The 57,671-nt window shown below is 38.5% G+C and carries 42 protein-coding genes (1 of these 42 running past the window's edge); 26 read left to right on the forward strand and 16 right to left on the reverse strand.

The genetic code is table 11. From position 1 onward, the window contains the following. Nucleotides 1–113 precede the first annotated feature (113 nt). Nucleotides 114–737 carry an aminoacyl-tRNA hydrolase gene (pth, locus tag VKY50_RS11030; protein ID WP_324301807.1) on the forward strand — a complete coding sequence of 208 codons (624 nt, stop codon included), beginning with the start codon at nt 114–116 and terminating at the stop codon, nt 735–737. 12 nt (nt 738–749) lie between these two features. Here pth and VKY50_RS11035 read toward each other — a convergent pair whose 3' ends face one another. Both VKY50_RS11035 and VKY50_RS11040 read right to left on the reverse strand, forming a co-directional pair. Further along, nucleotides 750–1,436: a hypothetical protein gene (locus VKY50_RS11035; RefSeq protein ID WP_324301809.1), complete on the reverse strand. Its 687-nt coding sequence runs from the start codon at nt 1,434–1,436 to the stop codon at nt 750–752. A 16-nt stretch (nt 1,437–1,452) separates the two neighbouring features. Then, nucleotides 1,453–5,190 (reverse strand): reprolysin-like metallopeptidase, encoded by a 3,738-nt coding sequence (locus VKY50_RS11040; RefSeq protein ID WP_324301811.1) that lies wholly within the window; start codon nt 5,188–5,190, stop codon nt 1,453–1,455. Nucleotides 5,191–5,426: 236 nt separating this feature from the next. Between VKY50_RS11040 and VKY50_RS11045 the strand changes: the two genes are divergently transcribed. The 11 genes from VKY50_RS11045 (at nt 5,427) to VKY50_RS11095 (ending at nt 16,401) form a co-directional block, all read left to right on the forward strand. Beyond that, nucleotides 5,427–6,365 carry a bifunctional riboflavin kinase/FAD synthetase gene (locus tag VKY50_RS11045; protein WP_324301813.1) on the forward strand — a complete coding sequence of 313 codons (939 nt, stop codon included), beginning with the start codon at nt 5,427–5,429 and terminating at the stop codon, nt 6,363–6,365. After that, a complete protein-coding gene (locus VKY50_RS11050; RefSeq protein WP_324301815.1) occupies nt 6,355–7,680 on the forward strand; it encodes an HTTM domain-containing protein in 1,326 nt (441 codons plus the stop codon). The genes VKY50_RS11045 and VKY50_RS11050 overlap by 11 nt, the downstream gene beginning before the upstream one ends. 106 nt (nt 7,681–7,786) lie before the next feature. Continuing rightward, the gene (gene serS, locus VKY50_RS11055; protein WP_324301817.1) at nt 7,787–9,058 is read left to right on the forward strand and encodes a serine--tRNA ligase; all 1,272 of its coding nucleotides are present in this window, start codon (nt 7,787–7,789) and stop codon (nt 9,056–9,058) included. Nucleotides 9,059–9,356: 298 nt separating this feature from the next. Then, a complete protein-coding gene (locus VKY50_RS11060; protein ID WP_324301819.1) occupies nt 9,357–11,120 on the forward strand; it encodes a tetratricopeptide repeat protein in 1,764 nt (587 codons plus the stop codon). Nucleotides 11,121–11,151: 31 nt separating this feature from the next. After that, complete coding sequence (locus VKY50_RS11065; RefSeq protein WP_324301821.1) at nt 11,152–11,463, forward strand: DUF4286 family protein; 312 nt, start codon at nt 11,152–11,154, stop codon at nt 11,461–11,463. A gap of 118 nt (nt 11,464–11,581) precedes the next feature. After that, nucleotides 11,582–12,460, forward strand: a complete 879-nt coding sequence (gene rsmA, locus VKY50_RS11070) for a 16S rRNA (adenine(1518)-N(6)/adenine(1519)-N(6))-dimethyltransferase RsmA (RefSeq protein WP_324301823.1) — start codon at nt 11,582–11,584, stop codon at nt 12,458–12,460. Between the two features lie 30 nt (nt 12,461–12,490). Beyond that, entirely contained in the window at nt 12,491–13,843 is a 1,353-nt protein-coding gene (gene mgtE / locus VKY50_RS11075; RefSeq protein ID WP_324301825.1) for a magnesium transporter, read from the forward strand. A gap of 95 nt (nt 13,844–13,938) precedes the next feature. Further along, nucleotides 13,939–14,445 carry a hypothetical protein gene (locus VKY50_RS11080; protein ID WP_324301827.1) on the forward strand — a complete coding sequence of 169 codons (507 nt, stop codon included), beginning with the start codon at nt 13,939–13,941 and terminating at the stop codon, nt 14,443–14,445. A 65-nt stretch (nt 14,446–14,510) separates the two neighbouring features. Then, the gene (locus VKY50_RS11085) at nt 14,511–15,446 is read left to right on the forward strand and encodes a 2-hydroxyacid dehydrogenase (RefSeq protein ID WP_324301829.1); all 936 of its coding nucleotides are present in this window, start codon (nt 14,511–14,513) and stop codon (nt 15,444–15,446) included. Nucleotides 15,447–15,613: 167 nt separating this feature from the next. Beyond that, entirely contained in the window at nt 15,614–15,988 is a 375-nt protein-coding gene (locus VKY50_RS11090) for a TM2 domain-containing protein (protein WP_324301831.1), read from the forward strand. A gap of 131 nt (nt 15,989–16,119) precedes the next feature. Further along, nucleotides 16,120–16,401 (forward strand): ArsR/SmtB family transcription factor, encoded by a 282-nt coding sequence (locus VKY50_RS11095; RefSeq protein ID WP_324301833.1) that lies wholly within the window; start codon nt 16,120–16,122, stop codon nt 16,399–16,401. An 18-nt stretch (nt 16,402–16,419) separates the two neighbouring features. On the opposite strand, the gene VKY50_RS11100 is transcribed toward VKY50_RS11095, so the two are convergent. After that, nucleotides 16,420–18,246, reverse strand: coding sequence for a lysophospholipid acyltransferase family protein (locus VKY50_RS11100; protein WP_324301835.1), 1,827 nt, complete (start codon nt 18,244–18,246; stop codon nt 16,420–16,422). Nucleotides 18,247–18,799: 553 nt separating this feature from the next. On the opposite strand from VKY50_RS11100, the gene VKY50_RS11105 reads away from it, so the two are divergent. Beyond that, nucleotides 18,800–19,516 carry a hypothetical protein gene (locus tag VKY50_RS11105; RefSeq protein ID WP_324301837.1) on the forward strand — a complete coding sequence of 239 codons (717 nt, stop codon included), beginning with the start codon at nt 18,800–18,802 and terminating at the stop codon, nt 19,514–19,516. Nucleotides 19,517–19,625: 109 nt separating this feature from the next. Here the strand turns inward: VKY50_RS11105 and VKY50_RS11110 are convergent, their stop codons facing one another. Both VKY50_RS11110 and VKY50_RS11115 read right to left on the reverse strand, forming a co-directional pair. After that, on the reverse strand, nt 19,626–20,876 hold the full coding sequence (locus VKY50_RS11110; protein WP_324301839.1) for an aspartate kinase: 1,251 nt from the start codon (nt 20,874–20,876) through the stop codon (nt 19,626–19,628). Continuing rightward, the gene (locus VKY50_RS11115; RefSeq protein ID WP_324301841.1) at nt 20,873–21,355 is read right to left on the reverse strand and encodes a GNAT family N-acetyltransferase; all 483 of its coding nucleotides are present in this window, start codon (nt 21,353–21,355) and stop codon (nt 20,873–20,875) included. Before VKY50_RS11115 ends, VKY50_RS11110 begins: the two co-directional genes overlap by 4 nt. Before the next feature lie 113 nt (nt 21,356–21,468). Here VKY50_RS11115 and fbp point away from each other — a divergent pair, with 113 nt between their 5' ends. Then, a complete protein-coding gene (gene fbp / locus VKY50_RS11120; RefSeq protein WP_324301844.1) occupies nt 21,469–22,476 on the forward strand; it encodes a class 1 fructose-bisphosphatase in 1,008 nt (335 codons plus the stop codon). Between the two features lie 65 nt (nt 22,477–22,541). Here fbp and VKY50_RS11125 read toward each other — a convergent pair whose 3' ends face one another. Then, nucleotides 22,542–22,976 carry a TerB family tellurite resistance protein gene (locus VKY50_RS11125; protein ID WP_324301845.1) on the reverse strand — a complete coding sequence of 145 codons (435 nt, stop codon included), beginning with the start codon at nt 22,974–22,976 and terminating at the stop codon, nt 22,542–22,544. Nucleotides 22,977–23,202: 226 nt separating this feature from the next. Between VKY50_RS11125 and dnaE the strand changes: the two genes are divergently transcribed. Next, nucleotides 23,203–27,585 (forward strand): DNA polymerase III subunit alpha, encoded by a 4,383-nt coding sequence (gene dnaE, locus VKY50_RS11130; RefSeq protein ID WP_324301847.1) that lies wholly within the window; start codon nt 23,203–23,205, stop codon nt 27,583–27,585. A gap of 24 nt (nt 27,586–27,609) precedes the next feature. Here the strand turns inward: dnaE and VKY50_RS11135 are convergent, their stop codons facing one another. The 4 genes from VKY50_RS11135 to VKY50_RS11150 form a co-directional block, all read right to left on the reverse strand. After that, nucleotides 27,610–29,259, reverse strand: a complete 1,650-nt coding sequence (locus tag VKY50_RS11135) for a glycerol-3-phosphate dehydrogenase/oxidase (protein ID WP_324301849.1) — start codon at nt 29,257–29,259, stop codon at nt 27,610–27,612. Between the two features lie 67 nt (nt 29,260–29,326). After that, nucleotides 29,327–31,690 (reverse strand): penicillin-binding protein 1C, encoded by a 2,364-nt coding sequence (gene pbpC / locus VKY50_RS11140; protein WP_324301851.1) that lies wholly within the window; start codon nt 31,688–31,690, stop codon nt 29,327–29,329. A gap of 13 nt (nt 31,691–31,703) precedes the next feature. Beyond that, nucleotides 31,704–37,226 carry an alpha-2-macroglobulin family protein gene (locus tag VKY50_RS11145; protein WP_324301853.1) on the reverse strand — a complete coding sequence of 1,841 codons (5,523 nt, stop codon included), beginning with the start codon at nt 37,224–37,226 and terminating at the stop codon, nt 31,704–31,706. A 42-nt stretch (nt 37,227–37,268) separates the two neighbouring features. Next, entirely contained in the window at nt 37,269–38,321 is a 1,053-nt protein-coding gene (locus VKY50_RS11150) for an isoaspartyl peptidase/L-asparaginase family protein (RefSeq protein ID WP_324301855.1), read from the reverse strand. Between the two features lie 226 nt (nt 38,322–38,547). On the opposite strand from VKY50_RS11150, the gene VKY50_RS11155 reads away from it, so the two are divergent. Together VKY50_RS11155 and amaB are read left to right on the forward strand one after the other, a co-directional pair. Further along, entirely contained in the window at nt 38,548–39,087 is a 540-nt protein-coding gene (locus tag VKY50_RS11155) for a 3-hydroxyanthranilate 3,4-dioxygenase (RefSeq protein ID WP_324301858.1), read from the forward strand. A 163-nt stretch (nt 39,088–39,250) separates the two neighbouring features. Then, nucleotides 39,251–40,804: an L-piperidine-6-carboxylate dehydrogenase gene (gene amaB / locus VKY50_RS11160; protein ID WP_324301860.1), complete on the forward strand. Its 1,554-nt coding sequence runs from the start codon at nt 39,251–39,253 to the stop codon at nt 40,802–40,804. An 87-nt stretch (nt 40,805–40,891) separates the two neighbouring features. Here the strand turns inward: amaB and VKY50_RS11165 are convergent, their stop codons facing one another. After that, entirely contained in the window at nt 40,892–41,881 is a 990-nt protein-coding gene (locus VKY50_RS11165) for an acyl-ACP desaturase (protein ID WP_324301862.1), read from the reverse strand. A 321-nt stretch (nt 41,882–42,202) separates the two neighbouring features. On the opposite strand from VKY50_RS11165, the gene VKY50_RS11170 reads away from it, so the two are divergent. Together VKY50_RS11170 and VKY50_RS11175 are read left to right on the forward strand one after the other, a co-directional pair. Continuing rightward, nucleotides 42,203–43,099: an OmpA family protein gene (locus VKY50_RS11170; RefSeq protein ID WP_324301864.1), complete on the forward strand. Its 897-nt coding sequence runs from the start codon at nt 42,203–42,205 to the stop codon at nt 43,097–43,099. Nucleotides 43,100–43,120: 21 nt separating this feature from the next. After that, nucleotides 43,121–43,645: a hypothetical protein gene (locus VKY50_RS11175; protein WP_324301866.1), complete on the forward strand. Its 525-nt coding sequence runs from the start codon at nt 43,121–43,123 to the stop codon at nt 43,643–43,645. A gap of 65 nt (nt 43,646–43,710) precedes the next feature. Here VKY50_RS11175 and VKY50_RS11180 read toward each other — a convergent pair whose 3' ends face one another. The 4 genes from VKY50_RS11180 to VKY50_RS11195 all read right to left on the reverse strand — a co-directional run bounded on the left by VKY50_RS11180 (nt 43,711) and on the right by VKY50_RS11195 (nt 48,000). Further along, complete coding sequence (locus tag VKY50_RS11180; RefSeq protein ID WP_324301868.1) at nt 43,711–44,448, reverse strand: metallophosphoesterase family protein; 738 nt, start codon at nt 44,446–44,448, stop codon at nt 43,711–43,713. Between the two features lie 112 nt (nt 44,449–44,560). After that, nucleotides 44,561–45,697 (reverse strand): ATP-binding protein, encoded by a 1,137-nt coding sequence (locus tag VKY50_RS11185; RefSeq protein WP_324301870.1) that lies wholly within the window; start codon nt 45,695–45,697, stop codon nt 44,561–44,563. A gap of 96 nt (nt 45,698–45,793) precedes the next feature. Beyond that, complete coding sequence (locus tag VKY50_RS11190) at nt 45,794–46,552, reverse strand: SDR family oxidoreductase (RefSeq protein ID WP_324301872.1); 759 nt, start codon at nt 46,550–46,552, stop codon at nt 45,794–45,796. Nucleotides 46,553–46,623: 71 nt separating this feature from the next. After that, entirely contained in the window at nt 46,624–48,000 is a 1,377-nt protein-coding gene (locus VKY50_RS11195; protein ID WP_324301874.1) for a saccharopine dehydrogenase family protein, read from the reverse strand. Nucleotides 48,001–48,066: 66 nt separating this feature from the next. Here VKY50_RS11195 and VKY50_RS11200 point away from each other — a divergent pair, with 66 nt between their 5' ends. After that, nucleotides 48,067–48,456: a DUF423 domain-containing protein gene (locus tag VKY50_RS11200; protein WP_324301876.1), complete on the forward strand. Its 390-nt coding sequence runs from the start codon at nt 48,067–48,069 to the stop codon at nt 48,454–48,456. A 76-nt stretch (nt 48,457–48,532) separates the two neighbouring features. Continuing rightward, nucleotides 48,533–50,140, forward strand: coding sequence for a phosphoenolpyruvate carboxykinase (ATP) (gene pckA / locus VKY50_RS11205; protein ID WP_324301878.1), 1,608 nt, complete (start codon nt 48,533–48,535; stop codon nt 50,138–50,140). Nucleotides 50,141–50,221: 81 nt separating this feature from the next. On the opposite strand, the gene radA is transcribed toward pckA, so the two are convergent. Further along, nucleotides 50,222–51,586: a DNA repair protein RadA gene (radA, locus tag VKY50_RS11210; RefSeq protein ID WP_324301880.1), complete on the reverse strand. Its 1,365-nt coding sequence runs from the start codon at nt 51,584–51,586 to the stop codon at nt 50,222–50,224. A 255-nt stretch (nt 51,587–51,841) separates the two neighbouring features. On the opposite strand from radA, the gene VKY50_RS11215 reads away from it, so the two are divergent. From VKY50_RS11215 to VKY50_RS11235, 5 genes are all read left to right on the forward strand, one after another. After that, on the forward strand, nt 51,842–52,918 hold the full coding sequence (locus VKY50_RS11215; RefSeq protein ID WP_324301882.1) for a DUF4382 domain-containing protein: 1,077 nt from the start codon (nt 51,842–51,844) through the stop codon (nt 52,916–52,918). A 152-nt stretch (nt 52,919–53,070) separates the two neighbouring features. After that, nucleotides 53,071–54,072 carry an AAA family ATPase gene (locus tag VKY50_RS11220; protein WP_324301884.1) on the forward strand — a complete coding sequence of 334 codons (1,002 nt, stop codon included), beginning with the start codon at nt 53,071–53,073 and terminating at the stop codon, nt 54,070–54,072. Nucleotides 54,073–54,141: 69 nt separating this feature from the next. Beyond that, entirely contained in the window at nt 54,142–55,008 is an 867-nt protein-coding gene (locus VKY50_RS11225) for a DUF58 domain-containing protein (RefSeq protein ID WP_324301885.1), read from the forward strand. A 130-nt stretch (nt 55,009–55,138) separates the two neighbouring features. Then, nucleotides 55,139–56,734 carry a hypothetical protein gene (locus VKY50_RS11230; RefSeq protein ID WP_324301887.1) on the forward strand — a complete coding sequence of 532 codons (1,596 nt, stop codon included), beginning with the start codon at nt 55,139–55,141 and terminating at the stop codon, nt 56,732–56,734. Next, nucleotides 56,734–57,671, forward strand: partial view of a vWA domain-containing protein gene (locus tag VKY50_RS11235; RefSeq protein WP_324301917.1) — the 5' portion only. 64 nt of this gene lie beyond the right edge of the window; only the first 938 of its 1,002 coding nucleotides appear in the window; it begins with the start codon at nt 56,734–56,736; the stop codon falls past the right edge of the window. The genes VKY50_RS11230 and VKY50_RS11235 overlap by 1 nt, the downstream gene beginning before the upstream one ends.

Consider the following 57,671-nt stretch of genomic DNA (forward strand, 5'->3'; position numbering starts at 1 on the left):
AAAGAAGAAAAAGCAGCTGGTGCTAAAAAGGCTGAATAGGTCTTTTAAAAGTATTTACTATATTACGAGGCATCTCATTTTGAGATGCCTTTTAAATTATATAGCATTTCAATATGATACGTTTCCTAAAAAATCTTTTAATTAAAAGTGAAAGTAAAGACCAGGATGTTATGAAAAAGTATTTAATCGTAGGCCTTGGAAACATTGGTTCTGAATATGAAAACACTAGGCATAATATAGGATTTAAGGTATTGGATCACCTAGCAAAAAAGAAAGATCTAAATTTCGAGTCCAATAAATTAGGAGCTATAACCCATTATAAGTTTAAAGGAAGGACACTGATTTTGCTAAAGCCTAACACGTATATGAACCTCAGCGGCAAAGCTGTTCGCTATTGGATGACCAAGGAGAAAATCCCTTTGGAGAACCTGTTAATAATCACAGACGACATTAACCTGAAATTTGGTACTATACGCTTGAAAACAAAAGGTAGTGATGGTGGGCACAATGGTTTAAAAGATATTCAATTGCAATTAGGAACACAACAGTATGCCCGTTTTCGTTTTGGAATCGGAGCTGACTTTGCTAAGGGTAGACAAATTGAATATGTGTTAGGTCTATGGAGCCCTGAAGAAGAATCCAAATTAGAAGAACGTATGGAAAGGGCAATGGAACTTATTAATTCTTTTGCAACTGCTGGAGTCCAAATTACGATGAATACGTTTAATAACACCTAAACTCATAGCGGCTTAATTGATTCTGAACTCTCCTGTAGGTGAAGGGGTGCTATTACCAGACTGATCAATAGTGTTGACATACCAGTAATACACATTTTTTGGTAAAGGTGCTAAAGTGTGGGTCGTGGTGCTCAACCCCAACGCAACATTTTTAGTTGGTGGATTGACAGTGTCCAAAAATACCTCATATTCTTTGATGTCGTTATCAACATCAGTACCCTTCCAGGTTAATTCTATATTCGTTGTGCTATAGGAGGTGCTACCTGATTTCGGATGTAGAAGTTCTGCTGGAAATGGTGGGTAACTCACCACTCCCTCTCCAGCATTGTAAAACTTCCACAGATTACTAGTGGTGCTGTCTCCACTTTTAGTGTTTACAGAGATAATAAACCAAGAATAAGGCGTATTTCTTGAAAGGGTGACTTCCTTGAATGTTTCTTCGGTGGTATAGGTTTGGATACGATTTGATAGCAAATTTCTAATCGTTAGCGTGAAATTATCTGCCCCCTTATTGGGTGCCCATTCAAAGGTTATGCTACTTCTATTTTGGTCAATAATAACACCTTGAGTACAAGTCTCATCTTTTTCTGGAAATAAAAGGGTAGCTATCTCTGGTTTTGTTGGACGCGGGTTATCATCCTTGCTATTGCAAGCTATTATGATAATTAATAAACCAAGTATAAGAGCGATCTTTTTCATGAGTTTTTTATGCTTATCATCGTTTAACTAATTTAATAATCTCTGAAATGAATTCATTTTCTGCTCTAAGAATATAGGTGCCCGAAGAAAGTCCAACAATATCTAGCTGTATATTCCCATGGCTGTCCGTGTTGGCAGTATGGTTCATTACTGTTCGACCCCCGAGGTCATATATTAAAATTTTAAAAGAAGTGTTCATAAAAGGGGTTTGGAGTTGTAACTCCTCTTGGAAGGGATTAGGATAGGCCAAAAGGGCTTCTTGAGCTACAAATGTTTTTTCAAAAGTTCCTTGACAATCTTTATTGGTGCTAACACGAAGCGTGTTTATGCTTTTCTCAAGTTGAAGTTCAACAAACGCTCTATTGGTGTTAAATTCTTTTCCATTGAGGTTTATGTGGTATAGGTCTGCACCTGTTAGTTGAAGTCTTAATATGTCACCATCTAATTGCTTGGCGTACACCGATAAGAGTTCAGGTTGACCGATAACTACATCAAAGCACTGTTGATAATCAGCGTTTTGAGCCACTGTAAAACACAATGTATAATCGCCTGAAGAAAGTGAGGTAAAGTTACCTGTTTGACTTAAATCTAAGGAAAGATCTGTCCCATTTCCAGTTAGACTCACCGTATAATCATAGCTAGTATCTTCGATAGCTATTTTTATGGCTCCATCATTTTGGTCAACACAACTTTCCGCAGTAAGTGTTAGATGAATGTTTTGTTCAGGGATGGTGAAAATTTCACAACCGTTGACATCTACCTTCGCCCCTTTTGGTGTGCTTGGACAAAGGTCGTCTGTATCTAGTACACCATCTTGATCTGAATCTGTAATATATTCACCGCTGATACAGATATCAAGACCAAAATTATTGATGCTACCTCCATCATGGCTATTGCTATCCTCTACCACTAATTGCCATAAGCCTTTACTAGGTTCACCTTTTAGGCTGGATAAAGGTTGTTCAGGCCTTACCTGACCACTGAGCGATGGGACTTCATATAAACATGTGATCGAAGCACCTTGGTCTGTAAAGGTAACATTGATGTCCTTTTGATTGGCGCACTGCTGTGTCATTAATGGAATTGTTGTTCCTGAAGGAGATATCAATGAAATACTTAGATCCTCTAACCATGAATGTGTGATATCAACAAAGACTTTAACTTGATTAATTTCACCTGCTTCTAGGAAATCGATGGTACTTGTGACTAAGGAGGCTCCCATGGAAGAAATGGCTGTATTTTCATTGTTGTTTTGCGCTTTACATGAGATGTTTATAGTGGTGAAATTGAAGGCATTAGAGAATTCGCCATCACCACAGGTGTTTATAGGTTTTACTCTCCAATGGTAAGTCGTGCTAGCTTCCAGATTTTCCACCGCAAATTCTGTAGAATTCACTATGCCGGTGTCGAGTAAAGTACTAAAATCGGGCGTGGTGGATACCTGGACTTCAAATTGATTCGCATTTGGGTAATCTTCCCACCTAAGTATGCTTTTCGTTGGGATATCTGTTTGCGCATCCATAGGTGACTGTAAAACTACTGGCTCCATTGTTGTATTATACATCGAGAGCTGTATGGGGTATTCTTTTTGTTCTCCGGTTGGAGATTCCGCCAATACGGTTAGAACACTTGGTCCGGATTCAAGGTTGTCCGTACCGCTAATGTTTATGGTTACCTGCGTATCCGTGGTATTTGCTTGGTTTTGGCTAAAGTTCACCACTAGGCCTAAGGGTACATCTATAGCAGTAAATGTTGTGGTCTCATTATAACTGGAATACGTTTGGTAGGTAAAAGAAATGTCGATATCCTCTGGTTGACAAATCTGGTATTCAAGACTGTCAAAAATCAGGGCATAGTCGGCCGGAATGATTGACAGGACGGCTTTGTTAATAGCAAAGAAAACATTATTGGATGCCTTGACCATTATCCGAGCGTTAGTACTACTGATATCTCCAGGGATTACAATTCTTGCGTCTCCATCATTTTTGGCGTTATCTTTAAGTACTATTGGGGTTTCCAGATCAGAATCTAGGATGAGATATATGTCGACAAAATCCGCTTGAATAGGCAGTTCATTGGTTTGAGCTACATTCCAATTGATGGTGTAGACCTCTCCGCCACGCAAAGTTTCTGCAGTGTTTTGTGATGTAACTTCAAATGCTTCGCCAGTATCTTCAGTCGTTACCACTAGATTCGAACGTGCAATTTGGCCTCCTTCTGGGTTGTTGTCTCGAACAAGTAAGGAAAAATTAATTTCTCGAGAAACTTCTGGTATTACCTCCCAAGTAGGGGATAGATTGTTTGTCAGTAAGGCTTCCTTTGAAGGGAAATACCGTTTCGAGGATGCCATCGGGGGTCGGGATCGAAATAAGGGGCCTACTTTTGATTCGGCTGAAGGAGGTTGCACAGCAACCTCATTGTCTTGTTGTTCCCATGAATAGGTCAGAACATCCCCGTCCACATCACTCGCAATTGCATCCAATACGAAGGCTGTTCTAGCTGGAATGGTATAATTTGACAATGTTGAAATCACTGGAGCCTGATTGGAAATGGATGCTTCCATTGCACAATCGCTGTTCCCATAAATGATGTTATCCCATATCTGAGAAATACTGATTGCATGGAAATAAGCATCGCTATTACCTTGAATGTTATCTGGACAAATCCCTGCATAGCTCATCACCGTAGACCCACTCCCAGGTTCCACTGCAGTAGCCTCAGTTCTGTTGGCATTACAAGAGTTATTAAAGGTGTGTGTTGCTCCAAATTGGTGGCCCATTTCATGAGCTACAAAATCAATATCAAACGCATCACCTTCTGGAGAATAGAAACCAGTGACTCCTCTGGCTTTGTTAGGAGTACACACCGAACGCAATTGCGCTATTCCGTCACCACCAGCACTCGTTCTAGTAAACACATGGCCGATATCGTAATTAGCTGTGCCAATTGCCGAGTCGATAAGTGGCTGGATTTCGCTGTTGATGATAATTTCAGAATCAGCATTGGTTAGCCCATCAGTTTCAGGATCTAAAAATATAAGAATGTCATTGTTCTCAATAATCTCTAAATGAATCGCCAAATCGTTTTCGTAAATACTATTCACACGTGTTATCGTAGTGTTCATAGCTGCTAGTACCGCAGCTTTTTTGTCTTGATCTGTCGCTGTAGGACTAAGGTTTGCCTCTTGTATATGAAATGCTGCGTATTCTGCCGAACAAGCTAGGGCTAATCGATATGTTCTAAGAGTACTGTCGTCCACAGGGCGCATCATCAAGTCCTCCTCATTGGTGTTCAGACTATACCCTTTGTCATTTTGTTGGACGCTACAACTGAACTCTTTGGTCTTAAATCCTTCCTTGCCAATGAGATAGTAAGTATTAGATTGGTCTTTGCTTGGGTTGATATAGGTGACTTTCCCGTTTGCTTTATCTTTTATTAAACCGTGGAAACCTTTTGGGTCTATCGAGAAATAAATTTGTATTAAAGGGTTGTTGACCGAAGTCCCTTTATACGATTTTATTTGGGGGTATTTACTGGAAAGTGCCTTGGATAGAACACTATGCTCTTTAACTTTAAATTGTTCGAAATCATTTTCGGAAGTTGGAAAATGAACGATAGTTTCGGAAACTCTAGGGCTATATAAATCTTTGGAACTTGAACTGGTTGGAAGTTGTTTTTTGAATTGGCCGAGTTCCAACTGAAAGTAAGAAGGCGTATGGGTGGGTTTAATGAGATTATTTTTTACAGTACTCATTGATTTACTCCAAAGATTCTCTTCCTGAGAATACGCTGATATACAATATATTAGGATAAAAAACCCCAGCAATAAATGCGAAAACTTGCCCATTTGTACTTAAAGTCAGGGAATAAAAATAGTTAAAATTACGCTCTTAATTTTAAAAAATGGCAAATACCCGACCTTATTGCCTTAAATATTCTCTTTTTAATTCGTTATTTTGTGGTATGAGTTTAATATTAAACAACGCATAAGTGATTATTAAAAGAAATCTTTTTGAAAAAGACGAAAATTATCACACGGTTGTCACTATAGGAACCTTCGATGGAGTACATGTAGGACACCGAAAGATTATCGATAAATTGGTCACCATTGCCAAGGCGAATTCGCTCAGATCTACGATACTTACTTTTTTTCCACATCCAAGGATGGTGTTGCAACAGGCCACTGATTTAAAACTGCTCAATACCCTTGATGAAAAAATAGCCATATTGGAAAATTCTGGATTGGATCAATTGATTATTCATCCGTTTACAAAAGATTTCTCACGCATGAGTGCAGAACAATATGTCAAGGAGGTACTAGTTGATCACATCAAGGCAAAAAAGGTTATTATTGGATATGACCACCGTTTTGGAAGGAACCGAACCGCCACAATCGATGACCTAGTTAGTTTTGGTGAGAAATATGATTTTGAAGTTGAACAAATTTCGGCAGAGGAAGTTAATGAGGTCTCAGTAAGTTCCACTAAAATCAGAAAGGCATTAGAAGATGGTGATGTAAAGACTGCGAATGCTTATCTGGGGTATTGTTATATGCTTAGTGGCGTAGTCACCCGTGGCAGAGGTATTGGAAAAGACTTAGGTTTTGCTACGGCAAACATACATATTGAGGAGAAGTATAAATTAATCCCCAAAGTCGGAGTGTATGTCATTAGAACCCATTACCGCGGAAAACTCCGCTATGGGATGATGAACATAGGGTTCAATCCTACGGTTCAAGGAGATAAACGAACCATCGAGGTACACTTATTTGATTTTCAAGGTGATTTATACGGAGAAACCTTGAGTGTTGAGCTTTTGGAACGTCTTAGAGATGAGCAAAAATTTGATTCCGTGGAAGCGTTAAGACTTCAATTGGAAAAGGATAAAGCAGTATCAATCTCCCATATTGAAAAGCTACATGCTGACTAAATTTCTTTTTACTAAAATTGACAATAATGCGCTGATTGTTTTTAGGGTCATCTTTGGCTTGCTTATCTTTTTGGAAAGTGTTGGTGCTATTTTGACAGGATGGGTACGTGATACCCTAGTAAATCCGAAATTTACCTTTAATTTCATCGGTTTAGATTTTCTGCAACCCCTCGCGGGAAATGGCATGTATTATTACTTTGCCATTATGGGATTACTGGGGTTTTTCGTAATGATAGGCTACCGCTACAGGTTTAGTATCAGCGCTTTTACTCTAATGTGGGCAGGGGTGTATTTTATGCAAAAAGCCTCCTATAACAATCACTATTACCTCTTGTTATTGCTGTGTTTAATTATGATGTGCTTACCAGCACATAGGTATTTGTCTATCGATGTAAAAAGGAGACCAGAACAGAAGAGGGTATGGATGTATAGTTGGTGTAAATGGTTAATTGTATTTCAACTATTTGTTGTTTACACCTATGCGGCTATCGCCAAATTGTACCCAGGATGGCTGGATCTTTCTTTTTTAAAGGTTCTAATGGGGTCAAAGCAACATTATCCCATAGTTGGTAGCTTACTGCAAAACAAGTCCCTGCATTGGTTTCTAATGAGCAGTGGGATTGTGTTTGATTTTTTAATTATACCCCTACTTCTTATAAAATCAACACGTAAATGGGCCTTTGTAGCAGCAGTTGTGTTTCATTTATTTAATTCTGTGATCTTTCAAATAGGGATATTTCCTTATATGTCTCTAGCGCTATGTTTGTTTTTCTTCGAGCCAGCGACTATTCGGAAGATTTTTTTAAAACACAAACCTCTTTATACGGATGGCCAGGTCGAAAAACCTTCCTACCATAAAGTGGTCGCTGTCCTTATTGGCTTATATGTCATTATTCAGATCGTATTACCTATCAGACATTTGTTTATACCCGAACCCGTTCTATGGACCGAAGAAGGCCATCGAATGAGTTGGCGAATGATGTTGAGAAGCAAAGCTGGAATTATTGATTTTAAGGTACTCAATCACCATACAAAAGAACAACTTAGTGTAGATCTTAATGAGCACTTGTCAGTCAAACAGCGAAGAGTGATCGGCAGTAAACCTGATATGATATGGCAATTCGCACAAAGGCTTAAAGAGCAATATAAAGAACAAGGGCATGAGGTGAGTGTGTTCGCCACTCATAGCAGGGTAAGCATTAATGGGGGGCCTTGGCGAGATTTTGTGAAACCCGATGTTGATTTAGCCGCTCAACCTTGGCATTACTTCGGGCATCAGCCATGGATCTTTCCCTACAAAAAAGCATCTAAATAAGCAGGTTAATAAAGGGAAAGCTTTAAATTTGTCACTTTGATTGCAAGGCGTTTTGTTCAAATCAAAAAAAGTGCATTTTTGAAAATTAATTTAATAGAGTATTTCCATGCTTCAGTTACAATTTATCCGAGACAATAAGGAGGAAGTCATCGCGCGATTAAAAGTCAGAAATTTTGACGCTACTTCTGCTGTGGAAGAAGTTATTGCGTTGGATGAAGAGCGCAGGACTTTACAGTCCAATTTAGACAACACCCTAGCGCAATCCAAAAAGTTGTCAAATGAGATCGGTGACTTATTTAAAACAGGACAGACAGAGAAGGCCAATGAGCTTAAAGCCCAATCACTTGTTTTAAAAGAGGAATCAAAATCACTTAGTGAGAATTTAAATACAACCGCTGAGAAGCTTCAATCATTGCTATATACGATTCCAAATTTACCACACTCATCAGTGCCAACTGGAGATTCCGATCAAGACAATGAGGAGGTTTTCAGAGAAGGAGACGTGCCTATTCTAGTGGAAGGGGCATTGCCTCACTGGGAACTGGCAAAGAAGTATGATATTATTGATCTGGATTTAGGGGCAAAAATAACAGGCGCAGGTTTTCCAGTATACAAAGGAAAAGGAGCACGATTACAACGCGCCCTTATTGCGTATTTCTTAGATAAAAATACCCAAGCTGGTTATACCGAATATCAAGTACCACATTTGGTCAATGAAGCTTCTGGTTATGGGACAGGACAATTGCCAGATAAGGAAGGGCAAATGTATCATATCGGTGAGGATAATTTATATTTAATACCAACGGCGGAGGTTCCTATTACCAATTTTTTCAGAGATCGGTTGTTGACAGAAAAAGATTTTCCAATTTGTTGTACTGCTTACACCCCCTGTTTTAGAAGAGAAGCGGGTAGTTATGGGGCACATGTTAGAGGATTAAACCGTCTTCATCAATTTGACAAGGTGGAACTGGTTCGCATTGAACATCCTGATAACTCTTATAAGGCCTTAGATGGAATGGTAGCGCATGTACAAGAGTTATTGCGGGAACTTAAATTACCTTATCGTATTTTAAGATTATGCGGGGGAGATTTGGGGTTTACTGCGGCATTGACATTTGATTTTGAGGTGTATTCCACCGCACAAGAACGTTGGTTGGAGGTAAGTTCTGTTTCTAATTTTGAATCCTTTCAAGCAAATCGCTTAAAGCTTCGATATAAAAACGATTCTGGGAAAAATGTATTGGCACATACCCTAAATGGAAGTTCTTTAGCCTTGCCAAGAATTCTGGCAGGTATTTTAGAAAACTATCAGACAGAAGACGGTATCCAGATTCCAGAGGTACTGGTGCCATATACTGGCTTTGATAAAATCGAGTAAGGTTGCAATTGTTTTAAAACTAATGTGATCGTGATATTAGTACACTAAATTAGGTGGATACAATATTTTTATTTAATTTTAAGTTACGGTGATGTAGAAGATTTTTTCAAAAATCTATTATTAAGTTGGTTAATAGCAAGTCACCGAATTGCAAAGTCCGGTTTTTTCCGGACTTTCTTCTAAAATAAATTAAACATTGGGATACCATAAGATATCCTTTTTAAACCTAATTTTTCCGTCGTAATTTGTTGCCGTTCTTATGATTGCTAAAGTGATGCGTGTTTTAATTATTTTCATTTTGTTACTACTAGTTACTTTTGAGTCCTCTGCTCAAGATCAAATTATTGCACGTCAGTATTTTGAAGAAGGTAATTTTGAGCAAGCAGCCATTTATTACGAACGATTTTATAAAAACAACCCATCCAATAGTGGTGTGATTATTCCTTTGGTAGCGACTTATCAGCAATTAGAAAGGTATCAAGAGGCGGAGGAAATCCTCTTAAGCGCAGCCAAAGGAGAAAAGGTTAATCCAGTGATTTATGTTGAGGTTGGTTATAATTACCACCTGATGGGCAAGCATAAGAAAGCAGAAACCTACTATGATAAGGCTATTTCTTTGATAGATGATAATCCCAATTATGCATATATTCTTGGGAGAACTTTTAGGTCTAAAACACTTTTGGATCAAGCAATTAGTAGTTATAAGAGGGCTATGGAGCGCAATGAAAAGTTGAATTTTAATTATGATCTTGCTACTATTTACGGAGAACGCGGTGAGGTAGAGCTTATGTATTCCATGTATCTGGATCTGATTAAAAAGAGTCCAAATTTAGCACCTACTATTAAGAGAAATCTAAGCCGTTTTGTCACTGAAGACCCTGCAAGTGAAAACAATACATTGTTTAAAAAAGCCTTGCTTAGAAAGACACAATCTGAGCCCGATGTGCTTTGGAATGAGATGTTGAGCTGGATGTTTGTACAACAAAGAGACTATCGAAATGCCTTTGTACAGCAAAAGGCAGTATACAAACGATCTGAGGGCAGCACTTTGGATGATATTGTAGATTTAGGAGTGTTGGCTTTAGAAAATAACGATGAAGATACAGCGCGCGCCATTAATGAATTTGTCATTGAGCAATCAACTGACTTGCAATTAACCATACAGGCCAAGTTGAATTTAATTAACTTGAAAATCGCACAGAGCGATACCAGTAATTACCGCACCATCAAAAACGATTTTGACGACCTTTTAAGTCAATATGGAAACTCGGTTAATACGTTGATGGTACAAATTCAATATGCTAAATTTTTGGCATTTCAGATGGGTCAATCCGAGTTTGCTCAACAGCTTATAAAACAAGCAATGACCTTGTCAAGTGATCGCTTTATGCAGGCGCAATTAAAAATTACCCTTGCTGATATTTTAGTGTACGATGAGAAATTTAATCAAGCGCTTATTTATTACACCCAGGTTCAAAAGGATCTTAAAAATGATGTATGGGGTCAATATGCTCGGTTTAAAGTAGCTCAGACGAGTTTTTATAAAGGAGATTTCACTTGGGCAGAAACCCAGTTAAATGTATTAAAATCTTCCACCTCCCAATTAATCGCCAATGATGCTTTGGAATTAAAACTATTGATCTCAGATAACATAAAGAAAGACACTACCCATGCGGCCCTTAAATTATATGCTAAAGCAGATTTGTTGGCCTATCAAAACAATACTGAGCAAAGTATAAACATGCTAGAAGAAATCTTGGAGAACCATAAGGGAGATCCTATTGAAGATGAAGCTTTGTTAAAGCAAGGGGCACTTTATGAGCAAGTTAAAGAGTTTGATAAAGCGGCCTTGAATTATGAAAAAATCATTTCCTTTTACCCTGATGGAATATTGATGGATGATGCGCTGTTTCATCTTGGGGTATTGAACTTTGAAAAAAGGAAGATGCCTGAAGAGGCGAAAAAACTACTCGAGCGTATCATTTTTGAACATCAAGATAGTATTTATTTTGTTCAAGCAAGAGCATTATACCGCTCCATTCGCGGTGATCAATTAGAATAGAGAAGAACAATTATATAACTGAATTAGTAAGATGTATATATACAATGTAACGGTCAATGTCGATCAGGAAATACACCAACAATGGCTACAATGGATGAGAGAAACCTATATTCCAGAAATGTTGCGAACCAAACTTTTTACCAACGCCAGAATATTGCGCGTGCTCGTAGAGGAGGAAATGGGTGGAATGACTTTTTCAGTACAGTACCTTGCCAAAGATAAAGCATCTCTTGAGCGGTATTATTTGGAGTATGATCAGGAATTTAGAATTAAAGAGAGGCAACGTTTTTCTGATAATTTAGTGCGTTTTACTACCGATCTTCAGGTCTTAAGTGAACATTAAATTACACAGGATGTATTTTTTTATGGTCATTGACCTAGGAAACTGTATTTTTGATCTTTGAAAGATCTGTTGCCGGACTTTCTTTTCTCGGTATTAAATTCCGTAAACTTAAAAGGCAATGAAAAAGAATAAATTTTATAAATCGGCAGGTCAGCATCAACATAGCAAGGATCCAGTTAGAGCCAAAAAACATCTTGGTCAGCATTTTTTAAAAGATGAAAAAATTGCACAAAAAATAGCAGATACCTTAACTTTAGAAAATTATACCAAGGTATTAGAGATCGGTCCAGGGACAGGAGTTTTAACGAAATACATATTATCGAAAGGTGTTGATTTATACGCCATGGATTTGGATAGGGAATCGATTGCTTATCTAAATGATTCTTTTCTATTGGAAAACCCCAATGTTAAGCAGCCCAAGAGTCAATTTAAAATTGTAGAAGCAGATTTTCTCAAATATGATTTATCCATACTCTTTGGGGATGAATCCTTCGCTATTACAGGGAACTTTCCTTATAATATTTCCACACAAATCGTTTTTAAAGCACTGGAATGGCGATCTCAAATCCCAGAATTTACAGGAATGTTTCAAAAGGAAGTGGCACAGCGTATTTGTGAGAAGCATGGAACTAAGACCTATGGTATCTTATCGGTATTGACACAAACCTATTACGATGCGGAGTATTTATTTACGGTCCCACCGTCGGTTTTTAATCCACCACCAAAGGTCGATTCTGGCGTACTCCGATTAAAAAGAAAAGAAGGTTTTGAGCTTGGCTGTGATGAAAAGTTGTACTTTAGGTTAGTTAAAGCGGCATTTGGACAACGTAGAAAGACGATTCGAAATAGTTTAAAAACCTTTGACCTTTCCGAAGAGTTAAGAGCAACGGAGCTATTCAATTTAAGACCTGAACAGCTCAGTGTAGAAGATTTCATAAAACTTTGTACACTGGTAGAACAAGATTTGAGTGAAAACATGAACTCCCTTTTGTCATAGAAAAGGAAAATTTCAAAAATATATAGGCCTATGATTCCATTTAAGCTTAGTGATGAATTAATTGAAGAAATACAACTTCTGATTGTTAGTAAGTCTGATTCAGCCTTACGAACGAAGATGGAGGACTTTCACTATGCTGATATTGCGGAAATCATAAATGAACTCAATTTTGAGCATGCCACCTACATTATTAAGTTACTTGATAGTGAAAAAACCTCCGAGGTCCTTACGGAACTTGATGAGAATATCCGAGAGCAGATTCTTGGTAACCTCTCTGCTAAGGAAATCGCAGATGAAATCAGTGAACTTGATACCGATGATGCGGTAGATATTATAGCAGAACTTCCCGAGGAAAGAGTCAATGAAATTATCGCTCAAATCGGTGATAAAGAACATGCTCGGGATATTGTCGAACTTTTGCGTTATGATGAGGATACCGCTGGGGGACTTATGGCAAAAGAGTTGGTGAAGGTCAATGAAAATTGGAATGTGCTTACATGCGTGAAAGAAATGAGGAGACAGGCAGAAAATGTCACTAGGGTACATTCAATTTACGTGGTTGATAACGATGGAAAATTAAAAGGTCGTTTATCATTAAAGGATTTATTGACGACCTCTACAAAAGCTCAAATTAGCAGTGTATATATTCCGAAAGTGGATTTTGTTACGGTTCATGACAAGGCAGAAGACGTAGCAAGGCTGATGTCAAAGTATGATTTGGAAGCGATCCCAGTAATTGATGAATTAGGTCGATTGGTGGGAAGAATTACCATTGATGATATCGTTGATGTTATTAAAGAAGAAGCTGAAAAAGACTACCAGTTGGCAGCGGGTATTACCCAAGATGTAGAAGCGGATGACGATATATGGGTTCATACCAAGGCACGTCTTCCATGGCTTTTAATTGGAATGTTTGGGGGGCTGGGGGCTGCTAGTATCATAGGTAGTTTTCAAGGTGCCATGGCCAATCCGATTTTACTTAGTTTTGTGCCTTTAATACAAGCAACTGCTGGTAATATGGGCGTTCAGTCCTCCGCTATTGTAGTGCAAGGATTGGCTAATGATACGATTAGAGGTGAATTATTTAAACGACTAGGTAAGGAATTTGTATTGGGTTTAATAAATGGCTGTGCAATCGCTCTGGTAGTTTTAATTATTAGTCACTTTTTATTTCAGACTTCATACCTTGTATCGGCCACAATTGGGGTCGCATTAATTACAGTTATAATTATTGCAGCTTTGGTAGGGACTTTTGTTCCGATATTTTTGGATAAAAAGGGTATTGACCCCGCGGTTGCAACGGGACCATTTATCACCACTAGTAATGATGTTTTTGGAATTTTAATTTACTTTACCATTGCCAAATTAATCCTTGGTTTCTAATAGAGGTAACTTTGCCGAATTTTCATGCATTTTAGATATTAATTTTCATTACCATCTATAGATTAAGTTGTTTTGTGAAAACTTATATTCCATAATTGGCGTATATTTGTGACTATTATACAACTAAAATGGGTAGTATCGGAAATTATGAACGTAGTGATAATCAGGTTAGGCGAGACACCCTAGAGCTGTATGCAGTGACTATAAAGCTTAAAGAGACCTATAATGAGTGTCAATATTATATGTCATTTGAGGGCTTGAAAAATTTCTATGAAACTAGTTTTTTTACTAAATCAAAATTTTGTAACCAGCTTCACGATCATATCAAGTCCAGAAATACCTTTGATCTTTTTCTACCTAAAGCAAAAAGTATTTATTATATAACACATATCACTTTTTGTTTGATATTTAAGTCGAATGAAATAAAGTATTTGTTAAAAAAAGCACTGCAATTAGAAGAAAAGAGTGCTGATATTTTAAACAAAATGGTTGATCAGCATACGGTTAAGAACAGTGAATTAGAGGACTTTATTAGGGTTCATGCACATCAACAACCTGGACGAATCAGTGCTTTAAGGAAGATGATCAACACGTATTATTGAAAACTTTACCCGTTATAACCTAGAAAAGTTAATACTTTTGTAATCAGAATTTAAATTGTTTTGTCGTGAAAGTATTGCATTTGGATGAAAACCATCCGTTACTTGTAGAAGGGCTTCAGGAGCTAGGTTATGAAAATCATTTCGATTACACATCGCCCAAAGAGGCGATTATTTCTAAAATTGGAGAATACCAAGGGCTGATCATTCGCAGTCGCATTCCAATAGACGCTGAATTTTTGACTAAAGCTACACAACTTAAGTTCATAGGTCGTGTTGGTGCAGGACTAGAGAATATAGATATAGATAAGGCTCAGGAAATGAACATCCGGCTTTTTAACGCTCCAGAAGGGAATAGGAATGCCGTTGGGGAACAAGCCCTTGGAATGCTGTTATCACTACTAAATCATCTTAACCGCGTTGATAATCAAGTGAGAAATGGGATCTGGAAACGAGAAGAGAACCGAGGAATCGAGATTGAAGGGAAGACTATCGGGATTATTGGGTATGGTCACATGGGAAAAGCTTTTGCTAAAAAGCTTAAAGGATTTGATTGTGATGTGATCTGTTATGATATTCTTGGAGGAGTCGGTGATGAGAATGCCCGACAGGTAGGGATCATGGAGTTTAAAAAACGAGTAGATATTCTAAGTCTGCACACACCACAAACTCCACAAACGATCCGTATGGTCAACAAGGAGTTTATCGAAGAATTCCATAAATCCTTTTGGCTGATTAACACTGCAAGGGGTAAAAGCGTGGTTACCGAGGATTTGGTGGCTGCTTTAAAATCTGGAAAAATATTAGGTGCGGCCTTGGATGTGTTGGAGTATGAGAAAGCGTCCTTTGAAAATTTATTTGGGGATGATATGCCTGAAGCTTTTCAATACTTAATTCAAGCTGACAATGTACTGTTGAGCCCACATATTGCGGGTTGGACTATTGAGAGTAAAATCAAATTGTCTAAAACCATATTGGATAAAATTACACAGGAGTTCGCTTAAAAGAAGGTGAATTTGCCTTGTGCAATAAATTTTTTTATAATGTTGTCGGCATTGATAATATGTATTACAGCTGCTGTTTGCGTTCATATTACAGTTAATACGACATTTTTTGTTAAAGTAACTTCTTTTTTAGTAAATTAGTCTGGATTAACCAAAAAGATATCACTATGAGTGAGCAGGAAAATGGCTTCGACCAAAAAGCAAAAGAGTTTGCTAAAAAGACTAGCGATGGTGCAAAACAATCCGCTAATGAGTTTTCTGAAGGGATGAAGGATGCCTTTGGAGGAAGTGAGAATAAAAAAATTTTAGCTGGAGTACTGGCGATTGTTTTAGGGGCTTTTGGAATACATAAATTTATTTTAGGCTATAACAAGGAAGGTATAATTATGTTAGCTGTTACCTTAATTTTAGGAACCCTCACCTGTGGCGTTGGAGCTGGACTTGCAGGGATTGTAGGATTGATCGAAGGAATCATTTATCTCACCAAATCCGACGCAGAATTTTATGCCACATACCAATTGGGTAGAAAACCATGGTTTTAAATTAAGGAGCTGTGCTCCAAGGTCTTAGTTGAATAATAATAATGAGTTAAAAATAAAGCTATTTAACGCCCCCAAACGGCCACTTTGACATCATAGTATTTATGGGGTTTACAAAAATTGCAGCTCATACAATGGAGCAAAACGAATTATCAAAGACGTTTAAAGCCTTGGGGCATCCAGCTCGGATTGCAATTCTACAGTTTATAAGTTCAAATCCAGGCTGTATTTGCAATGACATGGTGAAGCAAATTGATCTTGCACAGGCAACGATTTCTCAGCATCTTGTCGAATTAAGAAAAACAGCTTTAATTACCAGTTCCCAACGAGGAAAGAAGGTTTGTTATACGATCAATATCGATAAGCTCTATGAGGTAAAACAACTCGTTGGTACCTTTTTACAGGAACCAAATTAAGAAGTTTATCAAATCCCATTAGGAGGAATCACTGTGGTTGTTTTTAAGCTCTTCTATATGCTTTCGTTCTAATTCAGCTTGAAATTCTTCCATTACTGGTTTTACAGTGCTCTCTGGAAGGTCTGCAATTTTAATATACATTAATCCATCGACTGAATTATTAAATAACGGATCCACGTTAAAGGCTACCACCTTTGCATTTTGTTTAATGTATTTTTTAATAAGTACAGGTAAGCGAAGGCTTCCAGGTTCCACTTCGTCGATTAAACGATCAAATTTATTCAGGTCTGCTGCGGTTTCATCAAAGACGAATTCTTTGTCTGCATCTTTTAATTTCACTTTAAATTCTTTCTTAGGACGTACGTACTGCGCCACATATGGATCCCAATAGTGGGATTTCATAAACTCTATCATTAGCGATTTAGAGAAGTTTGTAAATTGATTGCTTATACTTACGCCTCCGATGAGATATTTGTGTTCTGGGTGACGAAGAGTGGTATGTACAATACCTTTCCATAATAAGAATAAAGGCATTGGCTTTTGCTGGTACTCGCTTACGATAAAGGCACGTCCCATTTCTATAGATTCGCTCATCATCCGATAGAGCTCTGGTTCAAATTTGAATAGATCTTGCAGGTAGAAGCCATCGATACCTCGAGATTTAAATATATCTGATCCTAGCCCCATTCTGTACGCACCTACGATAGCCTTCTCCTTATTGTCCCATAGGAATAAATGGTGATAATATAAATCAAATTCGTCCAAGTCGATCGCACGATTAGTCCCTTCTCCTACTGCCCTAAAGGTGATTTCTCGCAATCGCCCTATTTCTCTTATGATATTGGGGATCTTTTGAGCGGTCGCCAAAAAGACCTCATAGTTTTTACTTTGGAATAGACGCAAGTCTTCTTCTCTGAGTTTGTCCACATCTTGCTCCATAAGAGTCTTATCTACTGGTGTTATGATCTCTTTAGGAGATCGAGGAAATTTTAAGCTAGTGGTTACTTTATCCAGTAGTCTATCCTGGTCATAGGAGTTGGATAGCATATAGGTTTTTCTTCTAAGAAAATCTGTAAACTCTGGGAGATTGTCAAATTCCTGTTGCGCTTCCACGCTAATTGGTCTTCCAATGCGCACTCTAATTACTCTATTTTTTTGATTGAGTAATTCAGAGGGTAATTTTGCAGTCCTTAACGTGTCACTAAAATTTGATAAACGGTAGAAAAGGTTGCTGTTTTTGGCATGAAAATATATGGGAACAACTGGTACCTCTGCCTTTTTAATAAGCTTCATTGCTGCAGGCTCCCAAGGTCGATCTACAACCAGTTTGCCTTCCTTATTGGTAGAGACTTCTCCAGCAGGAAAAATACCCAATGGATGTCCTTGCTGTAGATGGGTTAGTGCTTGTTTAAAACCACTTATACTGCTCTTGGCATCCTTCCGGGTTTCAAAAGGGTTTACTGGCAAGATATAGGGCTTTAAGGGTAGGATACGGTGAAGCAAAAAATTGGCTATTATTTTATAATCATTACGTTGCTCTAAAAGTAATTTTAGCAATAGTATCCCATCGATCCCACCTAGTGGATGATTGGATACCGTAATATAAGCACCATCTTTTGGAAGCCTTTTAAAATCCTCCACAGGGATTTCAAAATTAATTTCAAATTCTTCTAAAATGGAATTTAAAAAATGCAAGTCTTGTTTGTCCTTGTGTTTGTCATAGACCTTGTTGAGTGTAGATAGATTTAACACCTTCATTAAAAACCATCCACTTAAGGTTCCTAAGACGCCTAACTTATCGGTCTTAATCACCTTAGCGACTTCTTTTGCGCTTACCAATCCCATTTAGCATTGAATTATCATATACATACAAATATAGAAAAAGATTGATTGTAGTATTGTTGAATCTTAAGCATATCTAAATTTTCTGTTTTAACAAATTTACAACTGACTTTTTTCAATTAAAATCGCTTACTACCTAAAGGTTGAGAATTATGTAGACTATAAGTAACTCTAAAATAATTTTAACACACACTTTTATGGTCGAATTACCTAGGTGGATAAAGACCTATTATCAATAAAATTAATTTTGAAATTTGATCAAAATATAAAACGTTATTGTTTTTTTGTCGTGTAAAATAAGAAGAAGCAGTATTTTTGCATCCCCAATAAAATAAGTGGTTCTGAGCTGAAAGTGGAATGATCGACTAGAGGTAATTATTACCGACAAACAGCATTTCTTTCGATGCTTCATGCTATTATTTTGACTAATTTCCCCAACTACCGAACCTGAAAAGTTGGAATTTTTTGACGCGTTCATATGTAGGTAAAAATCTATACCCTATGCTTATTGTTTCTTGTGCTTTGTCTTAAAATCAATTAAACAATTTGTAAAAAAATGAAAAAAGTAATTTTAGTTTTAGCCTTTTTAATGACTTCTTGTAGTTCCGATTCTGATGCTCTAATACCTGATCAGGAAGTTGCAATGAAGGATATTACATTGAATTTGGATGTATTAATCGCTAGTGAATCCAGTCCCATCATGCAGCGAAGATCGACTTGTGATTTCCCAGAATTGTACCATCATAAAATCAGCAACACTTTTAACGTCTATTTTATTCCAACACAAGGGGGAGCGTCCTTTACATTCACCGATGTGAACGAAGGAAAATCTACCTTTTCAATTCCAGAAATTGAATACAGAGTGGTGGTAACCAACAGTGATAAAAAGTATAGAGGTGAACTTCCAATAACCTCTGATGTACTTTACTTATTTGGAGAAAGTACTGTTGACTTTAAAATGGTAGATACAGTAGATGTAGCGGTTACCAATGATTATGCAAGTATTATGGTGGTAAGCAATACCGCGATAACTCATGTTCCTGTTTTCGCTGGAGTCCCTCTTTCTCTTACAGGAGAATATTACAACATTTACGTTAGAAGTAATGATGGGCCAATTACGGGAACCCTTGGTATAAATGATTACAAAGAGAATTACGAAGGGACTTTTACGCCCAATGAGGTATATCGATTTATGATTTGTCCACAAGGGAGTGTCAATATTATTGTGGACTCCGATATCCTAACTAGAATTCATGACCAGATTATAGGGTGAATTAAACGTCCCCGCTGTAGTATTTACTAAGCAACTAAATATGAAAAGCCTAAATCGATCGAGTATCCCGTTGATTTAGGCTTTTTGATTTATGGTTCTGTTGTGCTTACTACTTCACGACCAGTTGCACTGTTTGTTGTGTTCTTTGCTCCACTAATACCTCTTTTCCATTTTGTAAAGAATGAATCGCTTGATCGTTAAAGTGTCTTATTGTATAAAGCGATACATCCTCGTAATGGGAGACTTTAAATTTTGATTTTAGCGTATTTAGCAAATCGTCTAACTGATTAAATTTGTTGTCAACACAAACAGAAAAACTTATTGCTGAATTTTGAATCAGATCCACTTTCATGCGATTTTCGCTGAATAATTTAAAAATCTCGCTAATATTTTCTTCCACTATAAAGGAAAAGTCTAAGGAAGATAGTTTCATCAGTACGAGGCCTTTTTTAACGATAAAACATGGGATTTTAGGAGAAATGCTTTCCCCTTTCATAACTACCGTTCCTTCAGCGGTTGGATTGGCAAATGACTTGACGTATAAGGGAATTTCTTTGCGCTGAAGTGGTTGTAGTGTTTTTGGGTGTATTACAGAAGCCCCGTAAAAAGCGAGCTCTATGGCTTCTCTGTAGGATATCTTGTTTAGTAATTCCGCGTTTTCAAAGTACCTAGGGTCAGCATTTAATACACCTGGAACATCCTTCCAGATGGTAACAGAATCAGCATTTAAGCAATACGCGAAAATTGCTGCGGTATAATCTGAACCTTCTCTACCTAGGGTGGTGGTGAAATTGTTATCGTCGCTACCTAAGAATCCTTGGGTGACATAGAGTTGATTCTTATCTACCTTGGCTGATATACATTGCTGGGTGCGTTCCCAGTCCACTGTGCCTTCTCGATAGTTGTCATTGGTTTTGATGCAATCTCTCACATCGAGCCAGCTATTTGTCATTCCACACTTATCCAAATAAGCACTAATGATACTAGTGGAAATTAATTCACCATAACCCACGACTTGATCATATACAAAACTGTATTTGGGAGACTTATTCCATGCTAAAAATCCTCGTACTTGCTCGAACAATTCATCTAACCTAGCGAAAATCGGGTGTTGTTTTGTTTCAAAAAGCGCTACAGCAATATTGTAGTGATAATCATAAATGGTATCAAAACTTTCTTGAAGTTTACTCTTGTCTTCAAAATAGTTCTTTACCACCAACTCCATAGCATTGGTTGTTTTGCCCATTGCCGAGACGACTAAAAGTGTATTTTGATGTCCAACAGTTTCTAGGACTTTAACTACATTTTTTATTCCAGATGCATCTTGAACAGAAGCTCCTCCAAATTTGAAAATTCTCATGAATTCTTGTCTATAAATTTTTTTATTCCGTTTTCGTCCATTTGAACGGTATCCCAATCGCTTAAAACCTGGGCTCCATTTTTCTTGTAAAATTCGACCGCTGTTTCATTCCAATTAAGAACGACCCATTCGATACGTCTCACACCTTGCTCAGCCCCATATTTAATCACCTCTTTGAACAGAGCGCTTCCTAGCCCAAGGCCTCGTTTGTTTTGACGAACGACCAAATCTTCTAAATGGAGGGTTCTCCCTTTCCATGTCGAATACCTCGGGTAGCATAGTGCAATACCATCTATTTGACCCTTTTTTTCGGCAACAAAGCATTTGAACAAAGGATGTTCAGAGAAACCATCTCTCTCCAAATCCTCCTTTGTGATTACTACAGCATCAGCTTCTTTTTCAAATTCAGCCAATTCTTGAATAAGCTCAAGAACTTGACTCATATCACTTTTTGTGGCTATGCGAATGGTGTATTTCATATCTGTTACAAATATAACTTAAAGTTAGAATACTATAAAAATGATTTTTAACGAAAACGTTGTAGTTTCACAAAAATACCGATATTTGTGTGCTTAAAAACTTAAAAAACATCATGACCAAAAAAAATCAAACTCTCGGGGAGTTTATTATTGAGAATCAAAAGGCCTTTCCTTATTCTACAGGGGAATTATCAAAATTAATTAATGCCATACGTCTGGCAGCTAAGGTAGTGAACTACGAGGTAAACAAGGCAGGGTTAGTCGATATTCTCGGCTCCAGTGGAGATATTAACGCTCAGGGTGAGGATCAACAGAAATTGGATGTTCTGGCCAATGAGAAATTTATACAATCCTTGACCAATAGAGAAATCGTCTGTGGGATCGCCTCCGAAGAGGAAGATGATTTTGTGGTCATAAATAGCCATGACAACAACCATCAAAACAAGTATGTGGTGCTTTTTGATCCTTTGGACGGCTCCAGTAATATTGATGTGAATGTTTCTGTTGGAACGATCTTCTCTGTATATCGCAGAATTACCCCTATTGGTACACCAGTGAGTATGGAGGATTTCTTACAGCCAGGCAGACAACAAGTAGCTGCTGGTTACGTGATTTACGGAACCTCAACCATGTTGGTTTATACCACAGGATGTGGAGTTAATGGATTTACCTTAAACCCGGCCATTGGGACCTTCTATTTATCACACCCCAATATGCAGTATCCTAAAGATGGAAGAATTTATTCGGTCAATGAAGGTAATTATGTGCACTTCCCAGAAGGGGTTAAAAAGTACATTAAATACTGCCAAGAAGAAGAAGGTGATCGGCCCTATACATCTCGATACATTGGGTCCTTGGTTTCTGATTTTCATAGAAACATGATCAAAGGAGGGATATTTATCTATCCTAAAAGTAGTTTGTCGAACAATGGTAAATTACGCTTGTTGTATGAGTGTAATCCGATGGCCTTTATTGCAGAACAAGCAGGAGGAAAGGCGAGCGATGGTTATCAGTCTATACTAGATGTGGTGCCCACAAGCCTACATCAGCGAATTCCATTTTTCTGTGGAAGTAAAAATATGGTAACTAAGGCAGAGGAGTTTATAGCAACATACAACTAACCACATAAAGAAATTCGATTTGATAAGGATTTGCTTTATGTGGCCAGGGTATGTCCACAGGCACTCTATGCTGGGACTAAACTTCTAATACCATCTGAAAAGGCTTCCAAATCAGCACCATCATGAATGAGTTCTAGCGCTTTTTTGGTAAGATCATTGACAATTTCTGATCGAAATCCGAGCCCGATTGCAAGTCTACGCATTATTCGCATTTCGTCTTCATCTTCGATATGATCCACATAAATCATACGTGCAATATCGTACAAACGATCTAATCTGGACTCATAAGAAATTGGAGGATTTATCGGGTAAGCGGTAGGGTTCTCCAATACCTTTAAATATAGCTCACTTGAGATGTCCAAGTTGTCAGCGAGGCGATCCAAAAAGGCTTTTTCCTCAGCATTAATTTCACCATCGGACAAGGCGACTCTCACTATAGCTGCAAAATGATCACGGTTTCTTTCTCTAAAACCTGGTGAATATAAATCTGAAATTGACATTGATAATAGGTTTTTGTGATCGACAAAGATAGTTAAACCAACAAATTAAACTATTTTTTTGTTGATTTAAAAACAGTTAAGATCAAGGATTTGTAAATTCGATTTTCATGGATTTGTCGTTGATAACTCTTTTTAGTTTCGGTTTCAAACTCCCTTTAAATTATGTATTTTTAAGTTTTTAAAGTCGTTACGACTAAGATCTTCAATACTAAATAGATAGCGTTATATGTACCTGATTTTTGATACAGAAACTACTGGATTGCCAAAGCGATGGGATGCCCCCATAAGCGATGTGGATAATTGGCCAAGAGCGGTTCAAATTGCATGGCAATTACACGATGACATGGGAGCTGTGATCGAGCATCAGGATTATCTCATTAGGCCTGAGGGTTTTAATATTCCATTTGATGCTGAAAAAATTCACGGAATTTCTACTGAACTTGCCCAAGAGCAAGGGGTTTCATTACAGGAAGTGCTAGAGAAGTTCTCTAAAGTACTCGAACAAACCAAATTTATTGTAGGTCAAAATGTTGGTTTTGATGTCAATATCATGGGGGCTGAATTTTATCGTTTAGGCATACCAAATGTGATGGAAAGCCTACCTGTACTAGATACCTGCACAGAGGTCACCGCTAGTATGTGTCAAATTCCTGGTGGTAGAGGAGGGAAGTTTAAATTACCAACTTTAACGGAATTGCATGAATTTCTGTTTCAAGAACCTTTTGCGGAGGCTCATAATGCTACAGCGGATGTGGAAGCCACATCACGTTGTTTTTTAGAGTTAATTCGTAAGCAAGTTTTCACTCGTGAAGAACTAGATGTTCCTGAGGACTATTTCAGAAACTTTAATTTGGCAAACCCTACGCCAATCCAACTTATAGGGTTAAAACATATTAACCTAAAAGAAGCCTCGGACAAGATTCGTAAGGAACTTGCCAAAGAATCCCCTGATGAAGCGTTATCCAAAGAAGAGCTTCATAAAAATATAAAAGATCTCCAGGGTGCAACCTTTGCACACCTACACAATTATACGCAGTTTTCCATACTGCAATCTACCGCTAGTATTTCGGATTTGGTCAAAGCAACTGCTGAGCATAAAATGCCTGCGGTTTCCATTACCGATATGAATAACATGATGGGAGCCTTCCATTTTGTGAAGGAAGTAGGCAATCACAATAAAGCTGCACTCGCCCAGAATAAGGCTGACCAGGAGGCTGGAATTCCACCATCGCAAGTACTGATTAAACCCATTGTAGGTTGTACTATCAATGTGTGTGAAAACCACTTGGATAAATCTGTAAAAGATAATGGATATCAAATTGTGATGTTGGCTAAAAATAAAAACGGCTATCACAATCTTGCCAAAATGTCCTCTATCGCCTATACAGAAGGATTTTACTATGTCCCTCGAATTGATAAAAAAGTGGTGGAGCAGTATAAGGAGGACATTATAGTACTCACTGGAAATCTCTATGGTGAAGTGCCTTCAAAGTTATTAAATGTAGGGGAGGTTCAGGCCGAAGAAGCGCTTTTATGGTGGAAAGAACAATTTGGTGAAGATCTTTACGTAGAGGTGATCCGTCATAATCAAGAGGACGAGGATCGCGTTAATGGAGATCTGATCAAATTAGCCCAAAAGCATGGTCTGAAACTTGTGGCCACTAATAACACTTATTATATCAGTAAAGAAGATGCCAATGCGCACGATATTCTTCTATGCGTAAAGGATGGGGAGAAAAAAAATACACCTATTGGAAGAGGACGTGGGTATCGTTATGGGTTGCCAAACCAAGAATATTATTATAAGAGCAGCCAGGAAATGAAGGCGATATTTAAGGATATTCCTGAGGCGATCTTCTCCATTCAAGAGATTATTGACAAGGTCGAACCTTATGAGTTGGCAAGAGATGTGCTGTTGCCTGCCTTTGATATTCCAGAACAATTCCAAGTTGAGGAGGATAAAATTGATGGTGGTAAAAGAGGTGAAAACAACTATTTAAAACACTTAACCTATCAAGGTGCCAAAAGAAGATATGCTGAAATAACCCCGGAGATTAAAGAACGATTGGACTTTGAACTTAGTGTGATTGAAAATACTGGTTATCCTGGTTACTTTTTAATAGTGCAAGACTTCATAGCAGCAGCACGTGAGATGGATGTGTCTGTTGGTCCAGGTCGTGGATCAGCTGCAGGATCCGCAGTAGCCTATTGCTTAGGAATTACCAATTTAGACCCCATTGAATACGACCTACTTTTTGAGCGGTTTCTAAATCCAGATCGTGTTTCCCTTCCCGATATTGATATTGACTTTGACGATGAAGGGCGCAGCAAAGTAATGGACTATGTGATCAAAAAGTACGGTGCAAATCAAGTAGCGCAAATTATCACTTATGGAACCATGGCAGCAAAATCATCCATTAGAGATACTGCTAGGGTTTTGGATCTACCGCTCCACGATGCCGATCGTATCGCCAAATTGATTCCCAATATGAAGTTGGGTAAAATATTTGGGATGGAGGATAGTAAGTTAAAAGAAAGTCTTCGGGCTGAAGAACTTGAAAAGGTTTTTGAACTAAAGAACATTTCTGAAGGGGATGACCTAGAGGCACAAACAGTAAATCAGGCAAGAGTCCTTGAAGGTTCTCTTCGAAATACTGGAATCCATGCCTGTGGGGTCATTATTACTCCTGATGATATTACCAAATTTGTACCAGTATCCATCGCTAAGGATTCTGACTTATATGTTACGCAGTTTGACAACTCTGTGGTGGAAAGTGCAGGACTTTTAAAGATGGACTTCTTAGGGTTAAAAACCTTGACACTTATAAAAGACACTGTCAAATTAGTAAAGTTCAAACATGGAATTGATTTAAATCCAGATGAATTTCCTTTAGACGATCAGAAAACCTATGAATTGTTTCAAGCGGGTGAAACTGTTGGGATATTCCAATATGAATCTGCTGGAATGCAAAAACATATGAAGGATCTCAAACCTACAGTTTTTGCTGACTTAATTGCGATGAACGCTTTATATCGTCCTGGGCCGTTAGAATACATTCCGAGTTTTATTCGCAGAAAGCACGGAGATGAGCCAATTGTATACGACTTGCCAGCCATGGAGGAGTACCTTGATGAGACCTACGGAATTACAGTATATCAGGAGCAGGTGATGTTACTTTCTCAAAAATTGGCGGGTTTTACTAAGGGGGAAGCGGATATGCTTCGTAAGGCGATGGGTAAAAAGATATTTGCCCTCTTGGAGCAATTAAAACCAAAGTTCCTCGATGGAGGAGAAGCAAAAGGACATCCACGAAACGTTTTAGAAAAAATTTGGAAAGATTGGGAAGCCTTTGCTAGTTATGCCTTTAATAAGTCACACTCGACTTGTTATGCGTGGATTGGCTACCAGACCGCTTACCTTAAAGCAAATTACCCAGCAGAGTACATGGCCGCCGTACTTTCTAACAATATGAATGACATCAAACAGGTGACCTTTTTCTTAGAAGAATGTAAGCGCATGGGAATTCAAGTGTTGGGTCCTGATGTAAATGAATCGTTCTATAAGTTTACTGTAAATGATATTGGAGCAATTCGATTTGGTATGGGAGCTGTGAAAGGAGTTGGAAAGGCTGCAGTAGAAACCATTGTGAATTGTAGAAAGGATGGGAAATATAGATCTGTATTTGATTTAGCCAAACGCATTGATCTACGTGCAGCCAATAAAAAAGCTTTTGAAAACCTTGCTTTAGCTGGCGGATTTGATTCGTTCTCTGCCACCCATAGAGCGCAGTATTTTCATCATGAAGGGGATGGCGTTTCTTTTTTAGAAAAGGCGTTGAAATATGGTGCCAAATATCAAGAAAGTAAAAATTCAGCCCAGGTGAGTCTATTTGGGGAATCCAGTGATGTTCAAATCCCAGAACCCGAGGTTCCACCTTGTGAAACATGGGGAACCATGGAGAAGCTCAGACGTGAAAAAGAGGTTGTGGGAATTTACATCTCTGGTCATCCATTGGACGATTTTAAAACCGAAATATCCGTATTTTGTAATGGACATATTGGTTTGTTCAACCACTTGGAGGACATGGTCAATAAAGAGATTTCGTTTGCTGGTGTTATTTCAGATGTGCAACACCGAACCTCTAAGAATGGAAAAGGTTGGGCATTATTTACCGTGGAGGACTACAATGACTCCTATGAGTTTAGAATCTTTGGGGAGGAATATCTTAAATTCCGCCATTTCTTAATGCTCAATTCCTTTATTTACATTAAGGTATTTATTCGTGAGGGATGGGTTAATCGAGATACCGGTAAAAAGGGAGATCCAAGGATGCAGTTTAACAGTATGGAGCAATTACAGGATGTCCTGGAGAAGTACGCTAGAAAATTAACGATCCATCTAAAACTAAATGAATTAGAAGAGGAGCGAATTAGAAATTTAAAAGAGCTACTCTCCTATCATAGCGGTGATCGCACTTTGAATTTTGTAGTGCATGAAAAGGAGCATAAAATCAAATTAACCATGCCATCGAGAAAGCAAAAGGTCCACATATCCAATGAACTCTTAACTGAACTAAAGCATCAAAAATTGGTTTATAAATTAAATTAAATGCAGACTCATTTGTTTTTTCAATCAGTGAAGTTCACTGTTATTAATTGCTTTTAGTAGTTTTAATTGCTCCTTTTTCACTTGTGAATCACTGGCCTTAAAGTAGTGCTTATAAGCCTCCAGGATAGTATCTAGATGATCTTTTAGGCTTTGGATATCGAAAAATAAACGACCTGTTCTACGTATGAAAAAATCAGAAGGGTTAGCGATCATTTCATAGTCTGCACAAAACTGAAACTCCGCTAGAATTAGTTTTTTGTAGATGTCTTTTTCACTTAAGGTTTCAAAGATTTTTAAGATCTCTTTGGTTTGCTTGCCATAGGTGGTCACTAGAAACCAAGCATCATGCCGCGTAAACCCTAAAGGAGCAATAAGTTGATATATTTCTTTAATGTACTGTGTAACTTCACTGTAATTTCCCCAAGGGCCACCACTTATTTTGATGGTGTCTGTATGGCAATTTTTAAGAGTATTCCGCTTTTGTTTATCCAAACGGTCAATCACTTTATCAAGCGCCCGCTCCGCCATTTTTCGATACCCAGTGAGCTTCCCCCCAGCAATACTTACAAGATCTGTGGGAGAAACAAAGATCTCATCTTTCCGAGAGAGTTCTGAAGGGGATTTACCTTCTTGTTGAATTAACGGCCTAAGACCAGCCCAAGAGGAGACCACATCTTCTAAGGTGAGATTTACCTTAGGAAACATATGATTTACCGCCTCAATTAAATAAATGGCATCTACGACCTCGGTACGCACCTCTTCTTTATTCTCGTTGTAAAGTGTATCGGTAGTACCTACATAGGTTATTTTTCCTCTTGGGATGGCAAATATCATTCTGCCATCGGGCACGTCAAAGTAAATAGATTGTGTAACAGGGAGTTTTTCATGTGGAAAAACCAGATGTACTCCCTTGGTTAACTGTAGAGTATCTCCCTGAACGCTCTTATTTAGACGTCTAATATCATCAACCCATGGTCCCGTAGCATTGATAATGTGCGCAGCATCGATGCAATAATGTTCATTAAGTAAATGGTCGAAGACCTTCACCCCTTTTACCATATTTTCCTTGTAAAGGAACGCTTCTACCTCGGTGTAATTTATGGCAGTAGCACCGTAATTAAGAGCAGTTTTAATTACCTCCAGAGTTAACCTAGCATCATCCGTTCTGTATTCAGCGTAGTATCCGGCTCCTTTTAGAATTTTCTTGGGTAACAATGGTTCTTTTTTCAGAGCCTGTTTCTTGTCTAACATTTGACGTTGATCTTCCCCTTCGACATTGGCTAAAATATCATAAATTTTAAGCCCAATGGAGGTCAGCCATTTTCCATAGGAGCCTTTTTCCACTAGCGGGAGTAACATTTTTTCTGGCTGTACTAAATGAGGTGCAAGTTTGTGAACAATGGCTCGCTCGGTCCCTACTTCTTTAACTAGCCAAAAGTCAAATTGCTTTAAATAACGCAACCCCCCATGGATAAGTTTAGTGGATTTACTACTGGTGCCAGAGGAATAATCTCCTTTTTCAATTAGAAGTGTTTTTAATCCTCTTGATGCAGCGTCTAAAAGAATTCCAGCACCTGTGATTCCGCCTCCAATGACGATAAGATCGTAGGTGTCGTTACGAATTTTTTTGTTGATTTCTTGTCTGTTGCGGTTGGAAAAAGTGTTAATTTTCATTGGGAATTTCATTTCTATACCACCTATGAAGGTACGATATTAATATGGATTTTTACAGTTAGTTCAATTAATGTGTTCTTTGAATTTCAACAACAATGCTTTGCTGATTTCCATAGGTGTCAACTAGTGTAATGCGGTGGATGCCTTCGCTTGGTAATATGGCCATTTCATGAAATCGCTTGGTTTGTCCTATAAAATGATCATCTAAATACCAATAAAGGGTGGACTGGGGATCTGAATGCGCAATTTTGCAGATAAGCTCATTGGTGTTGCCATCGAATCCTTTTGTGAGTACAATCTTACTTTGATCTTTGGGATAGATAAATTCGAATGGCATGATGGATTCACCAGGCTTACAATCTGCTCTTAGCGGAGGTAAGTTTTTATAATATGGATTAGATGATTTGTAATAATAGGCCATTAGAGAAGGTAGAACAAACCATGGCGTAGTAATCATTTTCTCCATCGGATAGCAGGAGGAATTTACCTGAAATTGTTTTTTAGCATCTAGGTGAACTAAGCGATGGTATGGACATACTTTAAAACGGATTCCAGCTTTTGGTACTGAGGTGGTCTCCAAAGGGCAAATAGGAGAAGCCAAATAACCACTGTTAGCACATACAGAGACTTCCGTTAGTGCATCAAAAGGCGTATCAAACCATGGGGTAAGAGGGAGGGTATTAAAAACATCAAACATCAGTGGGGCAGCACTTCCCACACCTGTTGTCATCGGTCTTCCTTCCCCGTCGGCATTACCTACCCAGACACCAACGAGGTAGGTGGAAGTTACTCCAATAGCCCAGGCGTCTCGGTTCCCAAAACTTGTGCCTGTTTTCCAAGCCACTGGTTGTGCATCCTTGTAATATATCCAAGCCTGCTCTCCCTCTGGTCGGTTTACTTCTTTTAATGCTTCCAGTGTTTGAAAAAAGCTTCCAGCATCAAATAAGGGAGGTTGCATACTTCGGTGGCCAAAATCGGCTTTTTCTCCTTTTAATATAATGGGGTCAATAAATTCATTGTCGTAATATTCACTGGATGTTTGTGTGTAATGATTCACTGTGGAGGCCATTCCAGCATAGGCCTTACATAGGTCCCAAAGACTACTTTCCGCTCCACCGAGTATAAGGGACAATCCGTAATAATTTGCCGGCTTATCAATATAATCTTGTTGTAGTTTCTTAAGTTGAGTATGAAATTTATCCAAGCCGTAAGACTGCAATAATCGCACCGATGGAACATTTAAGGATTGTATTAAAGCTCTTCTGGCACTCACGGCACCTGCGTATTGTTGGCTGTAATTCTCGGGTCGATATCCAGCGATTTGTGTCGGAACATCGGCCACTAATGTCTCGGGTAAAAGGGTGCCGTTGTCTAGCATGGCTGCATACAGAAATGGTTTTAATAAGCTTCCTGTGCTTCTGGGGGCTACGATGATATCCACATCCTTTTCATTAGCACTGCTTGTTGGGCTATTTCCAATATAGGCTAATACTTCCCTAGTTGGAATATCCATGACCAGGACCGCGGTATTGTGCACCCCATTTTGCTTTAGATTGTTATGATGTCTTTTGACCAAATTATTCACCTGAAGTTGTAATTGATAATCGATCGTTGTGGTGATTTTATGACCTTTATTTTTCAGAGCTACCTCTTGTAATAAATGCGGTGCATGATGGGGCAGGGAAAACGGTTTGTCAGGAAGGGGTTCGGTTAGAGCGAGTTGATAGGTGAGTGAATCTATTTTTTGATTCTTTAATAGTTTGGTAAGCAAAAAGTCCCTTTTCGCTCGAAGTGCTGATTTATTTCTTCCAGGGTAGATTAGAGCAGGGGCATTGGGTAATACCGCTAGGGTAGCACTTTCTGCCCATGAGAGTTGATCCGGAGATAGGCCAAAATATCGCCAAGAGGCCATTTCCAAACCTACGACATTACCACCAAAGGGAGCATGAGAGGCATACAAGTTTAATATTTCTTCCTTGGTATATCGGAGTTCTGCGCGGGTAGCTAAAAGGAGTTCAATCCCTTTTTCAAAATAAGTCCGTCGTTTCCCTTCTCTAGAGAGTCGAATAACTTGCTGGGTTAAGGTGCTCCCTCCTCGAACAATCTTACCGGCTTTTATATTACTCCAAAACGCCTTGAAAATTGAAATAGGATTGTAACCGGTATGGTAATAAAAGTAAGCATCCTCAAATTCTAAAATACAGGTTTTAAATTTATTTGGAACACTATCAATTTTTGGAAAACGCCATTGCTGGTCTTCCGCGATTCTAGCACTTAGTAAGTTGCCTTCGCGACTTTGAATTACAGTAGCGCTGGGCACCGAAAACAGGGTGTTGGGCAAACAAAAATAGTAGGCTGTGATCAACACTACCACCCCTATTATTACAATGCCATTATGTTTGCTAATGCCTCTAATCCCTGTATACTTCACCCTTGGTTTAATCTTATTGTGTGACCGCTACCCACATGCCATTTGTTCTGGCTAGATAATTATTGTCATACATAGCTTGGCACTGAATCCCAGGCAGGTAATACCTACCCAAATAAGAAGCATTGAGTAACAATCGAAATGTTTTGCTCTCATGCCCCTTTAAGTCGAAAAAGAAGCTACAGCGATCATCTCGAAGGTCGGTATGAGTGACATCGTTTTCTTTAAAGTTACCAAAGTCCGTAAAACGGGTATTTACAATTTCCCAACCACTTGGTATGAGCTGCGTGAGTGCAAGATTGTCAATGTCATCTCCTTGGGTATTTGTGATGGTAATCTCAGAAACAAAGTTTGTTCCCTGATTTAGCTCAGAAACATTCAATGCCTCCCCGTTTCTGCCCTTATAAACGACACTCGATTTTAAGTTTCTTGAAATCGGTTTTTCTGAGCCAACTTCTAATTTTCCGCTGGTAATTAATCGGACAAAAACAGTGTTATCTCCCTGGTTATTTATCCGGATATTATACGCACCTTCGGAGATTGCAAGCGCACGATGGGCTAAAGATTTTTTCGTTGAAATAGACTCACTTTTCCCGTTAAGAGAATAGGAAAGGCTCATGGCTTTCCCACCGATATAACTGGCAAACTTTGACATGGCAAGTAAACTATAGGCTGTGGTTTGCGTACTCATCCACTGGTCAGACTCCAATGCCTTGGCAATGGACTGAGCTAAGGCTAATGCCTGTTCCTTTTTATCGAGCAGCACTAATGTTTCCAATCCCATAGCCATATTTCGTTCCTTTGATCCATAGGTGTAATAGTCGTAATTAACCCCATGGTAACTAATATTGGCGTTTTCAAAAATAGTACTTGCCACTTGCGCCTGACCGATAAGGGCGTAGGCTGCAGCAAGTCTTAATTTTGCATAGTTTGATATTTGAGGGGTTTCTCTGAGTCTATTCATAGAAGAGACATCGGCCTGACCCGCTAAAGCTAAGGTATACAAACGATAGGCCTGAGCAAGGGAAGAACCATTGTGTGAAGATCTCCAAGCTTTTGCACGTTGTTGTTGGTATTGTATCCATTTGGTCTTGAATCCAATGGGCATCACATATCCTAATTTTTCAGCCTCCAGTAAGAAATGACCCGCATAGGAAGTACTCCAATCATTGGCATAGGACTGACCTGGCCAATATGAAAACCCTCCACCCACTAATTGGAATCGGCCAAGACGCTCAATGGCTTTTTCTACATTTTGTTGAATGTCTTTTTTTCTATCAAAGGTCAAGTCAAAAATGCCCTCCAAATACAGTTGGGGAAAAGCAGCTGAGGTAATTTGCTCGATGCAACCATAAGGATATCGTATCAAATATTGTAAACGATTCGTAAAATCCATTGGCGGTAAAGTAGAGAACTCGATCGCTGCAGAGTTGCTACCACTGATTCCGAAAGTTTTAAAATTTAAGACGGATTCCTGATTCCCCTCTAAGGTTAGTGGGGTAACCTGGGTTGTGATTGGATTGGGATTGATAACATCAAGCTCAATATCATAGCTAGCCTTTTGATTTTCCGACTGGGCAAGAACTTCAATTTGGCCAATTCCTGAGATTTGATTAACCTGAAGTTCAAAGAAAACCATTTTCTCATCCGGTTGATCAAATTGTACGGTTTTCTGCGGCTGTCCTATAATTTCAAAATGTGAATTTTCTTTTAATTTTACGGTAACATTTTTAACCGATGGTTCCATTGCAAATACCGTTACTGGTACAGTTACGCGTTCTTTTGGAGTTATTTTTCTAGGGGCAGAGGCCAACACCATAAGGGGTTTTTTCACTGGTGTAGTTTTCTCTGCCATCCCATACGCATTTTTATCAACGTTTCCTGCAATGACCATAGTGCGAACAGAACCGATGTATTTTGGCACATGTATCTGGTGGCTGTTTTTCTCTCCTTGACCCAATTGGAATGGTCCTAAAAACGTAACCATTGGTTTAAATCGATTGGCTTTTTTGGTACCTGCTGCCGAGGCCATGCCATCACCGCCAATACTGAACACCTGGTCAATACGTCCTCCGAACGCACCTACGATTTGATCATACACATCCCAAGTCTTTACCCCAAGGGCCTCTCTGGCAAAGAAATCATCCCATGGATTGGGTGTTTTAAAATTGGTGAGATCCAATAATCCTTCATCAACTACCGCCACGGTATAGGTCATTGGTTTGGAATTCTTTTCGGAAACTTCGATGGTGAAATGACCCTCTGGTTCTAATTGATCAGGCATAACAATACTGGGCTGTAGGATAGTTTCCGGGTTTGTAACTTTTATCGGGATCACACCATACATACGAATTGGTGCGTCATTTTCACTTTTTGCATGTGGCTGAATTAAAGAAATATGAATATAGACATTTGGGGCATATTTTCTTTGGATCGGCAACTGAAATTTAGTTTCTCCTTGTTGTGTTAATACCCATAAAGACTCTAAGACTTCGTTGCCGTTCTCAATGGTAACAAGCGCGCGACCACCCAGGGATGAGGGAAAGGTCACTAAGGCTTCTTGACCTACTGTATAGGACTCCTTATCTGCGGAGAATACAAGCATAGTTGCCGCTTCTGAATCCTGATTTTTGGATTTTCCTGCCCAGCCTGGCCAATCAATATAAACCGTTTCTGCGGTCGAATGCATCCCTTTTTTATCTTCAACTCGTACTAAATACCGCCCCCATTCTGGATATCTGATGTTAAATTTAAAAGATGCTTTTCCATTGGAATTTGTGCTTACCGTGGTGCTATATACTTTTTCTTGGTAGTTACTACTGTTGAAAGTAGATAAGTTTTCCTCGGAGGTATCCCACCACCATCTCCAGTTGACTTTATATACACTGACTTCTAAATCTTCAACAGCTTCTGGTTCACCAGCGGCGTTTAATGTAACGATGTCAAAATTGTGATCTTGATCGGTCACTAACATATTTCTTTGATCACCCTCTGGAACCTTTAATCCGACAAAAGTCTGGTAAGGCGAATAGGTAACCGAAGTGACATCGGTACTAAAATCACCACCGTTCTCATAAACTTTTGTAATAAAGGTGGCTTGTAATTGCCCTGGTGCTTTGCCTTTTAATTCTGGACTAAGGCTAAAGCTTGCCTTTCCCTGCGTGTTAACCGTACCATTGAAAATAACTAAGTCTTGCGAATTAAAGGAAGAGGTAGGATCGTCAAATACATAATTTGGAAAATCGTCAAAACGGGTAGTTGTTTTTGAAAATCGAACATTAATGTCACTTTTTAAATTCTTGGCAACGGCTCCGTGTAACCAATTCACCTGAAGCGCTCCTGTTATGGGTTGCTCTGAGCTTAGAATTTCTTGATCAAAACTAGTCTTTATTTTTAGACGATTGGGTTTAATAGTCTCTACTTTAATACGCTTGCTAAAAGTTGCGCCACCAATTTTAACCTTTGCCAAGTAAGTGCCAGTGGTAGCCTCGGGGTTGGTCGGTGTAGAAAAATTATAGAAACCGCCTAGGCCATCAATAAGGGTCTTTTTAGCGACCACTTTGCCATAAGGGTCTGATAATTCAAACAATACAGGATGTTGTGATGGAATAGGACTTTTGGTATCGTTTAGAATGAAGTTTAAGTGGATGGTATCTCCAGGACGCCATACACCTCTTTCCCCATAAATAAATCCTTTGATCCCTTTTTGTAGTTCAACACCTGAGACGTCAAACTTACTAATGGAAAGGGCATTTCCATCGTTGAGTTTGATATAAGTCTTTTGATTATCATTTTCAGCAATTGCAAAATATGCAGGGGATGGAGAATCAAATACAGCGGTACCGCTTTGATCCGTGGTGATGCTTCCTATAGGTTGTTGCTGGTAGTTGTAAAAAGTTATTTTGGCTCCAGGGAGTGGCTCAGTGGATACGATATGGTTCACAGCGACAAAATAGGATTCATTCTTGCCTTTTTTTACTGTTAGTGCAAGATCACTTGCAATAATATTTGTGGAAGCTTCCTTGTTATAGTAGTATGAATTAGTACATGGGTCATCCCTATCATTCCAATTGTAGTCATAGTCATAATTGTCGTAATAGTACGAATCATCTGTAGGATCCCATTGTTTGGAATCCAGCAAGTCTTGTTTAAAATTGTCAAAATTATTTAACGTAAAAGTTTCGCTATTCTCCTGACAAGTATAGGCGCTGTATTTTTTATCAAAAGAAAATTCTACGCGATATATTGCACCCGGATCAGGACTAATGATCTCGCGAAGATCCAAGGCATAAGCTTTCCAATCCCCAGAATTATCCGTTAAATTACTTTGGAGTTGAATGGCTTTTTTTGCGATGGGGCGACCGACATTTCTAAGGCTTCCTGATTGGTTTAGATCAGAATTTTGAAGAAATTGTAGGATGTTGTCCTGGTAAATTTTAATGACCGTAACATCTACTGCCTTGAGGTTTACAGCTTCAAAATTGATCTTTAAATTACTGGAGCTCGGAAGGATATTCCCGCTGCTCAGGAGACGTACTTGTGGTTTTAATTGCTCAAAAGCCACCTTTTCTTCAAGGATGCTTCTTAATGGATTACCCTGAGTGTTGAGGATTCCTTCAAATACAGTTAGATCAGAAACACCTGTGATTTTTTGGTCGGGATAGACCTTTAAAACATTGCCTTCTATGATAAAAGACAAATTGTTGGCCCCTTGTAAACTTACGAGTCCATCTATATTTTGATTCTTTTTAAGAGGATCTGAAAAATTAATTTCTAAGTATTGATCTTCTCCCCCAAAGGTGGTTATATCTACAATGGTAAAATTAGATTTGCCAGGGATCGTTACCCAAGCTTCGCCTTTGTCTTGTATGTTATAACTAGAACCATCCCATTTTATAAGTATTTCCGAGTCTTCTTCAAGGCGTTGAATGCTATCGATGGTGAAGGGGATTTGCGTACCCTCTTTTATAGATTCATTAAATTTAATCGATAGGGAGCTTCCATTTTGAGAAGCACTTACGAGTGATTTGGCTGTATTTAGATCCATAACATCACTACTTCTTACTACCCCTTGAAGGTATTGCCAATCTTTGTCATAAGATTGAAGATGTTCAGTAGTTATATTAAATTGTTGTTTTATAGTTTTTACTTTGAAAGTAAAGGTCTTATAATCAGAATCAATCGTGTCTATGATTGCCTTTAGGTCAAGGGTAAAACTATATTCCGTATCTTGTTTGAAGCCATTATCAGGAATAAAAGCAATACTCTGATTGTTCAGTGCCACCACCTTACCTTGGGTTTTTGGTGAAACCTTTAAAATGTCATCTTCTAAAATTTGATTGGTCTGAAGTGTTGAGGCTGGATTTCTAAATACCACAAGTACATCTGACTGAGAGGATATAACACCACTGGTGACATTGGAGATGTATTGCCGAAATTTATATAGATTTTCTCGCTGCTCTTGGGCGACATTCTTTTTGTCTTTACATCCTACAAGTGCTATTGCAAGTACAATAAACAGTATTTTTTTAATAGACATTTCGTTGGTTTTTAAGTTGAAACTGGGAATTTTTGATTTGATTTATTGATCCTCACCATACAATTTAATGGATAGCGTACCTGTTGTGTCGATACTTGCTCTAAACATGCCAGGGGTATTAAATACCATCGCTATATTCCCCTTTTGGTCAATGCCGATAATGCCACCATCGCCTCCCATTTCTGGTAATTTTTTGTGAATCACTCTCTGTGCTGCACTATGTAAACTTAGGTTCGAATATTCCATCATCGCAGCGATGTCATAGGCGATCACACCACGAATAAAGTATTCCCCCCATCCGGTGGCCGATATTGCGCAAGTGTTGTTATTTGCATAAGTGCCAGCCCCAATTATAGGGGAATCCCCTATACGTCCCCATCGTTTATTGTTCATGCCGCCTGTGGAGGTTCCTGCAGCAATATTTCCTTCTTTATCCAGCGCAACGCAGCCAACAGTTCCAAATTTGTCTTCCTTGGCATAAGGATCGTAAAAACTAGTTTCTAAAGAATTTTCCCTCTGTTGGGCACGCTCTAAAGCCTTCATTCGACTCTCGGTGTAGAAATGCTCAGGGTCTACTAGGGTGACACCAACGTGCTTGGCAAAATCTTCAGCTCCTTCTCTTGCAAGCATAACATGCTCGGATTGCTCCATCACAGCTCGTGCTAGAGTGATAGGATTTTTTACAGTGGTTACACCGGCAACGCCCCCTGCATTTTTGGTTTTACCTTCCATTATCGAAGCATCAAGTTCGTTGGTACCATTGCTGGTAAAGACAGCCCCTTTTCCAGCATTAAATAGTGGAGAATCTTCTAAAATTCTTATACAAGCCTCTACAGCATCTAAACTAGTTCCACCATCTTCAAGGATTTTATACCCCTTGCGAACGGATTGTTCTAAAACAGTTTTATAAGCCAGTTCCATGGAGTCAGAAATGTTTTCTTTATAAATAGTCCCTGCGCCACCATGGATCGCTATGGCAAATGGTTGCTTTTCTGCTTGGATTTGGGGTGATTCAGTAGCATCGGATGCGTTGTTTCCTTCAGTGCAGGCATACATAAGAAAGCTGATGCAGATGAAAAGGATACTTTTTTTCATTGGATAAATAGCATGGTTTAAAAGGTTAAGATACTAAATTATACAGTTTTAAAAGGAGTAATGCATTAAAAAATAAAATTTTGAAACACTGTGTAGATGGCCAAGGCTTTAAGGAAGCTTAAATGTGTTGCGTTTTCGCTTTTAAAGGCGTGATTTGATTATAAAAGACAACTTATTTTAATACTTATGGGAAGATGATTAACTTTAGATTTTAAAAATAAATACTATGGCGATCAAACCTCCTTTTAATTTGCAGCGTTGGCTAGAAGAAAATAGAGACTTATTAAAACCACCTGTCGGAAATAAAAATCTTTACCAGGATGCTGGTGATTATATCGTGATGGTCGTTGCGGGTCCGAATGCGAGAAAGGATTATCATTATAATGAGACAGAAGAATTGTTTTATCAGTTGGAAGGAAATATAAGGGTGCACATACAAGAAGATGGAAAAAAGAGAACCATGGAACTTGGCCCTGGAGATATGTACCTTCATCCAGCCAGAGTACCTCATAGCCCAGAACGAGATGAAGGATCGATAGGTTTAGTAATTGAGCGCAAACGAATGGATCTTGATATTGAGGACGGTTTAATTTGGTACTGCGATAATTGCAATCATAAACTACACGAGGTCTATTTCCCACTCCATAATATTGAGAAGGATTTTTTAAAGCACTTCAAGGCCTTCTATAGAGATGAAGCGCTTCGAAGCTGTGACCAATGCGGATCGGTCATGCCAGTGGATCCTCGTTTTATTTCTGAGGATTAATCGATTGTTTTTTCTCTAGCACCGATCCCCTTATAGCGGATCGAACTTATGCTTTGATTATTGGAATAAAAAGACTATTTCTAGTTATTCCCTTGAATGATTTTGTGAAAGAATCCTTATATTGGTTTAAAATACAACAAATTGAACTAAAAAAGTTATAAAAATGACTATTCAAACAAAAGAATCCGCTTACCAAAAAATTCTAGAAAAGCTTGGCATAGCGGGAGAAAATAAAGGAAGTTCAACTGGAATTCAGTGGTTTTCAAGCGGAGAATGGATTGATGTTCTATCTCCAGTTGATGGAAAACAGATAGCCAAAATTCAGACCTCTAGCCAGGACGATTATAATAAGGTAATTGAAACGGCCGCTGCCGCCTTTGAGCAGTGGAAGAAAGTTCCAGCCCCCCAACGTGGAGAAATTGTGCGTCAATTCGCCGATAAGCTTCGAGCCAATAAAACGGCCTTAGGGGAATTGGTTTCCTATGAAATGGGAAAATCCTTTCAAGAGGGACTGGGAGAGGTTCAGGAGATGATTGATATTTGTGATTTTGCAGTTGGTCTTTCTAGACAATTACACGGGTTGACCATGCATTCTGAGCGGCCAGGCCATCGCATGTATGAGCAATGGCATCCTTTGGGAATAGTCGGGATAATTTCTGCTTTTAATTTTCCAGTAGCGGTTTGGTCCTGGAATGCTGCACTAGCCCTTGTATGCGGAGATGTCTGCATCTGGAAACCTTCTGAAAAAACGCCTCTTACTGCCGTAGGTTGTCAAAAATTATTAGCGCAAGTTTTAAATGACAACAATCTTCCTGAAGGGATATCTTGTTTAGTTACTGGGGATGCTCGGGTAGGTGAACTAATTAGTAAAGATACACGTATCCCATTGGTATCTGCAACAGGATCCACTAGAATGGGGAAAATTGTGGCCCAGACCGTGGCTAGTAGATTAGGAAAATCACTTCTGGAGCTCGGTGGAAACAATGCCATTATTGTTACTCCAGATGCCGATATTAAAATGACTGTTATTGGTGCCGTATTTGGGGCGGTAGGAACTTGTGGTCAACGTTGTACCTCCACTAGAAGACTAATTGTCCACCAGAAGGTTTACGATCAAGTGAAAGATGCCTTAGTGGAAGCCTATGCACAATTGAAGATCGGTGATCCTTTAGACCAGTCGAATCACGTAGGACCTTTAATAGATGTAGATGCAGTGAATACATACCTCCACGCCCTAGAAAAAGTGAAAGCACAAGGAGGAGTAATACTGACCGATAGTGGGAAACTTAATGGACCAGGGTACCAAAGCGGATGTTATGTAAAACCGGTCGTAGTGGAAGCTTCTAATGATTTTGATATTGTACAACAAGAAACCTTTGCTCCCATTTTATATCTTATAAAATACGATGGCGATCTTGAGAATGCTATTGCTATGCAAAATGGTGTTGCTCAAGGTCTTTCTTCGGCTATTATGACCAATAACCTTCGAGAAGCGGAGCTGTTCTTATCCAATCAGGGATCTGATTGTGGTATTGCCAATGTGAACATTGGAACCAGTGGAGCTGAAATTGGAGGCGCATTTGGTGGCGAAAAAGAAACTGGTGGGGGACGTGAGAGTGGATCTGATGCATGGAAGGTTTATATGCGAAGACAAACCAATACGATTAATTATACCACTACCATACCACTTGCGCAAGGAATCAAATTTGATTTGTAATTAATATAAGGTGCTATAAAATCAAAAATGCTGTAAAAAAAGGAAATCTTTACAGCATTTTTGATTATATTATCAATAGTGTTCTAGCTATAATACCCCATTTGGTTCGACCCACTTAAAGATGTGCTGATCCACTGGGGTAGCTATTCTGGAAGAGATTCTTCTTAGTCGCTCTGGAAGTTTCATCAAATAATCTCTTGAGCGTTCTCCCTGGTCATTTAACTCCCTAATTTTATCGATCTCCCAATACTGATTTAAACGCTCTAGAATGTTTACATAATCTAAGGCCGTATAAACGCCCAACCGCTGTGCTGCATTGGAAAAATTCTCAAAGGCACTTCCAATAGGTTCGCCAGCTTCTCTGACAAATTGAGCAGGCATAACAATTTTCTGTTTCATCATATGTGCAAATGCGTTGAGCATTTCATTTGGATCGTACTCGAGAATAATTTTCACAAACTCTCGGTATGCCAAATGATGCCTCATTTCGTCTCCAGCAATCACGTTACACATTTTAGCTAGCATCTTACTGCCACTTTTTTTAGCTAGTTGACCTACTCTTTTATGAGAAATATTTGTAGCTAATTCTTGGAAGGAAGTGTATACGAAGTTCTTATAGGGATCTCTATCTGTTCCAGCATCAAACCCGTCAGCAATAAGGTGCTGGGTGGTTTTCTCAATTTCTTTCATATTCACACGACCTGCCAGATAAAGATATTTGTTAAGCACATCACCGTGCCTGTTTTCTTCAGCTGACCAATGTTTAACCCATTTTGCCCATCCATTGTTGGCGTGTTGATCCACACCTTCCACATCCATAAGCCAAGATTCATAAGTAGGAAGGGCTTCCTCGGTAATAGTGTCTCCTACTAGGACTACCCAAAAATCATATCCCAATTCTTTTGCTTCTCCTCTTAATTGCCGAACTTCTTCAAAGAAATTGTCTCCTTGAGAGTTTGGCAAAAAATCAGTTGGCTGCCATATTTTATCTACAGGTATCAAATAATCCTTTAGAAAAGAGTCAATTCTCTTTTCCATGGTTTTCATTACTTCTAGTCTAATGTTATGTAAAGACATACTATTCTATTTTAATTCTCTAAAATCTACTCCTGCAAAACCCAGAGCAATTTTTTACTATACTTTTCTAAAAATCCTGATTTAAATCATTATTTACAGGCAAGTTGGCTGTCAGCGCTAGTAATTTTGGCTAAGATAGAATTCTGTAAAGAACTATAAAAGCTATTTATGATAATATTAAAGGTACAAAATTAATAGTAAAATTCCTTTTTACCACAAGGCTTATTGGGCGAAGTGTTAAAGTTTTTGGGACAATCGATGGAATTTTACAATAAATTAACTAATTTTGAGTGTAATGTTTTACAAACCAACCAAATACAAATGAAATCTGTATATCTATTCGGTATAGTGCTATCCATCATATTGGGTAGTTTTTTCAACTGGATGCTCTGCTGCGAATCCTATAATATCAACGTAGTGGAGGCTGATTATGGAACTTCAGACAAGGTTGCCGCGCTAGCTAGTCCATTTATCATCCGAGATCTTACAGGTAATTTTGAATTTAAGTCTGATTCCAATTTTTACTTTAACAGATCGAACTTCATTATTAAAAGACCCGTTTCATCCCAAATAGACAAAGGTGTAACCTCTCTAAAATCCTATATAGGCAATCAAAATAATAAGTTTGTTGATATCACCGGGTTTTATGATCCAGCGGAAGAAAACAATTCTGCCTTCCCGAATTTAGGATTAGCCAGAGCGAATGCTGTAAAAAATTACCTATTGTCTTTAGGAGTGTCTTCTAAAAAATTGAATATTCATGGAAGTGCAAAAGAAGGTTTGGTATTGCAAGATCAATCAATAGTGGAGGGTCCTATTGCTGTTACCATTACCGAAAATGCAAATATTAAAGATGCCCAGGCTATCATAGATAACATTAAAGAACAACCCATTGTGCTGCATTTTGACAGTGGAAAAAGTAGCATAGAATTAAACCAAAGTCAACGAGAGAAGTACCTCAGTATGGTCAGGGCGCTTGACAAGGTTGATAATGTATCGATATTGGTGGAAGGACATACCGATAATACAGGTGAAGCTGAAGGGAACTTGGTGTTGGGTAAAAAAAGGGCGGACTTTATCAAAGACTACCTGGTTAGTAATGGTATTGCACCGATTCGAATTCAAACCATATCCAAAGGACAGCACGAGCCTATTGCCAGTAATGATACCCCGCAAGGAAGAGCTCAGAATAGACGAATCGTTATAACGGTGAATTAATTAACTTAAAATATAATTTTTATGAATTGGTGTTTTATAATTCCTTTAATTGTTGGCCTTATATGTGGAGTGCTAGGGTATTTATTAGGCAAACAATCGGCCGCTACCGCTACTAAGGTTATCAAAGATGTCGATAACACCGAAGTCTTAAAATGGAGAGAAAAATACGCAGATCTCGAAGGACAGCTGGTCGAGTGTAGAAAATCATTAAAATTGGAGCGTGAGAAAGGAGCCGTAGGAACTGTTCTGCCTTTTGATGCCGCCAAAGTGAAGGCTGTATTTGGGAAAAAAGTCAAGCAGGACGACCTTAAAATTGTAGAAGGGATCGGGCCAAAAATTGAAGAACTTTTCCACAATAATGGCATTAAAACCTGGAAAGACCTTTCCGAGACCACCGTGCTTCGATGTAAGAAAATATTAAAATCAGGCGGAAAAGCTTTTGAAATTCACCGACCAGATACCTGGCCAAAACAAGCAGAGATGGCCTATAAAGGGCTTTGGGAAGAATTAAAGCAATGGCAAAAAACTCTTGATGGCGGACGATAAGATTTTTAACTTTACCTAACCAACCAACTTTAGAAGGACATTATTTAATAGATAGTGTCCTTTTTTTAGTTTCTTCCTATCTCGTCGGGGTATAGCGTGTTTACATTATCGCTTTGCCAAAATTCTTTCGTATGGACATCCATGATGGTTAACGGGCTTTTATAAGCGGCTCCGGTATCAACATTCCATACCTTGTCCATTTGGATAGGGATTGTCTGATTTAGACGAATCGTAGGAGTGTGGCCAATAAAAATTTCAGAGTAATGTCTAAGACGTTCTGGGTAGTGCAGATCCTCTTCGTTTAGTGATTTATCCATGGCCAGAACCATCTCCCATAGTGAGCGGTCCCAATACACCATTTCTGGGAAATATTCATTGGTAACTCCATGGACGTTTGAGAAACCAGCATGTACGAACAAGCGTTTTTGATCATCGATGTGGAAGTAATCTAAATTCTCAAAAAAACGAAGATGGATCATTAAAGTAGTTCGATCGATCTTATCGTAGGCATCGATGGTGGCCTGACCGCCATGTAGTAGCCAATTTGGGTTGTGTTTTTTGGTTTGTTGCCATTCCAAAAATAAAGCATCATGGTTTCCTTTAATAAAAATACAGTTGTGGGAATTATTAAGTTCGATTAGTGTATTGATAACCTCAGGGGATTCACTCCAGCCATCCACATAATCTCCCAAAAATATCAAGGTATCTTCGGGTTTAACTGGAGCTCGTTCTAGTACTTGGAGGAGTGCTTTGTTTGCACCATGAATATCACCTATAACAAATGTTCTATTTTGTTTAGACATAAAATCAAATTTTATGGAAATTTACACTTTAGTGGAGAAACGGCCTTATAAAATTAGAAAAATTACCAAAAGGGCTTAAGGACAAAGGAATCTTGGCGATAAAACGCACCTATTAAGCATACTGTACTTTTCGCAAAACACGAAGTGCTTCTTTTAAGGATTTATAGGTTAAACGATCATAGGATTTGACATACCAACGGTAGTCCTCGAGCATTTGCTTGGCGCCACTAAAACCATTTAAGTAGCATATTAAATGGGTGGCAGGTATGTTTTTAAGATCTTTTTCATCCTGGGTACTTAATGGGAGGTTCTTTTTAAGTTTTTCAAGTATGGTATTGTTGGTGTTGAAAATATGGTACAGCATTTTACGATCGTACTGCGGAGGGTCAAAGATCAGGGTACTATCTATTTTATAAGAGCCATTATCATTAAACTGGATCGCTACTTTTTCCAGTGGATAAAGCTGTTTGTTGTTATTTAGTCCGAGTTGAACATATTCAGTAATGGAGAAACGATGTTCGTCGATTTCAATTTGTACCTCATCCAAAGCTGAATAAAAAAGTTTCACCTGCTCATTAATCAGTTCGATATCCACTCTGGAATAAAAGGTTTCTTCAGCAATTTTTTTTTCAATACCTGCCCAACAAACGATGAATTGTTCTTTAAAAACTTTGTATTTCGGATTTAGCGCAGCGTGACGGTTGACGATAAAATCAATTACACCATCTAAAGTAAGTTCGATATTGTTTTTAGCATGGCGTTCAATTTCAGCTACAATGGCCGAATTGGTGTCTTTGATTTCAATATCGAAAACCTTGGGCATGCTGATACTTCCGTCTCTAAAGAAAACTGTTCCTCCCCAGTATTTCCAGATATTTTTACGAAGGGCAGCCAGCTTTCCAGAGGAACGTATGGTGACTAGTCCTACCACTTTATCCTCAGGTAGATCAGGAAAACGAATGTTTTCATAGGCGATCAGGGGAGGGTTTTCAATATAGGCATTCACTAAGTTTTGAATTTTACTGTCATCAAAAAAATCAACGCCAACAATACTGTTATCCTCATCCTCAACACCAATAACTATATAGGAGTTATTGTTGGGATTCGAGTTCGCCAAAGCACATATGTGCTTGATAAATTTCGCCTTACCTTGTTTGTCGCCAATGTTGATATACCTTTTCTTATCATAAAAACTATTCTCATCATTGTGAGCAAGCAAATTTTTAATTAAAAGTCGTTTATTAATCATGGTGGCGGCAAGCGTTTGCTTTTGCTCTTAAATATAGGATGTTACGCTTTTACCTACAAAAATATTTTATCGTTTTTTGATCGTGATCAGGTTTACTTACTGCAAATTTTTATGCACTATGGTACTACTGGCCTGGTCGGTAGGCATCACAATTAAATCTGCGATATTGACATGCGGCGGACGGCTTATGGTGAAATAAATGATTTCTGCAACATCCTCTGGAGTCAGTGGTGTGAAACCCTGATATACTTTTTTTGCTTTTTCACGATCACCTTTAAAGCGTACTTCACTAAATTCCGTTTCCACTAGGCCAGGGTTTATGGCTCCAACCCGTATACCATGCTGATGCAGATCGATGCGCATGGCTTGATTGATGGCATCTACGGCATGCTTGCTAGCACAATACACATTGCCCCCTGGATATACTTCTTTTCCCGCTGTTGATCCAATATTGATAATATGACCTGTGTTGTTTTTAATCATGGACGGAATTATGGCCTTACTTATATAGAGCAAACCTTTTACATTGATATCCATCATAGTCTCCCAATCATTAATATCTCCCTGATCAATAGGGGAAAGCCCATGCGCATTTCCAGCATTGTTAATTAAGATCTCAATTTTAGAAAAGGGCCTTGGCAGGGACTCATATGCTTTAAATACAGCAGTTTTATCTCGTAAATCAAAGCTTAGACAATGTACATCTACCTTTGAGCTGAGTTCTTTTTGTAATTCTTCTAATCGCTCCTTGCGTCGACCACATATGATGAGGTTTAAGCCGTTTTCGGCAAATACCCTCGCGGTAGCTCTACCAATACCACTACTTGCTCCTGTTATTAAAGCTGTTTTGCCCATCGAATTTGTATTTAAAAAGTTCGTTATCGCAAGTTAAGTATTAGAAAAATCATAAACTGCCAAACTCCTATCTAAATTGTATGGGTATCTTGTAATGGATTGTATCCAATGTACGGCACTTCTTTTTCGTTAAATAAGATGTCGTGATGCTCCAATTCTTTTAAAATTGGCTGATACACGTTTTTTAAAATTGGAATAATCACACCTGTGGTTGTAATTTGTTTGTTGAGAATTTTTAGTGCTGCAATACCCAATGGCAATCCAACGGTTTTTGCCATAGCAGTAAATTTAGTGTCTTGGCCTATAACTACCATGCTTGAGTCTATTTGATGAGCTTTGCCATGTAACTGATATCCGAACTTGTGATACATGACAATCATATCCTTATCATGCTGATCTAAAGTCCATTTTTGTTCCAGAATACTTTGAAGTGCTTGTGCGGGGGTGGCATTGGCAATACCGATGGTCTTTTGATCATTGAAAAGGTCGAGTTCTGTTAGCTTACTCCACATAATATCGTCTTGATCTATTTTTAGATAATGACGAAGTTTAAGCTCTACTGAATCCGTTGGAGAGTAAGGTAAAAATATATTTATAAAGTCCCTATAGGTCATGTGTTCGGAATTATCCAAGGTATAGGTGTCATCAGTGAGACCTAATTGAACAAACATGTCCCACGCTTTGGAGAATCCTACTCTTCTAATGGTGCCTCTAAATAAGGTTAATACATCTTGGAGTCCATAGGCATTGCGGTATTTTAAAGAATCTCTGTTGGCATACACTTCAAATTTCCCATAATGTTCGATGTCTATAAATTCGGTCCTTCTAAAGAGTCGGTGATAAGGGATGTATTTAAATTTTCCTTCTTGTATGAATTTTGCAGTCCCACCTTGGCCTGCCACTACCACATTTCGTGGATTCCAAGTGAATTTATAATTCCATAGATTGGTATCGCTCTCAGGAGCGACTAATCCTCCTGTGGAGGATTCGAACATAAGCATTTTCCCTCCTATAGATCGAATCTGATCGATGACCTTCATGGCACTCATGTGATCGATACCTGGGTCTACTCCAATTTCATTTAAAAAGATAAGACCTTTATTTTTTACCTGCGCATCGAGTTGCTCCATCTCTGGGCTTACATAGGAAGCAGTAACCATATTTTTACCTAGGGCAAGACAATCTTTGGCCACTTGAATATGAAATCTGGCTGGGAGCATGGAAATCACCAAGTCCGCTTTTTTTATGGCATTTATGCGCTGTTGCTCATTAAAAATATCTAATTTTATAGCGGTGCTAAGTGGGTGATTGTTTAACAGCTTTATAGCATTGTTTGGGTCTTTGTCCCCAACTAAAATATGTAACTTTTCTTTTTCAGCATTCTGCAGTAAGTACTGCAATAAATAGGAGGTTGATTTTCCTGCACCGATTAGAAGAATTGTTCTCATAGTTTTGGTTTATAAATTTCACACTAATATATTAAAATGTTGTATTTGTAACAAAAAAAACGAAGAATGAATAAAGGAATTTTAATTGCAGGTGCTGTATTAGGCGCCTTAGCGGTAATTTTAGGAGCTTTTGGAGCTCATGGTTTAAAAAATTTAGTAGATCCAGAGTCTGTAAAAACTTTTGAAACGGGTGTAAAATATCAAATGTACCACGCTTTATTACTTCTTTTTGTCGGAGGAAATACATTCATTAGTAATTCCACCAAAATTACAATAATGTATTTGGTTATAGCAGGTATTATTCTTTTTTCTGGTTCGATTTACGGATTGTCCACAAATAGTTTGACGAACTTTGATTTTAGAAAAATCGGTTTCATAACGCCAATAGGAGGCGCGTTGTTAATTGCCTCTTGGTGTGTTCTGATTTATAAGTTCTTTCAACTAAGAAATCTGTAAAAAAACCCGGACTCAAACGTTGTAGTTGGATTATTTTTATACATTTGTTGTGCAATCTAACAACAAACACAACACAATGACTGAGGAAAAAACTTTAGTTACGAAAACGATTTCGTTAAAAAAATACGGAATCAACAGCCCCTTGGTAAATTATCAATTAAATCCTGAAGATTTGCACGAAATTACTATCGATAATAAGATGGGTGTAGAGACTAATTCAGGAGCCTTGGCGGTGAATACTGGAACTTTTACAGGGCGTGCACCCAAGGACCGATTTATTGTAAAGGATCAGATTACCAGTGATAAGGTCTGGTGGGGAGAGATTAACCAACCGATTTTACCGGAGCAATTTGATGCGTTGTACCATAAGATGGTTGACTATCTATCGCATCAAGAGCTTTACGTTCGGGATTGTTATGCATGCGCTCATAGTGACTATCGGATGAACATTAGGGTGATTAATCAACATGCTTGGTGTAATTTGTTCGCTTATAATATGTTCTTGCGTCCTAGTGAGGCAGAACTTGAAAATTTTAAGGAAGATTGGTTAATTGTCAATGCTCCAGATTTTAAAGCAGATCCATCTGTTGATGGCACGCGCCAAGAGAACTTTACCATTTTAAACTTCACTAAGAAGATAATATTAATTGGAGGGACTGGTTATACCGGAGAGATTAAAAAAGGGATTTTTTCGGCACTGAACTTTGTTCTTCCTGTTTTTAGAAATACCCTTCCAATGCACTGTAGTGCTAATGTGGGAAAAGAAGAAGATATTTCAATTTTCTTCGGGCTCTCTGGAACTGGTAAAACGACGCTTTCTGCAGATCCTGCACGCAGACTCATCGGGGATGATGAGCATGGATGGACCTTAGATAATCACATATTTAATTTTGAAGGCGGATGCTATGCCAAAGTGATCAACCTCTCAAAGGAAATTGAACCTGATATATATGGAGCCATTACCTCAGGCGCTTTGCTGGAAAATGTAATGGTCGATAAAAAAGGGGTGGTTGATTATAGCGATACAAGTATTACCCAAAACACCAGGGTTAGTTACCCTATCGATCACATAAAAAATATACAAGTACCCTCCATTGGGAAGAATCCTAAAAATATATTTTTTCTAACAGCTGATGCCTTTGGCGTTCTTCCTCCAATCTCCAAACTGACTCCCGGACAGGCCGCCTATCATTTTATCTCTGGATACACAGCTAAAATTGCGGGAACCGAAGATGGAATAACGGAACCCGTTCCTTCTTTTTCCGCTTGTTTCGGAGCTCCTTTTATGCCGTTACATCCGACCGTGTACGCGGAGATGCTCAGTAAAAAGATAAAAGATGCCAATGTAAATGTTTGGCTGGTGAATACGGGATGGACTGGTGGTCCTTATGGAGTAGGGTCACGCATGAAATTAAAGTACACCCGGGCCATGATCCAGGCAGCTATGTCGGGTGAATTAGGAGACAATTCTAGTGAAACCTATACAATCCATCCTACTTTTTTAATTGCTTATCCCAAACAATGTCCGAATGTTCCAAGTGAGGTCTTATGTCCTAGAAATACTTGGGAAGATACGCATGCCTATGACATTAAGGCCAATGAACTGGCAAATGCGTTCCATAAGAATTTTGAAAAATTTAAAGCTTATGCTGATCAGACCATTATCAGTGGTGCTCCAGCATAAAGCCACCATAAAGGGAGTAAAGCGCCTCCCTAGCTTGCCAAATAGTTAGTAGTAAGGCCTCTGTTTATTCAGAGGCTTTTTTTATCCAAACAAAAAAGCGATCACATCCTCGATTTTACTTACCCTTTGAATTTGAATAGCTGTTTTCTTTAGGGTGATTTTACTTTGTTTGGATACAAAAATACGGGTAAACCCTAATTTTTCTGCTTCTAAAATTCGGGCTTCCACACGCTGAACTGGTCTAATTTCACCTGCAAGTCCAACTTCTGCGGCAAAGCAATTATCTTTCGCTAGTGCGATGTCTTCATTACTTGATAGTATAGCAGCAACTACAGCTAAATCCAAAGCAGGATCATCGATTGAAATTCCTCCTGTAATATTTAAAAAGACGTCTTTTGCCCCAAGTCGGAAGCCAGCTCGCTTTTCTAGAACCGCCAAGATCATATTAAGGCGTTTTGAATTGTAACCTGTGGTGCTTCTCTGGGGCGTTCCATAAACAGCCGTACTTACTAAAGCTTGAATCTCTACCATTAATGGGCGCATTCCTTCTAATGTTGACGCGATAGCGGTTCCTGATAATTCTTCATCGGTCTTGGACAGAAGTAGTTCGGAAGGATTGGTAACCTCTCTTAATCCACTACCTAACATTTCATAAATACCCAATTCAGAAGTGGACCCAAATCGATTCTTTAAGGCACGTAAAATTCTGTAAACATGATTGCGATCACCTTCGAATTGCAATACTGTGTCTACCATATGTTCCAAAATCTTGGGACCAGCAATATGACCATCTTTGGTTATATGACCAATTAGAATTACAGGCGTATTGGATTGTTTAGCGAATTTGATAAGTTCAGAGGTACATTCTCTTATTTGACTAATACTTCCGGCTGAGGATTCTATAAAATCGGTTTGAAGGGTTTGTATGGAGTCAATAATAAGAATATCGGGATCCATGTCCTCTAATTGTCTAAAGATATTTTGTGTTTTAGTCTCGGTTAGAATATAACAACTCTCACTCTCGGGATAAATACGCTGGGCACGCATCTTAATTTGTTTTTGGCTTTCTTCTCCAGAGACGTATAGGGTTTTAAAAGGTAGTTTTAATGCGATTTGTAGTAGTAAGGTGCTTTTTCCTATTCCAGGCTCTCCGCCCAATAAGGTCACTGAACCAGGGACAACACCTCCACCTAAAACGCGATCGAGCTCAGCACTTCCTGTGGCCATACGCATTTCTTTACTCCCGTCAATTTCATGTACTCTAAGGGGCTTTGCAAGACGCTTGGAAGAAGAATCTGCAGGTTTCCAACCTTGTTTGTGGTCCTCTTTCTGAATAACTTCTTCCACTAATGTGTTCCATTGTTTGCATGAAGAACATTGCCCTTGCCACTGGGCAGATTGTGCCCCACAATTTTGACAGTAAAAGGTCGTTTTAACTTTAGCCATCTTTGATGAGATTAGAGCCCAAAGGTACGAATTAACTCAGAGTTGCAACTGACCAATTACAGCCTACTACCGTTAAATGATAAACGTTTTTGCAAAAGCTCTAAAGACTAGAATTGGCATAATCGTCTAATTTAAATGCCATAGTATAGATGTTAAACGTGTTATTGTTGTATACAAATCTAAATAATGTTTTATGTCCGTATATATACAGAATCATTTTTTATCAAACGTATTGTTTAATTCTAAATTTTTTTTATGAAAATTGTAAAAGGATTATCCGGTTCCCTACTAATGCTATTTTCACTTTTATTTATTACCAGTAGTTGTAGTGATGATGATGACGGTTCTAATTTACCTGGTCAGGGAACGGCTAAGGTAGCCGTACGTCTAGTGGATGCCCCTGGTGATTATGAAAAGGTTAATATAGACATTCAGGATGTGATGATTAACCGAACTGATGAAAGTGAAAGTGGTTGGGTAAGTTTAACGGATGTAAACACTGGGGTGTACGATTTATTGGAACTCACTGGAGGAACAAGTGTACTTTTGGCTGAAAACGATCTCGCCACTGGTGAATTAGAGCAAATTAGGCTTGTTTTAGGTAGTGAGAACACTTTAGTCATCAATGGAGAGGAAGTCCCACTAACAACCCCTAGTGCACAACAATCTGGGTTGAAAATTGATCTAGATGATACAGAACTAGAAGATGGATTTACCTATGAAATCATCTTAGATTTCGATGCCGATAAATCGATCGTTAAAGCAGGTGAATCCTCGCAGTACATTTTAAAGCCCGTAATCAACGCAAGTTGGAAAGTAAACTCTGGACAAATCACAGGGGTTGTTAATCCTACTGAATTTCAAACCTTGGCCTCGGTAATTACCAAGGATAATGATACTATTAGTAGTTTTACCAACCAGAACGGAGTGTACGTCTTATATGGTGTTCCTGCTGGAACCTACCAGGTTAACTTACTTCCTGAAACTGATTCCGGATACAGGTTGACGACCCTTTCCGAGGTTGTAGTTGAGAACGGACAGATCACCGATGTCGCAAGCACAGACTTAGAAGTTGCTCTTGAGGGTGGAAGTATTAGTGGGAGTGTTTTAAATGCAGATGCTCCGGTGGTAGTTTCTGTAATGGTTTCAGATGAAACTTTAAGTACTACTATTGCCGAAGATGGTGGCTTTACCCTTGGAGGAGTGCCCGCTGGAACATACACCGTTACCTTGATCCCAGCAGAGGATTCTGCCTATGGATCACTGGAAATTCCCGATGTCGTAGTAACCGATGACCAAGTTACTGCCTTAGGGGAGATCAGTTTGCAATAGTTAAGAATCTGTAAAATAATATTAAGAGTAGCCTAATCTTTGGGCTACTCTTTATATTTTAACCTATTGTTAACAGAGTCAATCTAAATAAATTTTCAATTTGCATGCTATTATAGTTGGTGTTATATTGAAGCCACAAAAAATTAACATAAATGGAGCAAAATACTACGTTAGATATCACTGCAATTAATGAAAAAATAGAGCGTGAAAGTGCTTTTATTGATTTGTTGACAACGGAGATGAATAAGGTCATAGTGGGCCAAAAGCACATGGTAGAAAGATTGTTAATCGGATTACTTGGACAGGGGCACATACTTTTAGAAGGAGTGCCTGGATTGGCAAAGACCCTTGCGATCAATACGCTCTCCAAAGCGGTTCACGGAAGTTTCAGTAGGATTCAATTTACGCCAGATTTATTACCAGCCGATGTTGTTGGTACATTGATTTATAATATAAAGGAGAATGATTTTTCCATTAAAAAGGGACCTATATTCGCTAATTTCGTTTTAGCTGATGAGATTAACCGTGCTCCTGCCAAAGTTCAATCTGCTTTATTGGAGGCCATGCAGGAGAAACAAGTGACCATTGGAGATGAAACCTTTGTTCTGGATAAGCCCTTTTTAGTAATGGCTACTCAAAATCCAGTAGAACAGGAAGGAACCTATCCATTACCAGAGGCGCAGGTAGACCGTTTTATGCTTAAGACAGTGATTGATTATCCTAAACTAAATGAGGAGCAACTCATCATTCGAGCCAATTTAAAAGGTTCTTTTGCGGATGTAAATCAAGTGGTTAGTATTGATCAGATCCTAAGAGCACAAACGGCAGTTCGCGAGGTCTACATGGACGAAAAGATAGAAAAATATATACTCGATATCATTTTTGCTACGCGATATCCAGAAAAATATGATCTTCAAGATCTTAAGCCACTGATTAGTTTTGGAGCCTCCCCTAGGGGTAGTATCAATTTAGCCACTGCAGCTAAGTGTTATGCTTTTATTAAGCGTAGAGGGTATGTGATCCCTGAGGATGTTCGTGCAGTGGTTCTGGATGTTTTGCGTCACAGAGTAGGGATAACCTATGAGGCTGAAGCTGAGAACATCACTCCTGAAGATATTATCAATAAGATTGTAAATGAGATAGACGTACCTTAGGAAGTAGCTTATTATCATAGTTTATAATTATATTGATATACGAACTTTAAGTTTATCTTTCAAATTCAAATGGATACTAAGGAACTACTAAAAAAGGTCAGGAAAATAGAAATTAAGACCCGCCGATTGAGTGATCATGTGTTTGGCGGAGAGTATCACTCCACATTTAAGGGCAGAGGTATGACCTTTAGTGAGGTTCGAAATTATCAGTTTGGGGATGATGTTAGAAATATTGATTGGAATGTTACCGCTCGATATAATGAGCCTTTTGTAAAAGTATTTGAAGAAGAAAGAGAACTCACCATGATGCTACTTGTGGATGTGAGTGCCTCTGAGAATTTTGGAACCTCTAAACAATTCAAAAAAGATATCATTACTGAAATCTCTGCGACCTTGGCTTTTTCTGCCATGCAAAATAATGATAAAATAGGCTTAATTTTATTTTCAGATAAAATTGAATTGTATATCCCACCCAAAAAGGGTCGATTTCATGTTTTGAGGATCATCCGAGAACTTTTAGAATTTACCCCAGAGAATAAGCAAACTAATATTGATGAAGCCCTTCGGTTTATGTCTGGGGTAAGCAAAAAGCGTGTCATTGCTTTTATTCTTTCAGATTTCATGGATGATAATTACGATCAGGCGTTAAAAATTGCAGCAAATAAACACGATATCACTGGGATTCGGATCTATGATCAGAAAGAAGCTGAAATGCCTAATATCGGATTTGTTCAAATGGAGGATGCTGAAACTGGAGAATTGCTCTTAGTGAACACCAAATCCAAGCAGGTTAGAAATCAGTATGCGGCCCTTTACTTGGCTCGAGTCGATTATTTTCAAAATACCTTTAGTAAAAGTGGCGCTGGAGCTATCAGTAGTAGCGTTGATGAGAGTTATGTTAAAAAGTTGTTAGGATACTTTAAAAGAAGGGGATGATTAGCGCTATAAAAAAATCGATTTTTACCAGATTGGTTATAGCTAATATTAAATTGGAATTTATAACATTGAAATGTTTGAATTTGTGTTAAATAAAATGTTCTACATATTGAAAATAAGGTGTTCTATCTTGTTGGTACTTTTTGGCCATATGTTGGTTTTTTCCCAATCTAACCCAGAGGTTACCTCCACTGTAGATACTACCCAAATGAAAATTGGAGAACAGATACACTTTAAGATAGCCGTTGAGGTGGATAGTACCGCTGAGGTTATTTTTCCAGAGGGACAAACCTTTATTCCTTTGGAGATGGTGGAACAACGGCCCACCGATAGTGTGATACTACAAGATAAGTTAAAATTAATCAAGGAGTATGCCTTAACACAATTTGATTCTGGTCATTATACCATACCTACACAACAGTTAATGATCAATGGAAAACCATTCTTTACAGATTCTCTAACCATTCAGGTCAATGATGTGGTGGTCGATACTACCAAACAGAAGATGTATGATATTAAATCTTTGGTGATGGTTGATAAACCAGTCGGGGATTGGTGGATATGGTTGTTAATCGGTTTTATTGTTGTCGCAGCCATTGGCTTTGTGATCTATTGGTTTGTCATAAGAAAGAAGCCGCTCTCTGAAGAAGAAAAAATTGCACTATTACCACCTTATGATAGAGCTTTGGCAGAATTAAAAAAATTAGATGAGTCCAGGTATTTAATTCAATCCGAGTATAAAGAGTACTATACAGAACTAACCAATATAGTTAGGTATTATCTAGAAGAAGATGTGCGCATCTCTGCAATGGAAAGCACTACTGATGAATTGATTACCAAAATGGAACTTCTTTGTGATTCTGGAAATTTAAAATTAGATAGTGATACTATCAACCAATTTAAAAACGTACTAAAAACAGCTGATTTAGTAAAGTTTGCCAAGTCAAGACCAGATGATTCCGTGGTTGCAGATGACCGCAGAACTGTGGAAAGTATCGTGGTGAAAACCAAGCAAGCCCTTCCTGAGCCTACTGAAGAAGAACTCATGGAACAAGAGGCCTATGTTGAAGAGTTAGTTAGAAAGAAGAAAAAGAAACAAATCAAAAAAGCTGTCCTGGCCGCTGGAGCAATCGTGGTGATTGCAATCGGGGTATTGACTTATATCTTCGGCTTTGAATCCATAAAGGATCATGTGTTTGGCCACCCTAACAAGACCTTATTAGAGAATAAGTGGGTGGGTAGTTCCTACGGATACCCTTCGATGTATGTAGAAACACCAGTTGTTCTAAAACGAGTTGAGGATATAAAGAAAGATGGTGGGGTGGGTACAAGTAGTAACCAGCGATATACCTATGGTGAGATTCACGGAAACTTTTTTATACAGCTCAATGTAGCTACCTATGAGAAAAAGGAGGATTTTGATGCTCAAAAAGCCATAGAGACTGCTATAGAAAGGGTGGAAAATGCTGGCGCACGAAATATGATCGTAAAGCAAGAGGATTTTATAAGCCCCACTGGAAAGGAAGGAAACAAGGTGTTTGGAACTCTAAATTTAGAGGATCCAGAAAGGGGAACTATTAGAAATGTTTCCTATGTGATATTGAGTTTTGTTCAAAATGGAGGTTTTCAGCAACTTACCATGGTGTACCCGAAAAATGATAAATATGCCGATAGGATAGTTGATCAGATTACCAGTTCAATAGATTTTAAAACCCAAAGTGAATGATGTTTGACAATGTAGAATTTGTAAACCCTGAGTTCTTTTGGTTGTTATTATTGCTTCCAATTGCAGCGGTATGGTATTTTTTCAAACGAAAAAAGCAAACAGCCTCCCTTAAAATCTCAAGTATTAAAGGCTTTAAAGGGAACACATCGATACTTACCAAATTAAAGCCAATGTTGTTTGTTATGCGATTGTTGGCCTTGGCTGCTCTGATCACTGCAATGGCAAGACCCCAACGAGAAGATATCTCTACAAGGACTAAGACAACTCGTGGGATTGATATTGTAATGGCTATTGATGTTTCCTCGAGTATGTTGGCGCGGGATTTGAAACCCAATAGACTGGTAGCATTAAAGGAAGTTGCGTCGGATTTTATCAAAGAGCGGGTCAATGACCGTATTGGTCTTGTAGTCTACTCTGGAGAAAGTTATACTAAAACCCCTATTACCAGTGATAAAAGTATTGTGCTGAAAGCCTTAAATGAAATTACCTATGGCCAATTACAGGATGGTACGGCTATTGGAATGGGACTCGCCAATGCTGTCAACAGAATTAAGGATAGTAAAGCCAAAAGTAAGGTGTTAATACTCTTAACTGATGGGGTGAATAATTCGGGATTTATTGAACCAGAAACAGCGGCAGGTTTAGCTGTTGAATACGGAATAAAAACATATACCATTGGGATAGGAACTAATGGCATGGCGCTCACCCCTGTGAGTTATAACCCTGATGGGTCTTTTAGATATGGGATGAGCAAAGTCGAGATCGATGAACAGCTTCTTAAGGATATTGCTGATCAGACTGGAGGAGTATATTTTAGAGCAACAAATAATGAAAAGCTCTCGGAGATTTACGAGGAGATTAATAAATTAGAAAAGACGGATCTAGAGGAAATCAAATACTATAATTACGAAGAAGAGTTTCGATACTTTGCACTTTT

Origin of the sequence: Galbibacter sp., from assembly GCF_035306585.1 — a bacterium.
Taxonomy (GTDB): domain Bacteria; phylum Bacteroidota; class Bacteroidia; order Flavobacteriales; family Flavobacteriaceae; genus Galbibacter.

Excerpts from the sequence above, each read along its gene's own strand:
- pth (WP_324301807.1), top strand. The coding sequence starts at position 114 with ATGATACGTTTCCTAAAAAATCTTTTAATTAAAAGTGAAAGTAAAGAC.
- VKY50_RS11035 (WP_324301809.1), bottom strand. The coding sequence starts at position 1,436 with ATGAAAAAGATCGCTCTTATACTTGGTTTATTAATTATCATAATAGCT.
- VKY50_RS11040 (WP_324301811.1), bottom strand. The coding sequence starts at position 5,190 with ATGAGTACTGTAAAAAATAATCTCATTAAACCCACCCATACGCCTTCT.
- VKY50_RS11050 (WP_324301815.1), top strand. The coding sequence starts at position 6,355 with ATGCTGACTAAATTTCTTTTTACTAAAATTGACAATAATGCGCTGATT.
- serS (WP_324301817.1), top strand. The coding sequence starts at position 7,787 with ATGCTTCAGTTACAATTTATCCGAGACAATAAGGAGGAAGTCATCGCG.
- VKY50_RS11065 (WP_324301821.1), top strand. The coding sequence starts at position 11,152 with ATGTATATATACAATGTAACGGTCAATGTCGATCAGGAAATACACCAA.
- rsmA (WP_324301823.1), top strand. The coding sequence starts at position 11,582 with ATGAAAAAGAATAAATTTTATAAATCGGCAGGTCAGCATCAACATAGC.
- mgtE (WP_324301825.1), top strand. The coding sequence starts at position 12,491 with ATGATTCCATTTAAGCTTAGTGATGAATTAATTGAAGAAATACAACTT.
- VKY50_RS11090 (WP_324301831.1), top strand. The coding sequence starts at position 15,614 with ATGAGTGAGCAGGAAAATGGCTTCGACCAAAAAGCAAAAGAGTTTGCT.
- VKY50_RS11095 (WP_324301833.1), top strand. The coding sequence starts at position 16,120 with ATGGAGCAAAACGAATTATCAAAGACGTTTAAAGCCTTGGGGCATCCA.
- VKY50_RS11100 (WP_324301835.1), bottom strand. The coding sequence starts at position 18,246 with ATGGGATTGGTAAGCGCAAAAGAAGTCGCTAAGGTGATTAAGACCGAT.
- VKY50_RS11105 (WP_324301837.1), top strand. The coding sequence starts at position 18,800 with ATGAAAAAAGTAATTTTAGTTTTAGCCTTTTTAATGACTTCTTGTAGT.
- VKY50_RS11110 (WP_324301839.1), bottom strand. The coding sequence starts at position 20,876 with ATGAGAATTTTCAAATTTGGAGGAGCTTCTGTTCAAGATGCATCTGGA.
- VKY50_RS11115 (WP_324301841.1), bottom strand. The coding sequence starts at position 21,355 with ATGAAATACACCATTCGCATAGCCACAAAAAGTGATATGAGTCAAGTT.
- fbp (WP_324301844.1), top strand. The coding sequence starts at position 21,469 with ATGACCAAAAAAAATCAAACTCTCGGGGAGTTTATTATTGAGAATCAA.
- VKY50_RS11125 (WP_324301845.1), bottom strand. The coding sequence starts at position 22,976 with ATGTCAATTTCAGATTTATATTCACCAGGTTTTAGAGAAAGAAACCGT.
- dnaE (WP_324301847.1), top strand. The coding sequence starts at position 23,203 with ATGTACCTGATTTTTGATACAGAAACTACTGGATTGCCAAAGCGATGG.
- VKY50_RS11135 (WP_324301849.1), bottom strand. The coding sequence starts at position 29,259 with ATGAAAATTAACACTTTTTCCAACCGCAACAGACAAGAAATCAACAAA.
- VKY50_RS11145 (WP_324301853.1), bottom strand. The coding sequence starts at position 37,226 with ATGTCTATTAAAAAAATACTGTTTATTGTACTTGCAATAGCACTTGTA.
- VKY50_RS11150 (WP_324301855.1), bottom strand. The coding sequence starts at position 38,321 with ATGAAAAAAAGTATCCTTTTCATCTGCATCAGCTTTCTTATGTATGCC.
- VKY50_RS11155 (WP_324301858.1), top strand. The coding sequence starts at position 38,548 with ATGGCGATCAAACCTCCTTTTAATTTGCAGCGTTGGCTAGAAGAAAAT.
- amaB (WP_324301860.1), top strand. The coding sequence starts at position 39,251 with ATGACTATTCAAACAAAAGAATCCGCTTACCAAAAAATTCTAGAAAAG.
- VKY50_RS11165 (WP_324301862.1), bottom strand. The coding sequence starts at position 41,881 with ATGTCTTTACATAACATTAGACTAGAAGTAATGAAAACCATGGAAAAG.
- VKY50_RS11170 (WP_324301864.1), top strand. The coding sequence starts at position 42,203 with ATGAAATCTGTATATCTATTCGGTATAGTGCTATCCATCATATTGGGT.
- VKY50_RS11175 (WP_324301866.1), top strand. The coding sequence starts at position 43,121 with ATGAATTGGTGTTTTATAATTCCTTTAATTGTTGGCCTTATATGTGGA.
- VKY50_RS11180 (WP_324301868.1), bottom strand. The coding sequence starts at position 44,448 with ATGTCTAAACAAAATAGAACATTTGTTATAGGTGATATTCATGGTGCA.
- VKY50_RS11185 (WP_324301870.1), bottom strand. The coding sequence starts at position 45,697 with ATGATTAATAAACGACTTTTAATTAAAAATTTGCTTGCTCACAATGAT.
- VKY50_RS11190 (WP_324301872.1), bottom strand. The coding sequence starts at position 46,552 with ATGGGCAAAACAGCTTTAATAACAGGAGCAAGTAGTGGTATTGGTAGA.
- VKY50_RS11195 (WP_324301874.1), bottom strand. The coding sequence starts at position 48,000 with ATGAGAACAATTCTTCTAATCGGTGCAGGAAAATCAACCTCCTATTTA.
- VKY50_RS11200 (WP_324301876.1), top strand. The coding sequence starts at position 48,067 with ATGAATAAAGGAATTTTAATTGCAGGTGCTGTATTAGGCGCCTTAGCG.
- pckA (WP_324301878.1), top strand. The coding sequence starts at position 48,533 with ATGACTGAGGAAAAAACTTTAGTTACGAAAACGATTTCGTTAAAAAAA.
- radA (WP_324301880.1), bottom strand. The coding sequence starts at position 51,586 with ATGGCTAAAGTTAAAACGACCTTTTACTGTCAAAATTGTGGGGCACAA.
- VKY50_RS11215 (WP_324301882.1), top strand. The coding sequence starts at position 51,842 with ATGAAAATTGTAAAAGGATTATCCGGTTCCCTACTAATGCTATTTTCA.
- VKY50_RS11220 (WP_324301884.1), top strand. The coding sequence starts at position 53,071 with ATGGAGCAAAATACTACGTTAGATATCACTGCAATTAATGAAAAAATA.
- VKY50_RS11225 (WP_324301885.1), top strand. The coding sequence starts at position 54,142 with ATGGATACTAAGGAACTACTAAAAAAGGTCAGGAAAATAGAAATTAAG.